30 protein-coding genes and 1 rRNA gene (2 of these 31 running past the window's edge) are annotated in these 42,329 nt (G+C 42.7%); 22 read left to right on the forward strand and 9 right to left on the reverse strand.

The window, feature by feature from the left end:
• Positions 1-770 carry the 3' portion of an N-acetylglucosamine-specific PTS transporter subunit IIBC gene (nagE, locus tag OSJ91_RS01235; RefSeq protein WP_485890848.1) on the forward strand. 1,141 nt of this gene lie to the left of the window's left edge, so only the last 770 of its 1,911 coding nucleotides appear in the window; its start codon lies beyond the left edge, outside the window; its stop codon occupies positions 768-770.
• A gap of 56 nt (positions 771-826) precedes the next feature.
• Here the strand turns inward: nagE and OSJ91_RS01240 are convergent, their stop codons facing one another.
• From OSJ91_RS01240 to OSJ91_RS01255, 4 genes are read right to left on the reverse strand one after another with little or no spacing between them, the layout of a single operon-like run.
• The gene (locus OSJ91_RS01240; RefSeq protein WP_350300921.1) at positions 827-1,648 is read right to left on the reverse strand and encodes an ABC transporter ATP-binding protein; all 822 of its coding nucleotides are present in this window, start codon (positions 1,646-1,648) and stop codon (positions 827-829) included.
• 15 nt (positions 1,649-1,663) lie between these two features.
• On the reverse strand, positions 1,664-2,686 hold the full coding sequence (locus tag OSJ91_RS01245) for a FecCD family ABC transporter permease (protein ID WP_485890849.1): 1,023 nt from the start codon (positions 2,684-2,686) through the stop codon (positions 1,664-1,666).
• Positions 2,679-3,686, reverse strand: coding sequence for a FecCD family ABC transporter permease (locus OSJ91_RS01250; RefSeq protein WP_350300923.1), 1,008 nt, complete (start codon positions 3,684-3,686; stop codon positions 2,679-2,681). The genes OSJ91_RS01245 and OSJ91_RS01250 overlap by 8 nt, the downstream gene beginning before the upstream one ends.
• A gap of 22 nt (positions 3,687-3,708) precedes the next feature.
• The gene (locus OSJ91_RS01255) at positions 3,709-4,683 is read right to left on the reverse strand and encodes an iron-hydroxamate ABC transporter substrate-binding protein (protein WP_485890850.1); all 975 of its coding nucleotides are present in this window, start codon (positions 4,681-4,683) and stop codon (positions 3,709-3,711) included.
• Between the two features lie 449 nt (positions 4,684-5,132).
• Between OSJ91_RS01255 and OSJ91_RS01260 the strand changes: the two genes are divergently transcribed.
• From OSJ91_RS01260 to OSJ91_RS01305, 10 genes are all read left to right on the forward strand, one after another.
• A complete protein-coding gene (locus OSJ91_RS01260) occupies positions 5,133-6,002 on the forward strand; it encodes an alpha/beta hydrolase (protein WP_485890851.1) in 870 nt (289 codons plus the stop codon).
• Positions 6,003-6,212: 210 nt separating this feature from the next.
• A complete protein-coding gene (locus OSJ91_RS01265) occupies positions 6,213-6,998 on the forward strand; it encodes a 2,3-dihydro-2,3-dihydroxybenzoate dehydrogenase (RefSeq protein ID WP_350300926.1) in 786 nt (261 codons plus the stop codon).
• A 53-nt stretch (positions 6,999-7,051) separates the two neighbouring features.
• A complete protein-coding gene (gene dhbC / locus OSJ91_RS01270; protein WP_485890852.1) occupies positions 7,052-8,275 on the forward strand; it encodes an isochorismate synthase DhbC in 1,224 nt (407 codons plus the stop codon).
• A 22-nt stretch (positions 8,276-8,297) separates the two neighbouring features.
• Positions 8,298-9,923, forward strand: coding sequence for a (2,3-dihydroxybenzoyl)adenylate synthase (locus OSJ91_RS01275; RefSeq protein ID WP_485890853.1), 1,626 nt, complete (start codon positions 8,298-8,300; stop codon positions 9,921-9,923).
• 29 nt (positions 9,924-9,952) lie between these two features.
• Entirely contained in the window at positions 9,953-10,867 is a 915-nt protein-coding gene (locus OSJ91_RS01280; RefSeq protein ID WP_485890854.1) for an isochorismatase, read from the forward strand.
• Between the two features lie 30 nt (positions 10,868-10,897).
• Positions 10,898-18,097 carry an amino acid adenylation domain-containing protein gene (locus OSJ91_RS01285; protein WP_485890855.1) on the forward strand — a complete coding sequence of 2,400 codons (7,200 nt, stop codon included), beginning with the start codon at positions 10,898-10,900 and terminating at the stop codon, positions 18,095-18,097.
• Positions 18,097-18,318, forward strand: coding sequence for an MbtH family protein (locus tag OSJ91_RS01290; RefSeq protein WP_133352763.1), 222 nt, complete (start codon positions 18,097-18,099; stop codon positions 18,316-18,318). Before OSJ91_RS01285 ends, OSJ91_RS01290 begins: the two co-directional genes overlap by 1 nt.
• The gene (locus OSJ91_RS01295; protein ID WP_485890856.1) at positions 18,315-19,763 is read left to right on the forward strand and encodes a DHA2 family efflux MFS transporter permease subunit; all 1,449 of its coding nucleotides are present in this window, start codon (positions 18,315-18,317) and stop codon (positions 19,761-19,763) included. The genes OSJ91_RS01290 and OSJ91_RS01295 overlap by 4 nt, the downstream gene beginning before the upstream one ends.
• 94 nt (positions 19,764-19,857) lie before the next feature.
• Positions 19,858-20,571, forward strand: a complete 714-nt coding sequence (locus tag OSJ91_RS01300; protein ID WP_485890857.1) for a 4'-phosphopantetheinyl transferase family protein — start codon at positions 19,858-19,860, stop codon at positions 20,569-20,571.
• Between the two features lie 103 nt (positions 20,572-20,674).
• Positions 20,675-22,021: an MFS transporter gene (locus OSJ91_RS01305; protein WP_485890858.1), complete on the forward strand. Its 1,347-nt coding sequence runs from the start codon at positions 20,675-20,677 to the stop codon at positions 22,019-22,021.
• Positions 22,022-22,402: 381 nt separating this feature from the next.
• Here OSJ91_RS01305 and OSJ91_RS01310 read toward each other — a convergent pair whose 3' ends face one another.
• Positions 22,403-24,136, reverse strand: a complete 1,734-nt coding sequence (locus OSJ91_RS01310; protein WP_485890859.1) for an AAA family ATPase — start codon at positions 24,134-24,136, stop codon at positions 22,403-22,405.
• Between the two features lie 249 nt (positions 24,137-24,385).
• Between OSJ91_RS01310 and def the strand changes: the two genes are divergently transcribed.
• Entirely contained in the window at positions 24,386-24,964 is a 579-nt protein-coding gene (gene def / locus OSJ91_RS01315; RefSeq protein ID WP_101225705.1) for a peptide deformylase, read from the forward strand.
• A gap of 279 nt (positions 24,965-25,243) precedes the next feature.
• On the opposite strand, the gene OSJ91_RS01320 is transcribed toward def, so the two are convergent.
• Positions 25,244-26,758, reverse strand: coding sequence for an MDR family MFS transporter (locus tag OSJ91_RS01320; RefSeq protein ID WP_485890860.1), 1,515 nt, complete (start codon positions 26,756-26,758; stop codon positions 25,244-25,246).
• Between the two features lie 129 nt (positions 26,759-26,887).
• Between OSJ91_RS01320 and OSJ91_RS01325 the strand changes: the two genes are divergently transcribed.
• From OSJ91_RS01325 to OSJ91_RS01340, 4 genes are all read left to right on the forward strand, one after another.
• Positions 26,888-27,367: a MarR family winged helix-turn-helix transcriptional regulator gene (locus OSJ91_RS01325; protein WP_485890861.1), complete on the forward strand. Its 480-nt coding sequence runs from the start codon at positions 26,888-26,890 to the stop codon at positions 27,365-27,367.
• A gap of 185 nt (positions 27,368-27,552) precedes the next feature.
• The gene (gene efeO, locus OSJ91_RS01330; RefSeq protein WP_485890862.1) at positions 27,553-28,398 is read left to right on the forward strand and encodes an iron uptake system protein EfeO; all 846 of its coding nucleotides are present in this window, start codon (positions 27,553-27,555) and stop codon (positions 28,396-28,398) included.
• Entirely contained in the window at positions 28,399-29,685 is a 1,287-nt protein-coding gene (gene efeB / locus OSJ91_RS01335) for an iron uptake transporter deferrochelatase/peroxidase subunit (RefSeq protein ID WP_485890863.1), read from the forward strand.
• 86 nt (positions 29,686-29,771) lie between these two features.
• Positions 29,772-31,526, forward strand: a complete 1,755-nt coding sequence (locus OSJ91_RS01340; RefSeq protein WP_485890864.1) for an FTR1 family protein — start codon at positions 29,772-29,774, stop codon at positions 31,524-31,526.
• A gap of 42 nt (positions 31,527-31,568) precedes the next feature.
• On the opposite strand, the gene OSJ91_RS01345 is transcribed toward OSJ91_RS01340, so the two are convergent.
• The gene (locus OSJ91_RS01345; RefSeq protein ID WP_350300938.1) at positions 31,569-31,994 is read right to left on the reverse strand and encodes a DUF4395 domain-containing protein; all 426 of its coding nucleotides are present in this window, start codon (positions 31,992-31,994) and stop codon (positions 31,569-31,571) included.
• 715 nt (positions 31,995-32,709) lie between these two features.
• On the opposite strand from OSJ91_RS01345, the gene OSJ91_RS01350 reads away from it, so the two are divergent.
• The 5 genes from OSJ91_RS01350 (at position 32,710) to OSJ91_RS01370 (ending at position 40,047) form a co-directional block, all read left to right on the forward strand.
• The gene (locus OSJ91_RS01350) at positions 32,710-33,156 is read left to right on the forward strand and encodes a MerR family transcriptional regulator (RefSeq protein ID WP_485890865.1); all 447 of its coding nucleotides are present in this window, start codon (positions 32,710-32,712) and stop codon (positions 33,154-33,156) included.
• A 171-nt stretch (positions 33,157-33,327) separates the two neighbouring features.
• Positions 33,328-34,644 (forward strand): hemolysin family protein, encoded by a 1,317-nt coding sequence (locus tag OSJ91_RS01355; RefSeq protein ID WP_485890866.1) that lies wholly within the window; start codon positions 33,328-33,330, stop codon positions 34,642-34,644.
• 316 nt (positions 34,645-34,960) lie between these two features.
• Positions 34,961-37,762: a response regulator gene (locus OSJ91_RS01360; RefSeq protein WP_485890867.1), complete on the forward strand. Its 2,802-nt coding sequence runs from the start codon at positions 34,961-34,963 to the stop codon at positions 37,760-37,762.
• Positions 37,763-37,790: 28 nt separating this feature from the next.
• Positions 37,791-38,624 (forward strand): CheR family methyltransferase, encoded by an 834-nt coding sequence (locus OSJ91_RS01365; protein WP_137019304.1) that lies wholly within the window; start codon positions 37,791-37,793, stop codon positions 38,622-38,624.
• 280 nt (positions 38,625-38,904) lie between these two features.
• Positions 38,905-40,047, forward strand: a complete 1,143-nt coding sequence (locus tag OSJ91_RS01370) for a PP2C family protein-serine/threonine phosphatase (protein WP_485890868.1) — start codon at positions 38,905-38,907, stop codon at positions 40,045-40,047.
• Between the two features lie 111 nt (positions 40,048-40,158).
• Here OSJ91_RS01370 and OSJ91_RS01375 read toward each other — a convergent pair whose 3' ends face one another.
• Together OSJ91_RS01375 and OSJ91_RS01380 are read right to left on the reverse strand one after the other, a co-directional pair.
• Entirely contained in the window at positions 40,159-40,329 is a 171-nt protein-coding gene (locus OSJ91_RS01375) for a CsbD family protein (protein ID WP_098866101.1), read from the reverse strand.
• An 80-nt stretch (positions 40,330-40,409) separates the two neighbouring features.
• Positions 40,410-41,168: an alpha/beta hydrolase gene (locus tag OSJ91_RS01380; RefSeq protein WP_350300941.1), complete on the reverse strand. Its 759-nt coding sequence runs from the start codon at positions 41,166-41,168 to the stop codon at positions 40,410-40,412.
• Between the two features lie 621 nt (positions 41,169-41,789).
• Between OSJ91_RS01380 and OSJ91_RS01385 the strand changes: the two genes are divergently transcribed.
• Positions 41,790-42,329: ribosomal RNA gene (locus OSJ91_RS01385) — 16S ribosomal RNA — on the forward strand; it runs 1,011 nt beyond the window's last position.

Below are 42,329 nucleotides of genomic sequence, written 5' to 3' on the forward strand. Positions count from 1 at the left end.
TGGGATCGCTTTTCATTCAAGATCTTGGCGGTAAAGAGAATATAAAGCTAATTGATAACTGTGCAACACGCTTGCGTTTACAAGTGGCCGATTCAGGTAATGTGAATGAAGCAGCCTTAAAACGGCATGGTGCGCGCGGTGTCATGAAGTTGAATAAATCGAGTGTGCAGGTCATTGTTGGAACGAATGTTGAATTCGTTGCAAATGCAATGAAACAACTTGTCAAGAATGGCGTCGACCCAAGCCAAGTGAAAGCAGCTCCATCTGCACAAGTGGCAGAGGATATAGTAGAGGAAAACCAAGCTTTGGGTGCAAATGACTTTGTCCTTCCAATTGAAGGAACCGTTTTACCGATAGAACAAGTTCCCGATCAAGTGTTTGCCATGAAAATGATGGGGGATGGCTTTGCTATCGAGCCAGTCAACGGAAAACTAGTATCTCCAATCGATGGGGAAGTGCTAAGTATCTTCCCGACAAATCATGCACTGGGATTGAAAATGGATAATGCTCTGGAAATTCTGATCCATGTTGGTTTAGATACAGTTAAATTAAATGGAGAAGGGTTTACATCTCTTGTGCAAGAAGGTCAAAGAATAACAAAAGGAACACCTCTTTTGGAAATTGATTTAGATTTCATAAAACGGAATGCCCCATCAACGGTCACTCCTATTATATTCACTAACTTACCTGAAGGAACGGCAGTGAAATTGCAAAAGTCAGGGATCCAGAAACAAAATACACCAGATATCATCCAGTTGGAAAAACTATAAAACGTGTCAAAAAAGGGATGTCGACAATGTCGACATCCCTTTTTTATGCTGCATCTTTATTTGGATAAAACGGCTTCTTTATATACTTCTTGCTGTGATAAATTGTCATAACCAAAACAAACGGGTGCCCCATTGGCAGGATCTATCATAACCCTTGCATGAATACGAAAGACTTCTTCTAAAACGGGAGGTGTAATGATTTCGCTGGGGGTACCGATTTTAACGATTTCTCCTTCCTTCATCGTTATGATTTCATGTGAAAACCGGGACGCATGGTTAATATCATGCAGCACCATGACAGTTGTTATTTTTTGTTCTTTATTAAGTTTATCAACTATTTGCAAAACCTCTAGTTGATGAGCCATATCAAGGTAGGTGGTCGGCTCATCCAATAATAAAATCTCCGTTTTCTGTGCTAAAGCCATTGCTAGCCAAACTTTTTGTCTTTGACCACCGGAAAGATTTGTGATCTCCCGGTTTCTAAATGAAAGGGTTTTGGTGATATCCATGGCCCATTCAATCGTTTCTTTATCTTCTTTCGTTAATTTATTTACATTATTGCGGTGCGGATACCTTCCATATGAAATAAGCTCCTCTACCTTCAATTGGGCTGGTGCAACCGGGTTTTGGGGAAGTAGTGCCAAGTGCTTGGCAATTTGCTTCGTATGGATCTTATGTAAATCCTGACCTTGTAAAAAAACGCTTCCGCTCTTTTGTTTTAGAATGCGGCCTATCGTTTTCAGTAATGTGGATTTACCACAGCCATTAGGACCAATGATGGTAGTGACCAGGCCTTCTTTTATTTCCAAGTTCAAGTCTTTGAACACCGTGAATTTCTCGTAATTCGTTTCTAGATTTTCCATACGGAGAATACTCACTGATCATCTCTCCTTCTACGCTTTAGCTTTAATTAGTAAATAAAGAAAATATGGGACACCAATAATTGAGATGACGATCCCGACTGGCAATTCAGCGGGTGCAAAAACGGTTTTTGCGATAAAATCGGATGCAATCACCAGCAGTGCACCAATTGCTCCCGATACTGGGATGACCTGATTGTGATGGATACCTACAAGGTGCTTCGCTATGTGGGGAGCCATTAAACCTACGAATCCGATATTTCCCGATACGGAAACGGAGGCGCCCACCAATCCGATGCTGCAGAGTAAAAGGATGATCGTTTCCTTTTCTACAGAAACCCCCAAACTTTTAACACTCGATTCTTCCAACTGATACAAATCTAGTAAATACGCCTTTTTCTTAATAATCGGAATCAGGACCATCATCCATGGTAACATGGATGCGATGTATTTCCAGTTCGCATCATATATCGTTCCTGAGAGCCAAACCGTTGCCATTTCAAAATCGGTTGATTTCATTTTTAATGATAAATATAAGGAAAGGGCACCAAATGCCGAGCCTATGGCGATTCCGGTCAGTAAAAGGCGGCCCATGTCCAGGGTGCCGTTCTTCCAAGAGAAAAGGAAAATCAATAGGGCTGCCAAAAGCCCGCCCACCAAACCGAATAGCGGAAAACTCATAATGGAGAACCAGTCCGAGCCGCTGTTTTGACCTTGATAGAAAAACATGAAAATGACAATGGCTGTCCCAGCACCGGCATTAATACCGAGAATACCGGAATCGGCCAAGCCATTTTTCGTAACCCCTTGAATGACAGTCCCAGCAATTCCTAAGCTCACTCCTACCAAACCGGCGATCACAATGCGGGGGAGCCTGAAATCGAAGATGACCAAATCAAAATCGGAAACTGGATCCACCCTGAATAAGGTCTGAAGGACAGCTTTGACGGTCATGTCGAATGTACCGGATATCAAACTAAAATAACTTGTAATAACGATTAAACATAAAATGATGGTCATCGTGATGGTGAAGCGCCACCGAGTATTCTTATCCATTCTTTTCTCCTCCTCTCGTTCTTATTAAGTACAGGAAGAAAGGAATGCCGATCAGGGAAGTAACGACTCCTATGGGGGTTTCGAATGGATAATTAACAAACCGGCTCAAGACATCGCACAAAGCTAGAAAAACCGCACCGATTACCCCTGCACATGGAACGATCCATTTATAATCGATCCCAATTAAAAACCGGGTGATGTGGGGGATGATAAGTCCAACAAAACCGATTTTCCCTACAAGCGCCACTGCGATTCCCGTTAAGCAAATGACGGAAAGGAGGGCCACAGCTTTTACTATTTTTGTGCGCTGACCTAAATTGATGGAAATTTCTTCGCCTAAAGATAATATCGTAATGGATTTTGAGATGAATAGGGCGAGGATGATTCCCACCATTCCACACGGTATCGCCAATTTTAGTACATTGGGGTCGATCTGGTGCAACCTCGAGTTGTACCAAAAACTTACATTCTGGGAAATTTGGAAATAGGATGCTATGGCAGCAGAAATACTGCTTAAAAATGTCCCGATCACAGTTCCGATTATGGCTAATCGAACGGGTGATAATCCATTAGGAAGCAGCGACCCAAAACCAAAGACAATTCCGGCTCCCAATGCAGAACCTAACATTGAAAAGAGGATCATTTGGAATGAAGACATACCTGGAGTAAATACCATACAAAGTGTAATCACGAACGCAGAGCCATCCGTCACTCCCATGATTGAAGGGGATGCAAGATAATTTCTTGTCATCCCCTGCATGAGTGCTCCTGATATGGCTAAAAATGCCCCGACGAGAAGGGCACCCAAAACTCTAGGCAAGCGAGAAGCCATAATGATCGTATGGTCAACGTTACTAGAGTCATAGTGGAAAATGGCATTCCATACCGTTATGGAATCTATATTTTTGGCACCATATAAAATCGATAATACGATGGAGAAGCAAATCAATAAAGGTGCCATACAAAGAATTATTATTGGTAATGAATTTGTTTTTGCCATATCAATCAACGCACCTTACTGTTTATTTAGCTAATTCTTCCGTTGCAGCCTTCAGGAAAGCTGTTTTACTCCAAGCCGTTCCACCTTGAGCAAGAGGATCAACCGAGTTTACAAACACCTTATTTTCTTTTACTGCCGTGATGCTCTTCCAAATGGAGTTGTTTTCCAAATCTTTTAACGCTTCCGGTTTTTGTGCATTTTCACTTTCCGAGAATTGCAAGAAGACATAATCTGGGTCAAGTTCTGCAAATTTTTCTAATGAAATCATTTCTTGTGCTTTAATTGGCTTGATTTCTTCAGGGACGGTCAAGCCTAGATCTTTATAGATTACTGGGTTGAAATACACATCTTCAGGATATAGGAATAGGCTGCCGTTCCGGATTCTCACCACTAATGCCTTTTTATCCTTCAGCTTTTCACCGAGTTCGAGTTTTGCTTTTGCGGCGTCATCATAATAGGTTGTGATGATTTTTTCGGCTTCATCTTTTTTACCTGTAAGGCTGGCCATTAACCGCAGGTTGTCTTCCCAATTTGTCGAAATATGTGAATATGGGAATGTTGGCGCCACTTTTTCCAATTGTTCCGTCACATTAGCTGGAGATTTAGAAGACCACATGATCACATCAGGTTTCATCCCAAGAAGTGTTTCATAGTTCGGCTGCATTTTTTCACCGATCGATTTAGCACCTTCGAGGTCATTAGCCAAATATTCAGGTATTTCTCCACCTACAGTAACGACACCAGAAGGTTTAATCCCCAATATGGCTGCATCCTCCATTGATTCCAAACTAGCAGTGGCGATACTGGTGACTTTGGCTGGGATTGTATACTCCTTATCCAGATACGTGATGGTTTGGGTCTTTGCTTCTTTTTTCGCCGTATCTGTCACTTTGCTCTTCTGTGAAGCATCCTCGGAAGTCTTTTCGGCATTACCGCAAGCGCCAAGTCCTAAACTGAATACTGTTGCCATTCCAAGTACGAATAATTGCTTTTTCATTAGTTGATTCCCCTTTTTGAATATATTAAATGTCATTTATCGCTGCTTCATAGGATTGAAAAACAAATCCTTATTGGTAGAAAATCTATTTTCACTTCCTTTGCCCGTTGAAATTAACAGTAGCTTAACATAACGACGGGTGATATTGATAACGATTATCATTATCACTTTCGCATGTTATTTAATATAATATTAATTTTCTATTATTTCAAGAATAATTTTCCAAAGTAATGTCTTTGGTATGTCCAAAAGGCTTTGAAAAGCAGGGTAAAAAGGGATGGGAATGCTGCTTTTTGTAAAATGATAGGAAAAAATTATCGGTGTATGGTTGATATATCCATTGAGAAAGATTATCATTATCGATGTTGTGGTAATCTTTCTCAATTATATTCTTTTAAAAATCACCTGAATAAAATTACTAGTATTAGAGGTTGGGGGAATTCATTTAGATGATGCATAAAAAAATGGACAAAAGTGTAATGGACAAAACTGCTGCCAGTACAGAGGTTACGATCAAAGGAACTCAACAGTTTCCCATGCAGACGAGTGCCGGGAAACGTGAATACCAAATCTTTGTATCAAAACCATTGGAAGAGCCGCCACCCTCGGGATATCCAGTCATTTATTTGCTTGATGCCAATTCGGTATTTGGAACGATGGTCGAGGCGGTACGGTTGCAATCTCGCCGGCCGGAAAAGTCAGGAGTGGTTCCCGCCATCATTGTAGGCATTGGTTATGCCACCAATGGACCATTTTCTTCTGAACGTTATTATGATTACACTCTGCCTGTTGCAGTTAGCGAGTTACCTGTAAGACCGGATGGAAGTCCATGGCCTTCGCATGGAGGAGCGGAAGACTTTCTGAAATTCATAGAAGAAGATTTAAAACCGGAAATCGATAAAAGGTATAAAGTGGATCACAATAGCCAATCGCTTTTCGGGCATTCCCTTGGCGGCCTTTTCGCTTTATATGTTCTTTTTGAAAAACCGTATGCTTTCCAAACATACATAGCTGGGAGCCCATCTCTCCATTGGAACAAAAAGTGGTTCCGTGAGGAGGAGGATAGGTTTCTTTCCCGATTGAATCAAGGAAATGGTGATATTTCCTTATTGCTTGGCGTGGGTGAACTGGAGGGCACCCATAAAAGCGGCATGAACGAAAATGCATTGGAGTTATCAAAACGATTATCCTTAAAGGAAAGCGGAGTTAATGTTCAATTCAAGGAGTTTGAAGAGGAAGGGCATCTCTCAGTTTTGCCGCCTTTGATTAACAGGGCCTTGCGTTTTGCTTTGAAGAGAAATGTGCCGGGTAAGAAATAGGTCTTTCTCAGTAAATCCGTGGAGGGCACTTGACCATTAAGTTATAAATATATATCATTACCTGTAGATTCCAATTGATAATGATTATCATTATTGATTGGTATTTTACTTTTTAAGCATTTGCTAAGGCCATGTACCGCCCCTGTTTGCAAGGGGATTGTATTTGGCTGCTATACATCGAATTCTTTGACTTGGAAAGGGAGTGTCAAGGTGGACTTTTTGGAATGTAAAGGGAAGGTTGCGCTTGTAACGGGAGGTGCTCAAGGTATTGGAGGTGCCGTGGTTCAGGCTTTAGCCAAGCTTGGCCTTATTGTGGCGGCCATTGATTATAATGCCGAAAAGCTTAATGAATACGTAAGTGAATTGAAGTCTCAAGGCTTGGAGGTATATGCCTTTCCAGCGGATGTGAGCGACAGTCATGCAATCGATCGCATTGTTGATGGAATTGAGAATGATATTGGTCCAATAGAGACACTGGTCAATGTTGCCGGAGTGTTGCGCACTGGAATGATCGAGTCATTCAGTGACCAAGATTGGGCTAAGACTTTCGCAGTCAACTCCACTGGTGTGTTTAATGTATCTCGTTCAGTGAGCAAATACATGGTGACAAGAAAAAGAGGGGCGATTGTCACGGTCGGATCGAATGCCGCAAGTGTCCCTCGAATCTCATTGGCTGCCTATGCGGCATCGAAGGCAGCTGCCGTCATGTTTACGAAGTGTTTAGGGTTGGAGCTGGCCCAATATAATATCCGCTGCAATATCGTTTCCCCCGGATCTACGGACACGGAGATGCAATGGTCCCTGTGGAACGACGAGAATGGTGCCGAAGCTGTCATAAATGGTATGCCTGAAGCATTCAAGGTAGGAATCCCACTGAAAAAAATAGCCATGCCTACTGATATAGTAGACGCTATCCTATTTTTCATATCCAATCAATCGAATCACATTACAATGAGTAATTTATGTGTGGATGGTGGCGCCACTTTAGGTGCTTAACACGACCATCCGCATGGAGTCTGAATATTAAGTGAATTTGGAGGGGTTTTAATATGATGAAGTTTAAAGGCGTTACTGCCGTATTGGAGAAACAGCTGTTGGAGGAGTATGAGGTTGGTGACTTTTTTCTTGCATCGCCATACCGAACAATATTGGGAAAAGGTTCCTTCATAACGGTTCCAAGAGATGACGAGAATGCAAATCAAATGAAAAGTCTCTCCGCAAGAGTGGCTGCTGCATTAAAAAAGGCAAAAGAGGAAGGGCATGCCAATCCAGTGGTAACCGGTGCTGTACCATTCGATCATCAAAAGGACGCTCAACTTATTGTACCTGAAAACATACGTTCATCAGTCCCTTTGCAAGATAATCACACCAGCCTTTCAATGGAAACCAAGAAGCCAACTTATCAAATGGAATCGGTACCCGAACCTTCCCTGTATAAGGAGGGTGTGGAACGCGGCCTTACGTATATAAAAGGCGGCCATCTTGACAAAATCGTCCTATCAAGAACGTTGCATCTTACTTCATCAGAAACAGTGAATATCAATCCGTTACTTCATAATCTAGCTCAGCATAACAAGAATGGTTATACCTTTGCCGTGGATTTACCTCAAAGCGTAAAGAGGAAAGGTGATGCCCCCTGCTCGAAAACGCTGATTGGGGCTAGCCCAGAATTGCTTGTTTCAAGATCGGGATTACAGGTTTTGGCAAATCCTCTGGCAGGGTCCAGACCAAGGAGTGATGACCCTGTCGAGGATAAGCGGAGAGCGGACGAGTTACTTTCATCCTCTAAGGATCTGCATGAACATGCAGTTGTTGTCCATGCCGTAGCTGATGCACTGAGACCATTTTTCAAAACGATGGATGTGCCGGAAAAACCATCAGTGATACATACCGAAACCATGTGGCATCTGTCGACGGAAGTAAAAGGTGAGCTCAATGATCCCGCAACTTCGTCATTGGAGTTAGCGATTGCGCTTCACCCGACACCTGCTGTATGTGGATCACCGACTGACCTTGCACGAGAAGCCATCCAGGAAATCGAACCATTTGATCGTGGTTTTTTTACAGGAATGGTTGGTTGGTGCGATGCAGAAGGCGATGGGGAATGGGTCGTTACCATCCGGTGCGCGGAGGTAGAGAGACAAGTTCTTCGATTATTCGCTGGGGCTGGGGTGGTTGCAGAATCCAAACCAGAAGAAGAGCTTGCGGAAACATCAGCTAAATTTCAGACTATGCTGCGTGCAATGGGAATAGATGCAAAATCACTAAATTAAAGTGTGTGTGGAGGGATAAAGGATGTTAACAGGGTGTACTTCGTGGCCAAAGGAATTTGCGGATTTATATCGAAAGCAAGGGTGCTGGAAAGGGGAAACCTTCGGGGAAATGTTGCGTGAGCGTGCCAAGGTACATGGGGAGCGCATCGCCATTACAAGCGGGGAAAGAAACATGAGCTATGCGGAATTGGACAATAGTGCAGATCGGCTGGCAGCCGGATTTCAGGAACTGGGAATAAAGAAAAGTGATCGAGTGGTGGTCCAGCTGCCCAATGTAATCGAATTCTTTGAGGTTTGTTTTGCACTATTTAGATTAGGGGCATTGCCTGTATTTGCTTTGCCGTCGCACCGAAGCAGTGAAATTAACTATTTTTGCGAGTTTGCTGAGGCAGTTGCCTACATCATCCCGGACAAGCACGCCGGTTTTGATTATCGTGATCTTGCAAGAGGTGCAAAAAGCAAGAACGATACGTTGTTAAACGTGATTGTCCTGGGGGAAGAAGAAGAATTCGTGAATTTGGCGGATTTATATATCGATCCAACTAAGAATGAAACAAAAGTGGATTCATGTGACATTGCCTTTCTTCAATTATCAGGGGGAAGTACTGGATTATCAAAATTGATCCCAAGAACACATGATGATTATATATACAGTTTGAGGCTTAGCGCGGAAATTTGCCAAGTGGATATGAATAGTGTTTATCTCGCAGTTCTTCCTATTGCCCATAACTATCCACTTAGCTCGCCAGGTATTCTTGGTACCCTTTATGCAGGCGGCAGGGTAGTCCTTTCACCAGGTCCAAGTCCTGATGAGGCATTTCCGCTTATTGAAAAAGAAGGCGTGACGATTACGGCTCTTGTACCGCCTCTTGCTTTAAGGTGGCTTGATGCAGTATCTACCCGTGACCATGATTTATCCAGCCTTCAAGTGATTCAGGTTGGGGGAGCTAAGTTCAGTGCAGAAGCTGCCCGTCGGGTAACTCCCGCCTTCGGCTGCAAGTTACAGCAAGTTTTTGGCATGGCTGAAGGTCTAGTTAACTATACAAGATTAAACGACCCTGACGAAATCATCATCAACACACAAGGCAGACCGATGTCGGAATTTGATGAATTCCGAATTGTCGATGAGGAAGACCGGGATGTTCAACAGGGGCAAGTGGGACATTTATTAACGAGAGGGCCCTATACCATTTGCGGTTATTATAAAGCCGAAGAGCATAATGCGAAGGCATTCACCATAGATGGATTCTATCGAACTGGTGATTTGGTCAGCATGACCGAGTCGGGCTATATAGTTGTGGAAGGCCGTGATAAGGACCAAATCAATCGTGGCGGTGAAAAAATTGCCGCTGAGGAAGTTGAAAATCATCTCCTGGCTCATGATGGAGTACATGATGCAGCCATCGTTTCCATGACGGACGATTATCTAGGGGAGAGATCATGTGCATTCGTGATTCCGCGCGATCAGGCACCGACGGCAAGGGAACTTAAACAATTCTTGAAGGAGCGGGGGATCGCCGTCTTTAAAATTCCTGACCGGGTTGAGTTCATTGATTCCTTCCCAAAAACGCCGTTAGGTAAAGTGAGTAAAAAAGCATTGCGACAAATTATATCAGATAAACTTAACAGTCGAATTACGATGAAGTGAATAAAAAAAATCATAGAAGGAGTGATTTGATGGCTATTCCTGCTATCACACCATATGCAATGCCTGTTGAATCGGAGTTACCAAAAAATAAAGTTGCGTGGAAAGCGGATCCAAGGCGTTCAGTGCTTCTCATTCATGATATGCAACAATATTTCCTTAATTACTATACAACAAGCGAATCACCGATCACTGAACTGGTAGCACATATTCAGTCCATAAAAAGTCGATGTGTGGAACTGGGGATCCCTGTCGTTTATACAGCACAACCTGGTAATCAAAACCCGGAAGATCGTGCACTGCTCACAGATTTTTGGGGTCCAGGACTTGATGATGATATCAATCAAACGAAAGTGGTAGATGAGGTCGGTCCAAGCGAAGATGACATTGTACTGACTAAATGGCGTTATAGCGCATTTAAAAGGACAAACCTTTTAGAAATGATGAAAGAACAAGGACGTGATCAACTGATCATTTGCGGGGTATATGCCCATATTGGGTGTTTGTTGACGGCAAGTGAAGCCTTCATGCAGGATATAGAACCATTTTTGGTATCTGATGCGGTGGCGGACTTTTCATTGGAAGAACATAAAATGGCGATTAAATATGCAGCTGAACGATGTGCTGTTACAACATCAACATCCCGTTTGCTTGAACAATTGAAAAGCGAAGAGCAATCATTCGCTGATCCCGTTGAGGAAAGTGATGAGCAAGGTTTAACATTGCAAGGCCTAAGGCATCAAATCGCTGATCTTCTGGGTGAATCCCCATCAGATATTGATGATGACGAGAATCTAGTGGATCTAGGAATGGATTCGATTAGAATGATGAGCCTTGTTGAGATCCTAAGGGGAAAAGGGGCAGAGATTAATTTCATGCAGATGGCTGAAAAACCGACAATCGCTGCCTGGTGGGAACTACTGTCTTCACAAAAGGCGTTAGCGTGACTGAGTCCAAAAAGAAGGAGGTAAAACGGAGTGCTTAATATTCAGGACCAAGATGTGCGCTGGCAATTGTCCGGCGCGCAATCAGGTATCTGGTTTGCTCAGCAGTTGGAGCCGGATAATCCGATTTATAACACAGGGGAATACATAGAAATCAATGGACGGATTGATATAGAACATTTTGAAAAGGCGCTGAAACAGGCGGTCATGGAGGCGGAGTTTTTACACGTCCGCTTTGGTGAGGATCATAGTGGACCGTTTCAGGTCAGCGGGAAATCGAGCGAAGTTCCTTTTGAATTCATCGATGTCAGTGGAGAGGAAAACCCACGGGAAAAAGCTATGCAATGGATGAAAAAAGACCTGGCTCAACCGATTGACCTGAAAAATGATCCACTCTTCAATCAAGCCTTGTTCAAAGTGGATTCAGATCACTTTTTCTGGTATCAGCGCATTCACCATATTGTAATGGATGCTTTTGGATTTTCACTTATCTCGCAACGAGTAGCCAAACTATATACGGCTCTTCAGAAGGGTCAGAAATTGGCGGAAGGTGCCTTCGCTCCTTTACATTTACTTCTTGAAGAAGATAAGGCGTACAGAAAATCCGAGAAGTTCGAACTTGATCGCCAGTTTTGGCAAGATCGTTTTGCTGATCAGCCAGAGGTCATGAGCCTGGCTGATCGAGCCCCTCGGACTTCTAAAGGATTCATTAGTCAAACGGGTTATTTATCATCTGCAGCGACAATATCTTTAAAAGCGAATGCACATAAATATTCAGGAAGCTGGCATGAAGTGGTGATTGCAGTAACGGCCGTTTACGTAAATCGATTGACAGGCTCAAAAGATGTCATCCTGAGCTTACCGATGATGGGCCGGTTGGGATCTTCCTCATTGAACATCCCCAGTATGGTCATGAATCTGCTGCCACTCCGGTTGTCTGTACAGCCTGATATGAGTTTTCAAGAGTTAGTGAAGCAAGTGTCGAAGGAAGTCCGTACCATCCGCCGCCATCAAAATTACAGACATGAAGAATTGCGTCGAGACCTTAAACTGCTGGGTGATAACCAACGATTATTCGGACCTCAAATTAATGTTATGCCGTTTGATTATGGTCTGGACTTTTCAGGAAGTAAAGCGATCACACATAAGCTGGCAACAGGTCCTGTCGATGATTTGTCGGTTAACATTTATGACAAGTCTGATGGAAACGGACTAAGGATAGATTTAGATGCAAACCCAGAGGTATATACAATTGAAGATTTGAGTACTCACCATATGCGTTTCCTGAGTTTCCTTGAAAAGGTTGCTGCTGCAGAGAATGTCCAATCAATTGGGGAAATTGAACTGCTTTTACCTGAGGAACAGCAGCAAGTCCTGCTTGAGTGGAATCGAACGGAAACAGAGCTTCCAACTGGACTTTTACCTGGATTGTTCGAGGACCAAGTGTTAAAAACCCCTGATTGGACAGCCGTAATCGATGAAAATACGGTTCTTACATATAAGGATTTAAACAGGCGGGTCAATCAACTGTCACATCTCCTTTTGGAGAAGGGGCTGGGACCTGAGAAATTCGCGGCTATAGCTTTGACCCGTTCGGTGGATATCGTCATTTCCATGTTGGCTGTGTTAAAAACCGGAGCGGCCTATTTACCTATCGATCCTGATTATCCATCAGATCGAATCGAATTCATGCTTGATGATGCCAGGCCAGCAGCAATCATAACTAGTAAAGGGATTTCCTCCAAACTAACTGATGCCAAAGGAACGGAGCGCATCGTGTTGGATGAGGAAGAGACCATTATTGCGCTGGGGAATCAGCCGGATAAAAATGTGGAGGATGAACAAAGGAATGGAACGATGTCCCCGCTTAACCCGGCTTATATGATTTACACTTCGGGTTCTACAGGGAAGCCAAAAGGTGTCGTGATTCAATCGGCAAGCCTTATCAATTTCCTTTATTCGATGCAAAACGAATTTTCATTGGATCATCGCGATCGGCTCCTTGCGGTTACAACCATTGCCTTTGATATATCCGGTTTGGAAATCTTCCTGCCGCTTTTGAACGGGGCAAGCTGTGTCATAGCTGCTAAGGAAACGATTCAAGACCCTAGAACTTTGTCCGAGATGATCGTTCAACATGAGATAAGCATCATGCAGGCCACACCAACGCTTTGGCATTCACTTGTGGCGAATTATCCTGATGTGATAAAGAATTTCAGGGTGCTAGTAGGAGGAGAGGCACTTTCGATCAGCCTGACAAACGCTTTACATGAATTAGGATGTGAAGTGACGAATCTGTACGGGCCGACGGAAACGACAATATGGTCTTCATCAATTACCCTTGATCCGAACGAGAGCGGTATGCCCTCGATCGGCAAGCCCCTTTGGAATACACAGGTATATGTGCTGGATGCAGCTTTGAAGCCCGTTCCTAAAGGGACTGTAGGGGAGTTATATATTGCAGGTTTAGGGCTTGCACGTGGATATTTAGGCCGCCCGAATTTAACGGCTGAGCGGTTTGTCGCTAATCCGTATGGTCCAAAGGGTAGCCGCATGTATCGAACGGGCGATCTAGTTCGTTGGAGAGAAGATGGCTCATTGGATTATATCAGCCGGGCCGATCATCAAATCAAAATTCGGGGTTATCGTATCGAATTGGGGGAAATTGAAGCGAAACTTACCCAGCATCCTGACGTTGACCATGCTGCAGTCATTGTTCGTGAAGATCAGCCTGGAGATAAACGTATCGTGGCCTATATCGTCCCTTCTTTGGAAGCGACACCGGAATCGGTTGAACTTCGGGAATTTGTAGGCAACGGTCTACCGGAATACATGGTGCCGTCCGCAATCATAACGATGGACGAGTTGCCATTGACCCCAAATGGAAAGCTTAACCGGAAAGAATTGCCTGTGCCTGACCTCACTGCACTTGTATCAGATCGGGCTCCGGGAACACCGCAGGAGGAAATATTATGCGATCTTTTTGCCGATGTTCTTGGTCTTTCCCGGGTCGGTATCGATGATAGCTTCTTTAATTTAGGCGGTCACTCCCTTCTTGCTTCAACACTGATGGCACGAATCAGAGACACATTCGGAGTCGAAATAGGCATTGGTAAACTCTTTGAGACACCAACAGTTTCGGGACTTGTAAAACAGCTTTCCAATGGAAAAAGTGCAAGGTTACCTGTAAAGAAAGCCGATAGGCCGGAAACGGTGCCCCTTTCCTTTGCACAGAGGCGATTATGGTTCCTTCACCGTCTTGAAGGGCCAAGTCCAACGTACAATATTCCACTGGTTGTTGAATTGTCCGGTGAAATAGATACTAGGTCACTAGAGGCTGCGATCAATGATGTAGTCGAGCGTCATGAAACCTTACGTACGCTTTTCCCTGTTACCTTAGGCACTGCTCATCAATATGTGTTGGATACCTCCGAAGCACAAGTGGAATTGTTGGTATCGCACATCAAAGAGTCCGAACTTGAAGCGGAAATCGCTACAGCTGCGCGATATAGTTTCAATCTTGCAAAAGAACCGGCCATATGTGCCCAGCTTTTCACAATGGCCCCGGACAAGCATGTATTGGTTTTATTATTGCATCATATTGCAGGAGATGGATGGTCCCTGACACCGCTCACTCGCGATTTAACGGCAGCTTATGTGGCGCGATGTAAAGGTGAAGAACCTAACCTGCCTCCGTTGCCTGTACAGTATGCCGATTATGCTCTTTGGCAGGAAAGCCTTTTAGGGAGTGAGGGTGATGAATCCAGTTTAGCCATTGAACAAATGGAATACTGGAAAGAAACATTGGCTAATTTGCCAGATCAATTGGAATTGCCCACTGATTATCCGCGTCCCCTCGAAGCTAGTTATAGAGGTGATACCGTAGACTTTTCTATCAATCCTGAAATGCATCGTCGTTTACTGGATTTGGCCCGTGATAATGGCGTCAGCTTATTCATGGTCTTGCAATCTGGACTGTCGGCACTCCTCACTCGCCTTGGGGCAGGAAACGATATCCCTATCGGAAGTCCGATAGCAGGTCGAAGTGACGATGCTTTAAGCGATCTTGTAGGAATGTTCATCAACACATTGGTGTTACGGACGGATACTTCCGGTGACCCCACTTTCCGTGAACTTCTTGACAGGGTGCGAAGGGTTAATTTAAATGCCTATGAGCATCAAGACTTGCCTTTTGAGCGTTTGGTGGAAGTGATGAATCCAGTTCGCTCTCGATCTAGGCATCCATTATTCCAGATCATGCTGGCGCTGCAGAATACGCCTGATCCGAAATTGGAGCTTCCAGGGATTCAATCCAACCTGAAGTTATATGGCGTAGGCGCATCGAAGTTCGATATGACGATCGAATTACGTGAAGAGCATGCTGAAAATGGCAGTCCGGATGGGATAAACGGCTTCCTTGAATATAGTACAGATCTATTTAAGCGTGAGACCGCCGAGATGCTAATAAGTCGATTAATAAGATTGTTGGACGGCGCCATTTCGGAACCGGACCGGCAAATTGGACTTTTGGAAATAATGTCACCTGAAGAGCGCCAGGAAATCCTTGTGGATTGGAATGGAAGTTCCGAAGAAATACCGCATAAGTGCTTACCTGCATTACTGGAAGAACGGGTAAGCCAGTATCCTCACAATATTGCATTGGTATATGAGGACACTTCCTTGACTTATGAGGAGTTAAACAAAAAAGCGAATCAGCTAGCCCATCTCTTGATTGCTAAAGGTGTAGGGCCAGAGCAATTCGTTGCATTGGCCATGCCTAGATCATTGGAAATGGTTGTAGGATTGCTGGCTGTACTCAAGGCAGGAGCTGCATATTTGCCTTTAGATCCTGAATATCCAAATGATCGGTTAACGTTCATGCTGTCTGATGCTCAGCCTGCTTGTGTTCTAACGAGTTCGGGTGTAGCTTCCAAGCTTCCTGAGATGCATGATATCAGGCAAATCATAATGGATGAAGCCAGTACCATAGAAGAATTGGCAGATCATTCAATTCTCAATCCAACCGATCGTGATCGGATTAACCCGTTATCACCTTTAAATTCGGCATATATCATATATACTTCCGGATCCACCGGTTTACCAAAAGGAGTCGTGGTCCCGCACCAGAATGTAATCAGACTTTTTGGATCGACGGAACATTGGTACCATTTCAATTCCGAAGATGTGTGGACGATGTTCCACTCTTATGCCTTTGACTTTTCGGTTTGGGAGATTTGGGGAGCTTTACTTCACGGAGGCAAGCTTGTGGTCGTCCCTCATTCCATCAGCCGGTCACCGGAAGAATTTTTACAACTGCTTGTTAAAGAAGAAGTAACGGTACTGAACCAGACACCATCAGCATTTTATCAATTGATGCAGGCTGATCGTAAAATGCCGGCACTAGGGCAGGACATTAAATTACGCTTCGTGATTTATGGCGGGGAGGCACTTGAACTGAGCCGTTTGGAGGATTGGTACAGCCGCCATCCGGAAAATGCGCCATATCTCATCAACATGTATGGAATAACGGAAACCACCGTTCATGTCAGCTATCTTGAGCTTAATCGGAATATAACATCCATAAAAGCAAATAGCCTGATTGGCTGTGCCATTCCCGATCTGGGCGTGTATGTGTTAGATGCAGGCTTACAGCCAGTTCCTCCAGGGGTAGTTGGGGAACTTTATGTTTCCGGACCTGGTCTGGCCCGTGGTTATTTAGGCCGGCCAGGTTTGACGGCTGACCGTTTTGTTGCCAACCCATTCAGTTCAACAGGCAGCAGAATGTACCGCACCGGCGACTTGGCCCGTTGGCTTGTAGATGGATCTTTGGATTATATAGGCCGGGCAGATCATCAGATTAAAATCCGTGGATTCCGTATTGAATTGGGTGAAATCGAGGCATTGGTTGCTCAGCATTCCCATGTTGAACAAGTTGCGGTAGTGGTTCGTGAAGACAATCCGGGTGATAAGCGTCTGGTCGCATATGTCGTATCTGCGTCAAATGTCACCTTCGATCCGGCGCATGTACGTCAATTTGTTGCAAGCGGCCTACCGGATTACATGGTGCCATCAGCTTTCGTTGAAATAGGTGAATTGCCTTTGACACAGAATGGTAAGCTGGATCGCAAGGCATTGCCGGCGCCGGAATTCGGTTCCAATCAATCAGGGCGAGGACCGAGAACTCCGCAGGAAGAGATTCTGTGCGACCTTTTTATGGAGGTTCTCGATTTGCCCCATGTCGGAATAGATAATGGATTTTTTGATCTTGGCGGCCACTCGCTGCTTGCCGTCCATTTGATGAGCAAAATACGTGAAGCACTTGGCGTTGAACTGAGTATTGGTAACCTATTCGAGGCTCCGACTGTTGCGGGGCTCGCTGAACGGCTTGAAATGGGCACGAGCAAAAGTGCTTTGGACGTCCTGCTGCCGCTTAGGAAAAATGGGCCGGAACTTCCGCTGTTTTGTGTACATCCGGCTGGAGGACTAAGCTGGTGCTATGCTGGGTTGATGAATGCACTGGGGCCTGACTATCCAATCTATGGGTTACAAGCACGAGGAATATCACAGCGGGAGCAACTTCCGCAAACGCTGACTGAAATGGCGGCAGACTATATCAATCAGTTACGGACAATCCAGCCAGAAGGACCTTATCATCTATTGGGATGGTCTCTCGGAGGCAATGTCGTTCATGCAATGGCCACTCAATTGCAAAATGAGGGAGAGGACGTACGCCTGGTGGCAATCCTCGATTCATATCCAAGTCATTTCTTGCCAATGAAAGAGGCTCCGGATGATGAGGAGGCTTTGATCGCTTTGCTGGCATTGGGAGGTTATGATCCTGATAGTTTAGGAGACCAGCCATTGGATAATGCCAGTGCCATAGAAATTCTCCGTCGAGATGGCAGTGCATTGGCTAGTTTAGAAGAAGAAACGATTCTGAACCTTAAAGAGACATATGTAAATTCTGTTCGAATCATGGGTGAGTATAAACCTAAAACCTTTAAGGGGAATGTGCTGTTCTTCAGGTCGACGATCATTCCGGATTGGTTTGATCCCATTTATCCTGATACATGGAACCCATATATCCACGGAATGATTGAACAGCATAATATTGAATGCCGCCATAAGGATATGTGCCAGCCGGGACCGCTTGCTGAAATTGGCCAGGTTATCGCTAACAAACTATCCACTATGAAGAAGTTGGCAAAAAATAATGAAGGAGGACATATCTGATGACCAACCCTTTCGAAAATGAAAATGGCATCTACCATGTATTGATAAATGAAGAAGGTCAACATTCCCTTTGGCCCGCCTTTTTGGTTATTCCAGAAGGCTGGTCCGTCATATATCGGGAAGAAAGCCGGCAGGATTGCTTGGAATATATCAACAAAAATTGGACGGATTTGCTGCCCAATAGTTTAAAACTAGTTGCCAGCAGTGATGGAACAAAGTGAAATCCCGGATACAGCTAGACCCTAAAATAGTAGTGTGCATCGTTTATGTCATAGCGATGTTCATGGTTTCGATGGACGGGACGATTGTCAATGTGATCCTCCCGACAATCAGTAATGAATTTAACCTAGATCCTTCTTCAACCAGTGGCATTAATATTGGATATTTAGTTAGCCTGGCTGTCTTCCTTCCAGTAGCGGGTTGGCTAGGGGATCGATTTGGGACCAAGAAGATATTCTTGATTGCATTGGGTGTCTTTACGGCTGCCTCCTTTTTATGCGGCTTTGCCAATAATCTGCAAACCTTGAACTTGTTCAGGGTTTTGCAGGGGGCTGGAGGCGGGATCCTGACACCGGTGGGAATGGCGATTTTATTCAGAACGTTCTCTCCGGAGGAACGGCCAAAGGTTTCCCGTTCCCTTGTACTGCCCATTGCATTCGCACCAGCCATTGGTCCGATCGTTGGCGGGTTCTTCACAGAGCAGCTGTCTTGGCGTTGGGCATTTTATATAAATGTTCCTTTCGGAATTATGGTCCTGTTAATCGGTGTACTGTTTTTAAAAGAACATAAAGAGCCCAAGGCTGGCAGGTTGGACCTTCCAGGATTCCTGCTGTCAGCTGCAGGCTTTTCCATGATGATGTATGCAATGAACATAGGTCCATCCAAAGGATGGGACTCCCCCATTATCATGTACACAGGAATTATCGGTGCAGTTCTTGTTCTCTCATTTATTCTATTGGAGCTGCGAGTGGATCAGCCGATGCTTGATTTGCGTTTATTATCCGATCGATTGTTTCGGACATTAGGCATCATCTCATTATTTTCAATGGCCGGCTTATTGGGGATGCTCTTTGTGTTTCCGTTAATGTATCAAAGTGCGCTTCATGCTTCAGCATTGGAAAGCGGTCTGACGACATTCCCGGAAGCCATAGGTTTGATGGTGGCATCCCGGATGATGCCTTTGACTACAAAGAAACTGGGCATACATCAGGTGATCCGGATGGGGCTGCTTTGCACAATCATCATTTATACCTTGATTAGCCTCGTGGGGCCGACAGCCAACCCGTGGTTCCTTCGGGCCCTATTGTTTAGCGTCGGCGTATGCTTGGGACATACAGTTGTGGCCATACAGTACTCCACTTTCACTAATATCAACTCGGCTTCGATGGGGATGGCCGCCACATTGTTCAATGTTCAAAACCGGATTGGCTCTGCGATGGGTGTCGCCATCCTAGCCAGCATCCTGGGGGCAGTGGGCGCTGACACGATGGGAACGAATGGGCATGTTAACCTATCATCCTATCAATTCGCTCTCTTCGGTTCTGCCATTTTGCTCGTCATAGCCCTATTATTTGCGATGAGTTTAAGGAAGGATGATTTCAAGGCCATCATACCGAAACAGGATAGGGCTAATTCCCTTGATGTAAAACCGGTCAAAAGCGGGTAAGTTACTCATTCGGTTATTTTTTGAGGGAGGTCACTGGATTTTTGCCAGTGACCTCCCCTTCATTTTGCTGGCAGTTAGGGAAGGGGCAGGAGAATTGGTTGAACTATATATATGTAAATTGCCTATAAAGAAAGAGGAGTCCGACTTAAATAAACTGCTTGTCCATGTTTCAACCGAAAGGCAACTTCGGGTGAAAAGGTTCGTCAAGTTGGATGATGCTTACCGCTCTCTAATAGGGGATTTGATGGTGCGGTTTGTTCTTAAAGAACGATACGGTTCGGTTAAGGAAGAACTGCGATGGAGGACAAAGTCATTTGGGAAGCCCTTTCTATCCGATTATCCATCGTTCCATTATAATATTTCCCATTCTGGTGAGTATGTGGTTTGTGCCGTGCATGATGCAGAGGTGGGAGTGGATATAGAGAAAATAGGGCCGTTTGAGTTACAGCTGGCCAAGGGTTTTTTTACGGAAGAAGAGTATAAGCAAGTATTGGAAGCAGAAGACGGACTTTCTTCCTTTTATGATATTTGGACTTTGAAGGAAAGCTATATAAAAGCAATAGGCAAGGGCTTATCCATACCTTTGCACAGCTTTAATGTGAGAAGGCATGGCATGGAAGACATTCACTTAACTGATGTACATGGCAATATACCAATAACGGACTTCACCTGTAGGCAGTATAAGGTAGACAGCGAGTACCGGCTTGCCGTCTGTGCATATCAGGTGAATGCCGAAAGTTTTAAGGATCACCACAGATCAGTCACTTTTCAACAAATATGTGAGGGTCTGAATATCACTCTGGAATGAGTGAACACGGATTAAAGTGGTTCAAAAGAAAATACGGTGGAATTCCACTGGCTTTCTGCGGCTTGGTCTGGCAGTGGAAACCATCGAATACGGAGGTTTGAAATTGCGGAATATTAATATAGCACACGTTATCGAGGATAGTAAATTTAACTCATTTCATCTTTCCGTTTTACTATGGTGCATTTTTCTCATTCTTTTTGATGGCTTTGATCTTGTAGTTTATGGAGCGGTCATACCGAGTTTAGTTGAAAAATGGGGTACGGAGCCAAGTGTTTTGGGCCTGATTGGAAGTTTAACTTTGGTAGGTGGCCTGATAGGTTCACTATTTTGCGGGATTTTAGCAGATAAAGTGGGCAGGAAGAAAGTGATCATTTCTTGTGTCGCACTTTTTGGCACATTTACATTATTGACAGGTTTTGCTCAAGGGCCGGTTGATTTTGCCATTTACCGGTTTACGGCTGGGTTGGGCCTTGGGGGGATTCCTCCATTGTTGGTCGTTCTTACTTCGGAATATTCACCTAAGTCGATTAAAAATATAATGGTGGGCGTCATGTTTAGCGGTTATTCGATCGGAGGCATTTTGGTGTCGCTATTAGGAATGAAAGTGATTCCGGATCTAGGTTGGCAGTGGATGTTTTTCATAGGTGCCATTCCGCTAGTATCGATACCCTTTTTAATTAAATACTTACCCGAATCCCTCTATTACTATGTTGAAAATGGAGAATATAAAAAAGCCAAAGCGATAGTGAAGCGCTTGGACCCTTCCTATGTCCCTCATGAACATGATAGTTTCAGAAATGATTTAAAACCAGTGACGGGCGTCCCTGTAGTCAAGCTATTTGAAAACCGGCGAGGAAGAACTACCATCATGTTCTGGATTGCCTGTTTCATGGGATTATTAATGGTCTATGGATTGGGAACCTGGTTGCCTCAATTGATGGTTGAAGCAGGTTATCCACTAAAGTCCAGTTTGCTATTCCTTTTTTCCTTGAATATCGGGGCGATAATTGGGTCGATATGTGGAGGATGGTTAGCGGATCGGATTGGGTCGAAAAGAGTTCTCATCAGTTTATTTACGTTTGGCGCCATTTGTTTAATTATACTTGGTTTTAAACCTGGAACAATCGTTTTATATTTCTTGGTTGCGGTAGCAGGGGCGGCATCCATAGGATCGCAAAATTTAAACAATGCATATATTTCAACTTTCTATCCAACTTATATTAAATCCACCGCACTTGGCTGGGCACTTGGAATCGGCAGGTTCGGTGCTATTCTGGGACCTTCGATTGGCGGAGTATTAATAGAGTTAAAGTTGCCCATTTATATGAATTTCATCAGTTTTGCACTTCCAGCCTTAATTGCAGCAGCGGCAATAATTTTCATTCAGGATAAATACAACAGTTCGAGGATCTCCTTGGAGTTCCAACAACGGTACGAAAACATAGATTGATAGAAGGCTAATGTTCGTTAGCATGATATGGAGGATATATAATGGCCAATTTCGTTTGCCAGATATGTGGTCGTGGATTTAAAAGTTATAACGAAAATGCTAAATACTGTTCCCAGACATGTAAAGGGACAGCCTACATAAAATATGAATTAAAGAAATGTAGTCAATGCGGGAAGAAGTACAAACCAAGAAAGGCAAATAGCAAATATTGTTCTTTGGATTGCAGCAGCAAGGGCAGGAAAAGCCGTAAAGGATCTGGTTAATTTCCCAGCATTCTTTTCTGCTTTGCGGATTGCTTCCATATATGGTCAAAAAAAAAGAGCCTGTTTTATCGCAAACAGGCTCTGGATATTAGGTCTTAAGTCTCGGCGGAAAAGAGTGTTATGCATTCGAGCATATGCTGGTTATTTCTGCTGCATCAACGATACGCTGAACTTCAGATCCCTCAAGTGTCTCTTTTTTCAATAACTCTTCAACAAGCTCTTCATACTGTAGGCGATTCGATTCAATCAACATTTCCGTTTCAGAAATCGCTTTCGTGAATAACTCCTGCATCTTTTGCTCCTTCTCGCCTTTATTAAAGGTGAGGGTGAATCCATCTTGAAGCATTCCGGTATCGACCATTTGTTCAAGTAGATGTTTCGCCTGCTGCACATCTCCGCCTACACCGATGCTATGTTCACCTAAATACATTCTTTCCGCCACGCCGCCTGCTAAAATCATTTTGACTTGATCAAGCAATTCACTGGCTGTTGCCAGATGGAGTTCTTTAGGTATTGGCGCTACATACCCAAGGGCTTCCCCACGCGGAATGATGGTCGCCTTTCGAACGGAACCGGGCTTTGTCAAAGCCGCAATCAGGGCATGTCCACTTTCATGGATGGCCACGCGCCGTTTCGTATCCACATCATTCAAGGTACGTGATGTCGCTCCAAGTATAGTGCGGTCAATGGCGTAATCAAGATCCTGTTTACGAATCATATCCTGTTCATTCCTCAGGGCATGACGTGATGCAGTATCGAACAGGGAGCTTAAGTCAGCACCGGAGAAACCGGATGTACTTTCAGCCAACTCATCCAGGGAAGCAAGGACATCTGTCGCCAGACGCTTACCCTTCGTATGGATATTGATGATTTCCTTTCTTCCTTGTGTATCCGGAAGTGGAACTTGGAAAGAGAAATCGATCCTGCCCGGACGTAGAAATGCCTCATCGAGCATATCTTTCCGGTTGGTCGCTGCAATGAATAAAATCCCTTCATTTGGATGGCCTCCATCCAATTGCACAAGCAGTTCAGTTAACGTTTTTTCTCCTTCTTCCCCGCCATGAGCTTTCCTTTTACCAGCCAACGCGTCGACTTCATCGATAAAAATGACAGCTGGCGATTGCTTACGTGCATTTTGGAAAAGGCTGCGGACACGGGCTGCACCGACTCCAACAAACATTTCGTTGAAGGCTGAACCGCTCGTTGAGAAGAAGTTTGCACCAAGCTCTTTTGCGATTGCCTGTGCAAGCAAGGTTTTCCCCGTTCCAGGGGGGCCGTATAATAAAATGCCTTGAGGCGGCTTAATTCCAATTTTAGCTGAACGTTCAGGTTCCTTTAGTGTAGTGAGTGTCTGTAGGATTTCCTGTTTGATTTCGGATTGCAAACCGCCGACATCATCCAAAGTTATCTCTGGCAGGGGCTTTGGGGTGGAAAGGCTTTGTTTTTTACTGCCGATCCGCAATCCGCCCTTTGATTTTTTCTGTATAATGACAGCGGTTGTGACGAGAGCCGCCATTAATCCGCCTAAAATCCATAATGCTGATTTATTAGTTGATGAAAAAGAATATTGAACGTTATAAGTTTCGACAAGTTTATTGATCATTTGACTGTTGGGAGGAATACTGGAAACGTATTCTCCATCTGGCGTGGAGATGTGAAGAGTGCCATTTCTTTTTTCTTCAATGGTGACAAGGGCTCCATTTTGGGCTTTAATCGTCTTTTCCACCGAGGAAAAAGGAATGACCATATCCTTTGACTGAGTAACAACATACCAACTGATTCCAGCAATTATCACAATGAGAGCCGTCAGGAACGGCAGCAATTTCGAAACTAATTTAGAGTTCGAGTTCAATTTTTCATCTCCTTTAAGAATATATATTCAGTATAAAATTTTTAAACATGTAATCTATAGGTCTTTATGCCTTAAATTAAAGGTAAATAATGTTAAAGTCAAGAAATAATGTTTATTACGAAAGTTTAAAGGGCACGGAATTTAGAAACATTTAATCTAACCGGCATATTAGACTTTTTAAATGCGAAATGCTAAAGTGAAATGGTCTAAGTCATGAAAAAATAAAATGGTAGAAGAGTGTGAAGTTCTATGAGTAAATTTATAAAAGACTATATGATTACGATGAAGGATATCGTTAGAGAAGGAGATCCCATTCTGCGTCAGGTAACGGATGAAGTTAGCCTGCCGATTTCGGATGAAGATCGTGAAACGTTGGAATGCATGATGCAATACCTGAAAAACAGCCAGGACCCAAAACTCCAAAAGAAGTACAACTTACGTGAAGGAGTTGGGTTGTCTGCCAATCAGATAGGCTTGAATAAACGCATGTTCGTCATGTATTTTCCCGACGAAAAAGGGAAGCTGTTTGAATATGCCCTTGTGAATCCGAAAATCATCAGCCATTCTGCCACAATGATCTATTTACCGCAAAGTGAAGGCTGCCTTTCCGTCGACCGTGACATTAAAGGGTATGTACCGCGTTATGAACGGGTTAAAATCAAAGCTTTGGACGGTAATGGTGAGGAAATAGAGATGCGGCTGAAGGGCTTTGCTGCAATCGTGTTTCAACATGAGTTAGATCATTTAAACGGGATGATGTTTTATGACCGGATCAACACCGAAAATCCTTTCAAGCTTCCGGAAAACGTGGAAGTGAAAAGTCTGTAAGGCAAAAAGGCAAAGCGACATGCTTTGCCTTTTTTCTGTTTTATGAGGAAGGATATCCTTTTCCATATGCTTTTGCAGATCACTGAGTATGGCCAGGTTCTGTTAGCTTAGCTAAGAGTTCGGATAATGTACCCTAATATAAGAAATGCCTCTGGTTTAACTGTCTCCAAAACATACATTCTTCCAAACTTGTAACCTCGGTATGATCTTTCGGCAATCTTCACTTCCTATATAGAAGGGAGATAACAAAAAGCGCTGCAAATGCAGCGCTTTTTTTGTTTATTGTAAGTATTCCTTTTTTGAAGGTGTTTCCACTCTTGTTTTTCCCATGAAGAATACAGTGATTGCTGCAAGACCGATCGGAATGAGAGCCAAGGTGAATATCAATGAAATCGAATCGGACATCGCATGAACGATTTTATCCAGGATAAAGTCCGGAATCTCGGCACGTGCGTCCGATTGGAAGAGCTGCCGTGGGTCCTCCATCAACCCGGCTGTATCCGGACTTCCTTGCATCCCTTTAAACGCATCCGTCATTTTACTTGTGAATACATTGTTCTGAATCGCTCCATAAATCGTTACTCCGAGTGTCATCCCAAAAGAACGGAGGAATGAGTTTGTTGAGTTGGCCGACCCCCGGAATCTAGGTTCCAAGTTGTGAATGGATGCTATAGGCAAAAGGGAGAAGGAAAAGCCCATGCCAAATCCAGTCAAAATCATGTACAAAGTTAATAAAGTCCTGCTGGTATCAGGGGTGATGGTTCCTAATAGAAGCATTCCTGCAAAATAACAGATGACAGAAACCGTCATTAAGTTGCGAAAACTTGTCTTTGTATTGAATATCCCGCCAACTGCACTGCCGAATACAGAACCAAGCATCATGGGAGTTAGGATCAATCCGGCATTTGTTGCGGAACCACCGTAAACTGCCTGCACGAAAATCGGGATATAGACGGTTAATATAATGAATGTACCGCCATAAAGAATGGCTAAGATCTGAGAAGTGGCAAATAATCGCCTTTTAAACAGCCATAATGAAATGATTGGATCTTTTGCCCTTTTTTCGAAAAAGAAAAATGAAACGAAGAAAACCACAAAACTGGCAAACAGTCCTATGATGGGAGAAGAACTCCAGCCATACTCCCCGCCCAGTTCGAGAGCGAACATTAAGCTGATAACGGCAATGACGAGTGTTGCTGCGCCACCCCAATCAATTTTTTGCTCTTGGGTGTTGGGTGACTCCTTGTAGTAATTCCAGATGAAAAATAAAGAAATGATCCCAATCGGAACATTGACGTAGAAAATCCAGTGCCAGCTGGAGTATTCAGTAATATAAGCGCCTAAAAGTGGTCCCAATACGCTTGATGCCCCAAACACAGCACCGAAAAGGCCAGTTAATTTTCCCCGTTTTTCAGGTGGGAAAATATCAAAAATGATCGTAAAGGCTATAGGCATCAAAGCGCCTCCGCCGATCCCTTGGATTGCACGGAAGATACTTAACTGGACTATGCTCTGGGCCATGCCACATAATGCGGAGCCGATTAAAAAGACTATAAGTCCAAAAATAAAAAACCTCTTTCTTCCATACATATCGGAAAGCTTACCGAATATCGGCATACTTGCCATCGTGGCGACCATATAGGCAGATGTCACCCATACAAACTTATCGAATCCTCCTAAATCAGAAACGATCGTTCCCATTGCAGTCGCAACAATCGTATTATCCATTGCTGACATCAAGATACCCAATAGTAATCCGGCAACAATGAATTTTTGTTTTTTTTGAGCGTTCATTTATTTTCCTCCTTCGTATCAACCAGCTCATGAATATCCTTTACATGGTTGAAGGGTAAACGTTAAGATGAAACAAAACATTTATCTTGAAAATCAAGATAAATTTAAGTGTAAAAGGGGTGGCATTTTATGTCAAGCAATAATAGGGTGAATGCAGCTTTGTTAGAGAGTTTAACACACAGATTGCAGCGGTATGGAATGAGATCCGTATTATTTCAACAAAATATGGCTCAAAAAATAGGGGTATCCCATACGGACTTAAAGAGTGCTGAAATATTGAATGAAACAGGACCGATTACTGCCGGTGAATTATCCAAAATTACAGGATTGAGCACGGGATCGGTAACGGCACTGATCAATCGCCTTGAGAAATCCGGTTATGTTAAAAGAGAACGAGATCAATTGGACGGAAGACGGGTAATGATTGCACCGATACCCGAAAGGCAGGAACAGATTAAATCGCACTATCAATCGCTTTCTATGGCCACCAAGGAGTTATGTTCAACTTATAATGAACAAGAGCTAATATTGATCAATCAATTTGTTGAGGATATCACAAAAATCATGGACAAAGAAAATGACAAATTAATGAGTGAGCGGGAAAGGTAGCCGGTGTAGGCTGCCTTTTTTATTTTTAGCCAGCTGGCAGCTTCTTATCAATAATAAAAGGAGTAGAGTGAAATTTATTTAAAAGAGAATGAACAATGTCACGTTTCCATTAAAATATATATTGATAATGATTTTCATTATCTGCTAATATGAATCTACAAATCATTTCAAAGGGAGAATACACTATGAAAAAAGCAAAGGCGTCATTAGCGGTCTTACTATCAACCAGCCTATTATTTGGCTGTGCGCAGGAAAAGGAAGGAACTGAACCGGCAGATGATAATGCCAAAGAAGTGAGTGCAAGTAAGCTTGATGATGTATCTAGCGAGTACCGGGAATATGCCATTGGTGAAATAGAAGAGTTCGTAAACGCAACGGAGGAATTCACTACGGCCGTATCTGCCGGTGATATTGAAAAGGCGAAGGAATTATATGCTCCAGCCCGCATGCATTATGAAAGAGCGGAACCTATCGCAGAAGTTTTTGGCGATCTTGATCCCAAAATTGATGCGCGTGAAGGGGATGTCAAAGATGAAGAATGGGGCGGTTACCACCGGATTGAGATGGGGTTATGGCAAGAAAATACAACGAAGGGCTACGAAAAGTATGCAGAACAATTAATGAGTGACGTCAATTTGCTTCGAGCCAAAGTTGAAACGGTTGAGGTAACACCTGATTTGTTGATCACGGGTGCGGTGGATTTATTGAATGAAGTTTCCACGAGTAAAGTGACAGGAGAAGAAGACCGATACTCCCATACCGACCTGTATGATTTCGTTGCAAATGTTGAAGGGGCAGAAAAGATCTATGAACTGCTTACTCCAGCGCTGAAAGAAAAGGATGCGAAGCTTGCTGAGGAAATCCAACAACGTTTTGACGATGTATACGGCTTGCTTGAAAAGCATAAAGAAGGGGATGGCTACATCTCATATACGGATTTAAAGGAATCTGAAGTCAAAGAGTTAAGTCAAGCAATTGATGCATTAGCTGAACCACTATCGCAAATAGGGATTGTAACGGAGGAATCTTAATTGAAAGAACATACGCCTAAAGATAAAACCGGACTTTTTACAAAAAAAGTGAGTCGTCGAAATATGTTGAAAACGGCAGGAGTCGGTGGAATCGGAGTCGTGATAGGAGCATCTGGATTTGGCGGGCTGCTGACACTTTCTGAACAAAGGGCAAAGGGACAAACTAAGGATATCATTCCTTTTTATGGAGAGCACCAAGCCGGTATTACCACTGAGGCGCAAGATAACCTTTACTTCGCATCATTGGAAGTAAGCACAGATAAAAGGTCAGACCTAATCCAGTTATTAAAGGATTGGACAAAGGCTGCGGCTCAGATGACTGAGGGGAATTTGATTGGTGAAGCATCACTTAATACGAATATGCCCCCAAAGGATACGGGGGAAGCGAAAGAATTATCACCCTCCAATTTAACGATCACTTTTGGAGTGGGTCCGACCCTGTTTTCGAAGGATGGCAAAGATCGATTTGGTTTGAAATCGAAAAGGCCTGCAGAATTAAAGGATCTGCCTCAATTCCCTTTAGATGCTTTAGAAGAAGAATGGAGCGGTGGGGATATTTGTATTCAAGCATGTGCAGATGATCTCCAAGTGGCTTTTCATGCCGTCCGGAACTTAGTGAGGATCGGAAGAGGGAAAACGATCATTCATTGGGCACAAACAGGTTTCCAACGGACTAAGCAAGCCGATTCACAAAAAACGACACCGCGGAACCTTTTCGGGTTTAAGGATGGGACTGTCAATCCGGATACGAATAATGACAATGAAATGAATGAGCATGTTTGGGTGAAGGGTGAGGACGGTCCTGACTGGCTTGTTGGAGGCAGTTATATGGTGGTGCGCCGAATCCAGATGTACATTGAAGTTTGGGACCGGACAATATTGAAAGAACAAGAAAATACGTTTGGCCGTCATCGTGACAGCGGAGCCCCATTAGGAATGAAGAATGAATTCGATACCGTGGACCTCGAAGCTAAAGACCCAAATGGAAATCGGATCATTCCGGAAGATTCGCATATGAGTCTCTCCAGGGGGGACGGAAAAGCAAAAATATTGCGGCGCCCATATTCATATGCAGATGGAATGGATCCTAAAACAGGGAGCTTCAATGCAGGCTTGTTATTCATTTGTTTTCAGCGAACTCCAAGTAAACAATTCATTCCCATACAAGAGCGACTGGCGAAAAATGATAAGCTCAACGAATATATCGTTCACAGGGGCAGTGCCATATTCGCTTGTTTACCAGGTGTGAAAAAGGGTGGCTATATTGGGGATTCCCTTTTTGGATAAATATAATCACAAATGAGGACGTGAAAATCGCCAGCATGGATATTATCCAGTTGGCGATTTTAGTTCATGAATAAGGAGGGACCAGTATGACCGTTTCTAAATGGAAGAGTGGGATATTGGTTTTAATCGTCAGCCTTTTCTTTCTTTCGACTGCTGTAAGGGTTGTTTCGGCGGGTGAAAACCATGATCAGCTTTTTGTTTATATTGGCGACAGTTTAATGAAGGTAAAATCCGGAGACCTTGAGGAAGTATCTAAAAATATCGATCTTTTCGAGAGAGATTGGCAAACGATAAAAACGGACAGCAAGAGTGCGAGGAAGGTCGACGAGAGGCTGTCTGCGGTAAAAAGTGCTGTGAGAGACCAAGCCTCCACAGATGAAATCAAGAAGCGATTATCGGCATTATCCAGTACTCTTGTTATTTATGATACCAACGAAAACCCTGTTGACAAGACGGACTATGAAGAACGGTTAGAAGCAATACTTCCTTTAATAGATAAGTTGGAAGCTTTAATAACTGAAGGTGACTTTGATCAAGCTAAAGTTCAATATACCAACCTTCTGAGTCAATGGACCGACGCAGAGGTGATTGTCAGGGAGAAAAGTGTTGCTGCATATGGTGAATTTGAAACGAAAATGGCCTTTGTGCGGATAGCGATTACTCAAGACCCTCCTGATTCGGAAAAAGCCCAAAAAAATCTAACTGAATTGAAGGGCCTAATCGAGGATTTCCTTGCTGGTAAAGTTGAAGAAGGAAGCCAGGAGGATACCTATTCCCTTGGGGATGTAACGCAACTTTTACAAGGAAGTGCAACGGATATTGAAAAGGGTGACATCGATTCTGCCGTTGATCAGCTAAATGAAATCTTGACAATTTGGCCTAATGTCGAAGGCGAGGTCTCCACAAGGGACAGCAAGCTTTACAGCGATATGGAAACGAAAGTCCCGACCGCAATCAGCCTATTGCAATCGAAAAAGGTAAAGGCGGAGGAAGCGAAGGGAATCGTTTCCGATTTAAACACAAGGTTACGCCCTTTAATTAATGATACGGGTTATACGACATGGGATGCCGCTTTGATTCTTTTGCGGGAAGGGTTGGAAGCACTCTTGATTGTAGCTACATTGCTGTCTTTCCTAAAGAAAATCGGGCAAGCGGATAAACAAAAATGGATTTGGACAGGGGTTGGTGCTGGTTTAGTTGCCAGTTCCATATTGGCGGTCATAATCAATATCGTTTTCTCTCAGATCACAGCTGCGTCAAGCCGGGAATATATTGAAGGAGTCACTGGGATAATAGCTGTATCGATGATGTTGACAATTGGTCTTTGGCTTCATAGTAAATCGAATGTCCATGCATGGAACCGTTATATCGACAAGCAAATGAACCAAGCCATTGCGACAGGAAGCATCATCTCTTTCGCTTTGATCAGTTTTCTATCCATATTCCGTGAAGGGGCCGAGACGATTATCTTTTATGCCGGTATGGCTCCTTATATGGAATTGAAACAGCTACTGAGCGGGATTTTCCTTGCCTTCCTCATTTTAGTGGTAATTGGTTTCATCATGTTGCGCTATAGTGTGAAATTACCGATGACCCTATTCTTTAAAGTGGCAACGGTACTCATATATGCTTTGGCTTTCAAGATTCTTGGAGTCTCCATTCATTCACTTCAGGTTTCACAGGTGATACAGACAAATACGATCAGTTCCTTTCCGTTTGTAGAAACGATAGGTCTTTATCCAACAATGGAAACGCTGGTGCCGCAAGCTGCATTAATTTTGCTGATTGTATTGGCGACCATTTGGGTCAAAAAGAGTAATTCCTTACGTACAACCGAATAATATAATGGGACTGACGCATGTCAGTCCCATTTGTGTATGGTATTAGCGAATAGATCGGCGATAGGAATATTGCTTCCATTGATAAAGGATAAAGCAGCCGATACAGAATCCAAGGATGGCTATGAGAGAAGCCAATCCGACCATCAAGGTGAATATATAACCGGTAACATTCCAACCCAGTAAAAAAGATATGAATCCGAGTCCTAAGCAAACGACAGCTATGGCCTGGTTGAATTGTTGCTGTGAATGATCTTCAGGAATATAATCGGAGGGTTTCTTTTTAAGAAAGAGCTTGGCGAGACGCATCACTGGATTGAAATTAAAGAGAAGACCTAAAAGTCCTGCAGTTAAAGGAATCACTAATATCGACATTTGTCCCGTTAATAAGGCGGTGGCTACGCTTAACAAAATGACCCATTGATTCGTTCGTACTAAAGGGCGGGGAATGGAACGAATTTCACTCGTCATACTAATACCAACTTTCCTGATGTGTTTTATTTATATTTTATCTTTATTTTAATCACTTGTGAAGCCTAACAAAATAAAGCCAAAACCTTATTTATAATAATTTTAATTTAGTATTGATTATCATTACAAAAGTAGTATAATATGTATAACAAGCAAATAAAGTGAGGAGGACAGTATAAATGGTAGCAAAAGTTTGTGGAACATGCGGAACACCAATAAAAAAGCTCAAGCATTCTGCCCTTTGCCAATGCGGTCCTAAGATATTGAGCAATCAATTCTCAGTTAAAACAAAAAAATAAAACCCCGTGGAATAGATCATAAATTAAACCATTAATCGGTTTGAGTTTGTAGACAAAAGGGGTTCCATCTTAATTTTTTAAACAAAGTTGATTGGAGCGGGTGTTCGAGACTCCTGAGGGATAAGCGTGTCCAAGGGAGACCCCGCAGGCGCAAGCCGAGGAGGCTCCCGGACCGCCCGCGGAAAGCGAGTGCCCTACGTTCCAATCAACGTTCATATTTTATACACTCTCAAAAAATGCAGGCAATCTTAATTAATATCAAGTTTGTCTACAGTCTGAACCGATTATTCAATTAATCGGTTTTTGTTTTTCCAATGATGGGTAAAGAGGATAATAAATATTTTTCATTTCAATTAAAATAATGTACGATTAGGGAATAGAATAAAACGTCATGGAGGAAAAGATATACTTTCAGTTTGTCAAACCATCACGTGACGGTTAGGAGGGGTTATGTTGGGAACGAGACTTTAAAAATTGGCGAGTTGGCGGAAATGGCGAATGTTACGAAACGAACTGTAGATTATTATACGAACCTAGGCTTGCTTAAAGCAGAACGTTCCGCCTCTAATTACCGTTATTATTCAGTCGGTGAACTTGAAAGGCTCCGCCGTATCGAAGGATACAAAAGAGAAAACCTTTCATTGGAAGATATTAAAGAAATACTTAAAAAGGATAAGGAAGCCGCATCAGCAATTGAGGAAAAAGGTCTTCAACTCAAGAATAAAATGGGTGGCCTGAACGAGGAACTTCAGGAATTCATCAGCTTGATTGAAAAGGACGGAAAAAGTGAGCTTCTTTTAAAAAAACAGATATCCCGCGAAAGCATGGCCTTGATCCAATCATTGCTAGTGTTGCTGGCATGATTAATATTTATCCCTATAGTTTTATGCACAAAGGTGCATATTAAAGATATAGGCTAAATGGTTTTGATAAGGAAAAAATCGCTTTTTGAAACGAAAATAACCATTTATACAGGAGGTGCTTGGGATTTTGCCGTAGTTGTCTAATCCGCAGGTCAGAAGGATGGGCACAATATGGCTAACCCGCACATATTGGAGATATTTATAAAATTATTAGCAGTAGCTGTATTAATAGCATTAACCGCATTTTTCGTTGCATCGGAATTTGCAATCGTGAAAGTCAGAAGTTCCCGAATCAATCAATTGATTGAGGAAGGGCATAGAAATGCCCTTGCAGCCAAGAAAGTGACATCACATATCGATGAATACTTATCTGCCTGTCAATTGGGGATTACGGTAACCGCCTTAGGTTTAGGGGTATTGGGTGAACCGACGGTCGAGGCGATCTTAAAACCATTGTTCACTAAATGGGGATTAGAGGAGTCCGTAAGTCACATCATCTCGTTCCTGATCGCCTTCGGTTCTGTAACATTCCTTCATGTTGTTGTCGGCGAACTCGCACCGAAAACTGTTGCGATTCAAAAGGCAGAAGAGGTAACCTTGCTATTTGCAAAGCCGTTAATTCTCTTTTACCGCATTTTGTACCCATTCATTTGGTTACTGAATGGTTCTGCACGTCTCCTGACCGGCATGTTCGGATTAAAGCCTGCCTCCGAGTCCGAAATGGCCCATTCCGAAGAAGAGCTGCGCATCATTTTATCGGAAAGCTATAAAAGCGGTGAGATCAACCAATCGGAATATAAATATGTCAATCAGATATTTGAATTTGATGAGCGCATTGCCAATGAAATCATGGTTCCGCGTACGGAAATGACCGTTATCGAAAAGGGCATGCCATTATTGGAAGTTGTTGAACTGATTCAGGAAGAACAATACACAAGGTATCCGGTCATAGACGGTGATAAAGATAATGTCGTGGGAATGGTCAATATCAAGCGACTTTATACAGCAACGATTACAGAAGATAATGTAACGGCTTTGACGGTGGATTCCTTTGTGACACCCATTATCCGTGTTCTTGAAACGATCGCCATTCATGACCTGCTGCTGAAAATGCAGAAGGAACGGATCCATATGGCTGTTTTGACTGATGAATATGGCGGAACTGCCGGTCTTGTTACGGTTGAAGACATACTTGAAGAAATCGTCGGGGAAATCCGTGATGAATTTGACCAGGATGAACGTCCGCTCATTCAAAAGATTGATGAAGGGCATTATGTATTCGACGCAAAAACATTGGTTGAAGATGTCAATGATACCCTTGCGATCGATTTGCCGGAAGAAGATATCGATACATTGGGAGGATGGTTCCTGACAGGCAGATTCGAGATTGCTGTCGGGGATAAAATCGAATACGCCGGATATGAATTCACTGTAAAGGAAATGGACGGTCACCATGTTTTATATGTTGAAGTGAAGAAGATTAAATAAAACAGGATTACAACAAGAGCCGAAAGTGGAAACTTTCGGCTTTTATTATGTACGAACAAGTTTATAAAAGTGGTCAAGGCAGACTGTTACTTAAATGGAAAATGAATTCATTTAAAATAACACAGTAGATAACAATTTTAGCTTGGAAAATGTTAAAATTGACTTTGAGCATTGAATCTATCTATATATCATTTTAAAGTTTCAAAGAATATAAGGGAAATTCTTCAAAAGTAATACTAATGATAGTATTAAGATTTATTTTGCAAAGCCGTTTATCGCGAGCTGGTATAAATAAGTATTGAAGGTGGGCGGAAAAATGGGTTTTAAGAAGAAGCAAATGTTAGGATTTGGTTTGATCTTGCTTTTCTTGGCTATTTTACTTTCTTTCATGATGGTCACGCTTAACAATTTAAAAAGCAGCATGACTGAAATAGTTGAAAATCGCTATGAAAAAGTTTCAGCTTCAATGGAAATCCGTCAGTTGTTTTCCAGGTCGGACCGTGAGATCCTGTTTGCAGCTAATGATGCAAACAAAGAAGAAAGAGCAGAGAGCCTCGAAATCATCAGCGAGAATCATAGTTTGATTGAATCAAAAATTGCTGGGTTATCAGGTTCGTTAAATAAGACGAAAGCAAAGCAATTATTGAAAGAGTTCGAGACTCAATATGCTTCTTACTCCATAACGGAGGCTGAGATCATCCAAAAGATAAAATCGGGAAACTCTTCGGATGATCTTTCAAGCCTGATGGAGGACCAAAGGGAAAAACGAACGAAAGTCATCAGTACAATGGATGAATTTAAGGATTACCAAGAAGGTGTCATGAAAGATACCTTAAACAATTCGAAACAAACCTATGAAGATATGATCGGTTTTGTAATCTTTGCGGTTATTCTCAGCATTTTGGTTATTTCCGTAACGGTTGTTTGGATGATCCGCAGTACATCGAAAGATCTGCAATCGATTACGAAGGTCATCAAAAATATCGATTATAAAAACTTATCGGTCATACCAAGAGTTCCGGTTCGGACTACTGATGAAATTGGTGATATAGCGAGATCGTTCAACGAAATGGCGGGATCGCTTGAAATCTATAATCAAAAAGAGAAAGATTTCACCGAAAAGATCAGTGAACAGAACTGGATCCAGACCCGTGTTGCAGATATAGCTACCATGTATCAGCGCATTGTTGATGTGGAAGTTCTGGCTGACCGGTTCATTACAAGACTGGCACCGATGATGGGAGCTTCAATTGGGGCTTTTTACGTCAAACGGGGCGAGGGAGTGGATATGCGTTTTGTGAAGCTTGCCAGCTTTGCGGGAGATGGCGAAGATTCAGGCAGACGTGAATTTCGTCTTGGTGAAGGTTTGATCGGACAATGCGCCCTTGAAAAGAAATCGAAAGTCATTGAAGATATCCCTGAAGATTTTCAAGTGGTTACGACAGGATTAGGGGAAGTCAACCCGAAAAGCATTGTCATTGCGCCGGTCGTTTTTGAGGATGAAGTGGTGGCGATGGTTGAATTGGCGAGTTTGGAGGCATTTACGAAGCTGCAAAAAACTTTCCTGAACCAGGTTCTTGATACTCTTGGCATCACGATTAATAATGTAGAGGGCCGGATGGAAATAGAGCGTTTATTGAAAGAATCACAAGCACAGACCGAAGAGTTACAGGCTCAATCGGAAGAATTGCAATCACAGTCAGAGGAAATGCAAGCCCAATCGGAGGAACTGCAAACACAGGCTGAAGAATTGCGAATGATCAATGAACAATTAGAAGAAAGAAATCGTGAAACTGAAGAAAAGTCGAAAGAGCTTCAAGTCGCAAAACTGAATCTTGAAAAACAAGCGGAAGAATTAAAGTTAAGTTCCAAATATAAATCCGAGTTCATGGCAAATATGTCCCATGAATTGCGGACACCGCTCAATAGTATCCTGATTTTATCAGAAATGCTTTCAGATCCGAATGATAGTAAATTAAATGAAGAGCAACAGGAATTTGCTCGTGTCATTAACTCATCAGGTCAAGATTTATTAACGTTGATCAATGACATTTTGGATTTATCGAAAGTCGAAGTCGGAAAGCTTGAAGTGGTCTTTGACGAAATGAATTTGAGTGAGCTTCCAGAGCAATTGCACCGTAACTTCGATCATGTAGCGAAGAAAAAGAACATTGACTTTATAATAGAAAAAAGTAAAAACGTTCCGGATATTTTCTTTACGGATGAACAGCGCTTCCAGCAAATTTTGAAAAACCTATTATCCAATGCATTTAAATTCACGGAAAAAGGCTCTGTGTCTGTCCAAATCAAAAAAGCTGATGAAGAAAATGTAGCACAATGGATACAGACAAAAGGAGCTAGCAATTGGGTTGAAATTAAGGTGACGGATACGGGTATCGGAATTTCGAAAGAGAAGCAAAAACTTATCTTTGAAGCGTTCCAGCAAGGTGACGGAGCTACAATGAGAAAATATGGCGGTACAGGACTAGGGCTATCGATTTGCCGGGAGTTCGCCAAACTTCTGGGAGGCTGGGTCATTGTAGATAGTGAGGAGGGGCAAGGCAGTACCTTTACTTTCTTTATTCCAAGCATGCCAGAGGGCTTCAAAAATGTCGGCGAAGCAATGGCTGCTTCTCCAGAAGTGGCAGCAGCCAACCACGATGATTCTGCCGCGCCTTTTGACGGTCAGGGAGACCCGGATGTAGTTATAGTGGATGAAGAAGATCGGGATAAGACCAAACCATTCTGCAATAAAACAGTACTGGTCGTCGATGATGATCACCGTAATATATTTGCTCTGAAAAATGCGCTGAAGCATGAGGGGATGGAAATCCTTACAGCTGAAAACGGCTATGAATGTTTGGAACTCCTTGAAAAAGGAAACAATATAGATGTTATTTTGATGGATATCATGATGCCAGGCATGGACGGTTACGAAACGATGACCAGAATTCGCGAGCAAAGTAAGTTCGAGGATCTTCCGATCATCGCGCTAACTGCGAAAGCGATGAAAGGCGATAGGGAAAAGTGCCTGAAGGCTGGCGCTTCCGATTATGTCAGCAAGCCGTTAAAATTGGATCAGCTGCTATCCGTCCTAAGGGTTTGGTTGACTAATTGATTGATAGTACGGATAAGGAAGGTTTTGCATGAAGGATACTTTAACGATTGAAGAAAGAGAAGACTTGGAAATCGAATTATTGTTAGAGGCCATTTATTCCGTTTCGGGCTTTGACTTTCGCAAATATATGCGTTCTTCAATAAAAAGAAGAGTTGAAAATAGAATGAGACTGGACCATGTTCGCAGGATCAGCGGAATGATTGAAATGGTTTTATATGAAAAAGGGTATGTCGAGAAGCTTTTGAGAGATTTTTCAATAAATGTCACTGAAATGTTTCGCGACCCGGATTTCTTTAAAGCCTTTCGTTTAAATATTGTACCGCTCCTGAAAAAACTTCCTGAAATCAGAATTTGGCATGCGGGATGTTCAACCGGTGAAGAAGCCTTTTCCATGGCGATCATCCTCAAGGAAGAAGGGCTTTATGATAAGGCGAGGATTTATGCCACTGATATGAATGATGAAGTCCTCCGTCATGCGGAAAAAGGAATATTGCCTTTAAATAGAATGCAGTCTTATACGAAAAACTATTTGCAAGCTGGAGGCAACCAGGAATTTTCGGAGTATTATACAACCGATTATCAAAATGCTTATCTTGATTCGAATCTCCTTAAAAACATTGTGTTTTTCCAGCATAATTTAGTTACAGATGGTTCGTTCAATGAGTTTCATATCATCATGTGCCGGAATGTGATGATTTACTTTACCGGTGAATTGCAGACCTATGTTAATCAGTTGTTTTATGACAGCCTTTGTAAAGACGGCTTCCTTGCGGTTGGCAGCAAGGAAACACTTCATACATCATCCTTTTCGGAAGATTATGAGGACTTTGACTCAAAGGAACGAATTTATCGGAAACTGTAAAAAGAAAGAGTTCGCATATAAGCGGACTCTTTCTTTTTAATTTAGTGCATTATTTTTTAATTTTTTTTGATTTATATGTTTAATGCATCGGAAGAAGGGGTATAAATAATGAGTTGGTCTCCATGTAGAATTACTGCCGTGGTTTATTATTATTAAAAGAGACTGAACTTCGTTATAATATAATAGGAAAATCCCTATTAAGGGAGCTTTACGAAAGTGCTGGTCCATATAAAAAAGATAAATGTTGCCGCTCGATATAAGCCAAAAGGGGAATGAAAGAATGACGATTTTAATCGTAGATGATAACCAGGTTAACCTTTTCGTTATAGAGAAAATTCTAAAACGAGCTGGCTATACGGATTTTCTATCATTAACTTCAGCTGTTGAGATGTTTGAATATTTACAGGTGGATAGTCCGCAACCTAAAGAGACTTCAGTTGATATCATTCTGCTCGATATCATGATGCCGGAGATCGATGGGATAGAGGCGTGCAGGAGACTTCAAAGCATTCCTCACCTTAGAGATATACCCGTAATTTTTGTGACCGCCCTTGAAGATTCAAACAAGGTTGCCGAGGCACTTGATGTTGGCGGAATTGATTATATAATGAAGCCTATCAATAAAATAGATTTACTTGCGAGGATTCGCGTGGGGTTAAGACTTAAATATGAAAAAGATTGGCATAAAATGCAGGATGAAAAAATCCGCAATGAATTGGATCTTTCCATGCAGGTTCAAAGCGGTTTATTAAGTGAACCCATTATAAATGACCACTTAACCATAAGGGCATCATACTTACCTGCGAATAAATTGGCAGGGGATATGTACTATTGGCACCGCATCGATGAAAATCGGTATGGGATCATCCTGCTGGATATGATGGGGCATGGCATATCCGCCTCACTTGTGTGCATGTTCATTTCCTCCGTATTGAGGGATGCCATCAGGATACATACGGATCCGGTGGCAGTAATAAACGAAATGAATCGCTGGATGAGTACCCTTAATAAAGAAGATAATCCAGTGCATTATTATTTTACCGCGATTTATATGGTCATTGATACAGAGCAAAAGACTGTGGAATATGTGAATGCCGGACATCCTCCGGGCTTTGCTTTAATGGACGATGGAAAAGTGGTCTCACTTTCAAAAGGGACATGTCCTGTTGGGTTCTTCAACGAAATGAAAATAGAGAAGTCCGTCATTCATTATGAAGAGAAGATTCAGCTCATGCTATTTACGGATGGAGTCATGGAAGCGATAGATCGAGAAGGGACGGAAGGGCTCGAACAAATAAAAGAAGCGGTCTCGACGAGATGGTTCGATTGTAAGGAATCTCCCCCTATCGATTTTTTGATGTCCCCGGAAATGCAGCAAGATCAACCTGATGATATGTGTGTTGTTGTTATTCAAGCAAATTGAACAAGGAAGAGGCGGCAGATTATCTGCCGCCTCTTCTCTATAATAGGGGGGTCACTTTTATAAGAATGAGAATGTGTTAAGAGAGTAAATCATGTATTCGGCTATTTGCAATTAACGGTCATTTTTTAATTTACCAATGCCATCTTGGAGATTGCCTTTTAATTTATCGACTTTACCTTCTGCTTGTAAGTGAGGATCATTTTTCGCGTTTCCGACTTGGTCTTTCGTTTCACCTTTAACTTTATTTACAGCACCTTTTACTTTGTCTGATAAACCGCTCATTATGTTACCTCCTTTTTCTTTATATACTGTATATACCCATGAAGTGTACCGATAAACCTGATTTATATGAAGAAAGGAGTTTAAGAAGCGATTATAGCCCTTTTACTTAACCTTTGAATGAACTGATATGACCGTTCAATGATATGATCTTTGTCATGATCCAACGAGGCCACATGATATGAATTTTCAAGGGATGCCATCTCCTTATCCCCGGACATGACTGTATCGTAAATCTGATAGGAACAAGAGTCTGGTACAACGTGATCTTCTGGAGAATGGAAGATAAGTATCGGGCACGAAACGTCTATTAGTTTTTGACTGGCATGTTCCATTATATCAAGCAATTGATTAATCGCTGTTAACGGAACCTGGTCATATGTGATTTCTTTAGTTGTATCGTCTTTTATGTCAGGTTTGCCCTCAGGAATGAAGCGTGGAACCGATTGGTTACGGTATATTTCATATTCAGGAACTTGGAGAGCGGCATTGATGGTGAGAATTCCATCACAAGCCACTTTTGTCGCTAAATCGAGTACAAGGGCGCCTCCCATTGATTGTCCGATGGCGAATACATGGGTGCAGGTTCTTTTTAATTTTGCATAAGCCATTTCAACATCTTGTATCCATTCCTGACAATGACTCGTTTCCATTTCATATTCATCCGTCCCGTGTCCCGCCAGTCGAGGAGCGAAGACAGTAAAGCCTTTGGCGGCGAATTTTTCACCTAAATACCTTACGCTTTGTGGCGTTCCGTTAAAGCCATGGCAAATAAGAATGCCGATAGAATTGCCGGGTAAGAAAAAAGATTCCGCACCTGGTATTACCATTGCTGCTGTCATAATCCCATCTCCTTTAATTAGCTATGTTTTATTGTATGAAAATAAAATTAACTATTCCGATTATTTTACTTGGTTATATGATAGCATAATGAAAATTGTGAAGTCAACTTGGTTATATGCCAAATTTCCAGAGGCATTAAAAAAGGATACAAGATACTTATTAGGTCTGTCCCTAGTGTGATTGGCATTCTACCATTATATAAGTACTGTCTTGCCATTGATGATAAATAGAAGAAGCTAATACGGTTGCATGGTATAAATAAAAAAAAGGAAAAAAGGCGTTGACTTTAAACTGAAATGGGATTAATATAAATAAGCACCAACTAAGACAAACGAAAAACTTCATCTCTTTTGGCTGATTGCTGAAAGAAATAATAACTATTGACTTCTTACTATGAAAATGATAAGATGAAATGGTCGCTGAAAAACACAGCGATTTAAAATAAGTTAAAAACTTCGCAGAAGTTGACAACTAATCAATAAGATGTTATGATGAATAAACAGCCGTTCGTTAAGAACGATTGTGAAATTGCTCTTTGAAAACTGAACAAAACAAAGCGCCAACGTTAAATTTTAAGTGAGCACACACTATCAAAAAAGCAAATGAGCAAGTCAAACATTTCTTCGGAGAGTTTGATCCTGGCTCAGGACGAACGCTGGCGGCGTGCCTAATACATGCAAGTCGAGCGAATCGATGGGAGCTTGCTCCCTGAGATTAGCGGCGGACGGGTGAGTAACACGTGGGCAACCTGCCTATAAGACTGGGATAACTTCGGGAAACCGGAGCTAATACCGGATACGTTCTTTTCTCGCATGAGAGAAGATGGAAAGACGGTTTACGCTGTCACTTATAGATGGGCCCGCGGCGCATTAGCTAGTTGGTGAGGTAATGGCTCACCAAGGCGACGATGCGTAGCCGACCTGAGAGGGTGATCGGCCACACTGGGACTGAGACACGGCCCAGACTCCTACGGGAGGCAGCAGTAGGGAATCTTCCGCAATGGACGAAAGTCTGACGGAGCAACGCCGCGTGAACGAAGAAGGCCTTCGGGTCGTAAAGTTCTGTTGTTAGGGAAGAACAAGTACCAGAGTAACTGCTGGTACCTTGACGGTACCTAACCAGAAAGCCACGGCTAACTACGTGCCAGCAGCCGCGGTAAT

The sequence above is a fragment of the Bacillus sp. T-10(2022) genome (assembly GCF_056502895.1).

Coding starts and splice junctions, on each gene's coding strand:
- OSJ91_RS01255 (WP_485890850.1), bottom strand. CDS start 4,683: ATGAAAAAGCAATTATTCGTACTTGGAATGGCAACAGTATTCAGTTTA.
- dhbC (WP_485890852.1), top strand. CDS start 7,052: ATGATGAAGTTTAAAGGCGTTACTGCCGTATTGGAGAAACAGCTGTTG.
- OSJ91_RS01375 (WP_098866101.1), bottom strand. CDS start 40,329: ATGAGCGGTTTATCAGACAAAGTAAAAGGTGCTGTAAATAAAGTTAAA.
- OSJ91_RS01250 (WP_350300923.1), bottom strand. CDS start 3,686: ATGGCAAAAACAAATTCATTACCAATAATAATTCTTTGTATGGCACCT.
- OSJ91_RS01340 (WP_485890864.1), top strand. CDS start 29,772: ATGACCGTTTCTAAATGGAAGAGTGGGATATTGGTTTTAATCGTCAGC.
- OSJ91_RS01355 (WP_485890866.1), top strand. CDS start 33,328: ATGGCTAACCCGCACATATTGGAGATATTTATAAAATTATTAGCAGTA.
- OSJ91_RS01380 (WP_350300941.1), bottom strand. CDS start 41,168: ATGACAGCAGCAATGGTAATACCAGGTGCGGAATCTTTTTTCTTACCC.
- OSJ91_RS01260 (WP_485890851.1), top strand. CDS start 5,133: ATGATGCATAAAAAAATGGACAAAAGTGTAATGGACAAAACTGCTGCC.
- OSJ91_RS01365 (WP_137019304.1), top strand. CDS start 37,791: ATGAAGGATACTTTAACGATTGAAGAAAGAGAAGACTTGGAAATCGAA.
- OSJ91_RS01360 (WP_485890867.1), top strand. CDS start 34,961: ATGGGTTTTAAGAAGAAGCAAATGTTAGGATTTGGTTTGATCTTGCTT.
- OSJ91_RS01280 (WP_485890854.1), top strand. CDS start 9,953: ATGGCTATTCCTGCTATCACACCATATGCAATGCCTGTTGAATCGGAG.
- OSJ91_RS01245 (WP_485890849.1), bottom strand. CDS start 2,686: ATGGATAAGAATACTCGGTGGCGCTTCACCATCACGATGACCATCATT.
- OSJ91_RS01275 (WP_485890853.1), top strand. CDS start 8,298: ATGTTAACAGGGTGTACTTCGTGGCCAAAGGAATTTGCGGATTTATAT.
- efeO (WP_485890862.1), top strand. CDS start 27,553: ATGAAAAAAGCAAAGGCGTCATTAGCGGTCTTACTATCAACCAGCCTA.
- OSJ91_RS01370 (WP_485890868.1), top strand. CDS start 38,905: ATGACGATTTTAATCGTAGATGATAACCAGGTTAACCTTTTCGTTATA.
- def (WP_101225705.1), top strand. CDS start 24,386: ATGAGTAAATTTATAAAAGACTATATGATTACGATGAAGGATATCGTT.
- OSJ91_RS01290 (WP_133352763.1), top strand. CDS start 18,097: ATGACCAACCCTTTCGAAAATGAAAATGGCATCTACCATGTATTGATA.
- OSJ91_RS01320 (WP_485890860.1), bottom strand. CDS start 26,758: ATGAACGCTCAAAAAAAACAAAAATTCATTGTTGCCGGATTACTATTG.
- OSJ91_RS01325 (WP_485890861.1), top strand. CDS start 26,888: ATGTCAAGCAATAATAGGGTGAATGCAGCTTTGTTAGAGAGTTTAACA.
- OSJ91_RS01345 (WP_350300938.1), bottom strand. CDS start 31,994: ATGACGAGTGAAATTCGTTCCATTCCCCGCCCTTTAGTACGAACGAAT.